At 52.3% G+C, this 56,384-nt stretch carries 60 protein-coding genes and 1 other annotated feature (1 of these 61 running past the window's edge); of the genes, 24 read left to right on the forward strand and 36 right to left on the reverse strand.

The features are described from left to right. Window positions 1-71 precede the first annotated feature (71 nt). From ppsR to hemP, 3 genes are all read left to right on the forward strand, one after another. Complete coding sequence (gene ppsR / locus NNO04_RS09205; RefSeq protein WP_162380479.1) at window positions 72-905, forward strand: posphoenolpyruvate synthetase regulatory kinase/phosphorylase PpsR; 834 nt, start codon at window positions 72-74, stop codon at window positions 903-905. A 155-nt stretch (window positions 906-1,060) separates the two neighbouring features. Continuing rightward, a complete protein-coding gene (gene aroH, locus NNO04_RS09210) occupies window positions 1,061-2,107 on the forward strand; it encodes a 3-deoxy-7-phosphoheptulonate synthase AroH (protein ID WP_271444397.1) in 1,047 nt (348 codons plus the stop codon). 163 nt (window positions 2,108-2,270) lie between these two features. After that, complete coding sequence (hemP, locus tag NNO04_RS09215) at window positions 2,271-2,462, forward strand: hemin uptake protein HemP (protein WP_271444398.1); 192 nt, start codon at window positions 2,271-2,273, stop codon at window positions 2,460-2,462. A 6-nt stretch (window positions 2,463-2,468) separates the two neighbouring features. On the opposite strand, the gene selO is transcribed toward hemP, so the two are convergent. The 14 genes from selO to thrS all read right to left on the reverse strand — a co-directional run bounded on the left by selO (window position 2,469) and on the right by thrS (window position 15,232). Then, window positions 2,469-3,911, reverse strand: coding sequence for a protein adenylyltransferase SelO (gene selO, locus NNO04_RS09220; RefSeq protein WP_271444399.1), 1,443 nt, complete (start codon window positions 3,909-3,911; stop codon window positions 2,469-2,471). Between the two features lie 61 nt (window positions 3,912-3,972). Next, a complete protein-coding gene (locus NNO04_RS09225; protein ID WP_271444400.1) occupies window positions 3,973-4,686 on the reverse strand; it encodes an EAL domain-containing protein in 714 nt (237 codons plus the stop codon). Between the two features lie 314 nt (window positions 4,687-5,000). Beyond that, entirely contained in the window at window positions 5,001-5,465 is a 465-nt protein-coding gene (locus NNO04_RS09230; RefSeq protein WP_203358001.1) for an NlpC/P60 family protein, read from the reverse strand. 75 nt (window positions 5,466-5,540) lie between these two features. Continuing rightward, entirely contained in the window at window positions 5,541-6,290 is a 750-nt protein-coding gene (btuD, locus tag NNO04_RS09235; protein WP_271444401.1) for a vitamin B12 ABC transporter ATP-binding protein BtuD, read from the reverse strand. Beyond that, complete coding sequence (locus NNO04_RS09240) at window positions 6,290-6,841, reverse strand: glutathione peroxidase (RefSeq protein WP_271444402.1); 552 nt, start codon at window positions 6,839-6,841, stop codon at window positions 6,290-6,292. The genes btuD and NNO04_RS09240 overlap by 1 nt, the downstream gene beginning before the upstream one ends. 81 nt (window positions 6,842-6,922) lie before the next feature. Next, on the reverse strand, window positions 6,923-7,903 hold the full coding sequence (btuC, locus tag NNO04_RS09245) for a vitamin B12 ABC transporter permease BtuC (RefSeq protein WP_271444403.1): 981 nt from the start codon (window positions 7,901-7,903) through the stop codon (window positions 6,923-6,925). A 101-nt stretch (window positions 7,904-8,004) separates the two neighbouring features. Continuing rightward, entirely contained in the window at window positions 8,005-8,304 is a 300-nt protein-coding gene (gene ihfA, locus NNO04_RS09250; protein ID WP_003030571.1) for an integration host factor subunit alpha, read from the reverse strand. A 4-nt stretch (window positions 8,305-8,308) separates the two neighbouring features. After that, window positions 8,309-10,696 carry a phenylalanine--tRNA ligase subunit beta gene (gene pheT, locus NNO04_RS09255; protein WP_271444404.1) on the reverse strand — a complete coding sequence of 796 codons (2,388 nt, stop codon included), beginning with the start codon at window positions 10,694-10,696 and terminating at the stop codon, window positions 8,309-8,311. A 15-nt stretch (window positions 10,697-10,711) separates the two neighbouring features. Next, window positions 10,712-11,695, reverse strand: coding sequence for a phenylalanine--tRNA ligase subunit alpha (gene pheS, locus NNO04_RS09260; protein WP_271444405.1), 984 nt, complete (start codon window positions 11,693-11,695; stop codon window positions 10,712-10,714). A gap of 114 nt (window positions 11,696-11,809) precedes the next feature. After that, window positions 11,810-11,934 (reverse strand) — a sequence feature (Phe leader region). After that, a complete protein-coding gene (pheM, locus tag NNO04_RS09265) occupies window positions 11,885-11,929 on the reverse strand; it encodes a pheST operon leader peptide PheM (protein WP_001386830.1) in 45 nt (14 codons plus the stop codon). Its footprint overlaps the feature before it by 45 nt. A gap of 120 nt (window positions 11,935-12,054) precedes the next feature. After that, complete coding sequence (rplT, locus tag NNO04_RS09270) at window positions 12,055-12,411, reverse strand: 50S ribosomal protein L20 (RefSeq protein ID WP_162379986.1); 357 nt, start codon at window positions 12,409-12,411, stop codon at window positions 12,055-12,057. Between the two features lie 52 nt (window positions 12,412-12,463). Continuing rightward, complete coding sequence (gene rpmI / locus NNO04_RS09275) at window positions 12,464-12,661, reverse strand: 50S ribosomal protein L35 (RefSeq protein WP_003030583.1); 198 nt, start codon at window positions 12,659-12,661, stop codon at window positions 12,464-12,466. A gap of 96 nt (window positions 12,662-12,757) precedes the next feature. Continuing rightward, a complete protein-coding gene (gene infC / locus NNO04_RS09280; protein ID WP_071828920.1) occupies window positions 12,758-13,300 on the reverse strand; it encodes a translation initiation factor IF-3 in 543 nt (180 codons plus the stop codon). A gap of 3 nt (window positions 13,301-13,303) precedes the next feature. Then, window positions 13,304-15,232 (reverse strand): threonine--tRNA ligase, encoded by a 1,929-nt coding sequence (thrS, locus tag NNO04_RS09285; RefSeq protein ID WP_271444406.1) that lies wholly within the window; start codon window positions 15,230-15,232, stop codon window positions 13,304-13,306. A 301-nt stretch (window positions 15,233-15,533) separates the two neighbouring features. Between thrS and yniD the strand changes: the two genes are divergently transcribed. Continuing rightward, a complete protein-coding gene (gene yniD / locus NNO04_RS09290) occupies window positions 15,534-15,641 on the forward strand; it encodes a small membrane protein YniD (RefSeq protein WP_162379854.1) in 108 nt (35 codons plus the stop codon). Between the two features lie 175 nt (window positions 15,642-15,816). Here yniD and NNO04_RS09295 read toward each other — a convergent pair whose 3' ends face one another. Next, window positions 15,817-16,575 carry a DUF481 domain-containing protein gene (locus NNO04_RS09295; RefSeq protein ID WP_271444407.1) on the reverse strand — a complete coding sequence of 253 codons (759 nt, stop codon included), beginning with the start codon at window positions 16,573-16,575 and terminating at the stop codon, window positions 15,817-15,819. 288 nt (window positions 16,576-16,863) lie between these two features. Between NNO04_RS09295 and pfkB the strand changes: the two genes are divergently transcribed. From pfkB to NNO04_RS09310, 3 genes are all read left to right on the forward strand, one after another. Next, window positions 16,864-17,796 (forward strand): 6-phosphofructokinase II, encoded by a 933-nt coding sequence (gene pfkB / locus NNO04_RS09300; RefSeq protein ID WP_271444463.1) that lies wholly within the window; start codon window positions 16,864-16,866, stop codon window positions 17,794-17,796. Window positions 17,797-17,899: 103 nt separating this feature from the next. Next, a complete protein-coding gene (gene ghoS, locus NNO04_RS09305) occupies window positions 17,900-18,190 on the forward strand; it encodes a type V toxin-antitoxin system endoribonuclease antitoxin GhoS (RefSeq protein WP_271444408.1) in 291 nt (96 codons plus the stop codon). Window positions 18,191-18,296: 106 nt separating this feature from the next. Then, window positions 18,297-19,157 (forward strand): fructosamine kinase family protein, encoded by an 861-nt coding sequence (locus NNO04_RS09310; protein WP_271444409.1) that lies wholly within the window; start codon window positions 18,297-18,299, stop codon window positions 19,155-19,157. Window positions 19,158-19,245: 88 nt separating this feature from the next. Here NNO04_RS09310 and NNO04_RS09315 read toward each other — a convergent pair whose 3' ends face one another. Continuing rightward, window positions 19,246-19,785, reverse strand: coding sequence for a YniB family protein (locus tag NNO04_RS09315; protein ID WP_271444410.1), 540 nt, complete (start codon window positions 19,783-19,785; stop codon window positions 19,246-19,248). A gap of 149 nt (window positions 19,786-19,934) precedes the next feature. Between NNO04_RS09315 and hxpB the strand changes: the two genes are divergently transcribed. The 4 genes from hxpB to tcyP all read left to right on the forward strand — a co-directional run bounded on the left by hxpB (window position 19,935) and on the right by tcyP (window position 23,707). Continuing rightward, complete coding sequence (gene hxpB, locus NNO04_RS09320) at window positions 19,935-20,603, forward strand: hexitol phosphatase HxpB (RefSeq protein WP_271444411.1); 669 nt, start codon at window positions 19,935-19,937, stop codon at window positions 20,601-20,603. 131 nt (window positions 20,604-20,734) lie between these two features. Continuing rightward, window positions 20,735-21,496, forward strand: coding sequence for a 2-dehydro-3-deoxy-D-gluconate 5-dehydrogenase KduD (kduD, locus tag NNO04_RS09325; protein WP_271444412.1), 762 nt, complete (start codon window positions 20,735-20,737; stop codon window positions 21,494-21,496). 96 nt (window positions 21,497-21,592) lie between these two features. After that, window positions 21,593-22,180 (forward strand): metal-dependent hydrolase, encoded by a 588-nt coding sequence (locus NNO04_RS09330; RefSeq protein ID WP_192612035.1) that lies wholly within the window; start codon window positions 21,593-21,595, stop codon window positions 22,178-22,180. Between the two features lie 135 nt (window positions 22,181-22,315). Continuing rightward, window positions 22,316-23,707 (forward strand): cystine/sulfocysteine:cation symporter, encoded by a 1,392-nt coding sequence (gene tcyP / locus NNO04_RS09335; protein WP_192612034.1) that lies wholly within the window; start codon window positions 22,316-22,318, stop codon window positions 23,705-23,707. Between the two features lie 61 nt (window positions 23,708-23,768). On the opposite strand, the gene cedA is transcribed toward tcyP, so the two are convergent. The 8 genes from cedA to osmE all read right to left on the reverse strand — a co-directional run bounded on the left by cedA (window position 23,769) and on the right by osmE (window position 30,115). Next, window positions 23,769-24,011 (reverse strand): cell division activator CedA, encoded by a 243-nt coding sequence (gene cedA / locus NNO04_RS09340; protein WP_271444413.1) that lies wholly within the window; start codon window positions 24,009-24,011, stop codon window positions 23,769-23,771. 206 nt (window positions 24,012-24,217) lie between these two features. Continuing rightward, window positions 24,218-24,976: a chitin disaccharide deacetylase gene (gene chbG / locus NNO04_RS09345; RefSeq protein WP_271444414.1), complete on the reverse strand. Its 759-nt coding sequence runs from the start codon at window positions 24,974-24,976 to the stop codon at window positions 24,218-24,220. A gap of 12 nt (window positions 24,977-24,988) precedes the next feature. Then, complete coding sequence (locus tag NNO04_RS09350; RefSeq protein WP_271444415.1) at window positions 24,989-26,338, reverse strand: 6-phospho-beta-glucosidase; 1,350 nt, start codon at window positions 26,336-26,338, stop codon at window positions 24,989-24,991. Window positions 26,339-26,464: 126 nt separating this feature from the next. After that, a complete protein-coding gene (chbR, locus tag NNO04_RS09355; protein ID WP_271444416.1) occupies window positions 26,465-27,307 on the reverse strand; it encodes a transcriptional regulator ChbR in 843 nt (280 codons plus the stop codon). An 11-nt stretch (window positions 27,308-27,318) separates the two neighbouring features. Next, window positions 27,319-27,666 carry a PTS N,N'-diacetylchitobiose transporter subunit IIA gene (gene chbA, locus NNO04_RS09360; RefSeq protein ID WP_203358019.1) on the reverse strand — a complete coding sequence of 116 codons (348 nt, stop codon included), beginning with the start codon at window positions 27,664-27,666 and terminating at the stop codon, window positions 27,319-27,321. A 49-nt stretch (window positions 27,667-27,715) separates the two neighbouring features. Then, window positions 27,716-29,074 (reverse strand): PTS N,N'-diacetylchitobiose transporter subunit IIC, encoded by a 1,359-nt coding sequence (gene chbC / locus NNO04_RS09365; protein WP_271444417.1) that lies wholly within the window; start codon window positions 29,072-29,074, stop codon window positions 27,716-27,718. Window positions 29,075-29,153: 79 nt separating this feature from the next. Further along, window positions 29,154-29,474: a PTS N,N'-diacetylchitobiose transporter subunit IIB gene (gene chbB, locus NNO04_RS09370; RefSeq protein WP_238339998.1), complete on the reverse strand. Its 321-nt coding sequence runs from the start codon at window positions 29,472-29,474 to the stop codon at window positions 29,154-29,156. A gap of 302 nt (window positions 29,475-29,776) precedes the next feature. Continuing rightward, a complete protein-coding gene (osmE, locus tag NNO04_RS09375; RefSeq protein WP_271444418.1) occupies window positions 29,777-30,115 on the reverse strand; it encodes an osmotically-inducible lipoprotein OsmE in 339 nt (112 codons plus the stop codon). 226 nt (window positions 30,116-30,341) lie between these two features. On the opposite strand from osmE, the gene nadE reads away from it, so the two are divergent. After that, on the forward strand, window positions 30,342-31,178 hold the full coding sequence (gene nadE / locus NNO04_RS09380) for an ammonia-dependent NAD(+) synthetase (RefSeq protein WP_271444419.1): 837 nt from the start codon (window positions 30,342-30,344) through the stop codon (window positions 31,176-31,178). 66 nt (window positions 31,179-31,244) lie between these two features. Here the strand turns inward: nadE and ves are convergent, their stop codons facing one another. The 7 genes from ves to astC form a co-directional block, all read right to left on the reverse strand. Beyond that, window positions 31,245-31,820, reverse strand: coding sequence for an environmental stress-induced protein Ves (gene ves, locus NNO04_RS09385; protein WP_271444420.1), 576 nt, complete (start codon window positions 31,818-31,820; stop codon window positions 31,245-31,247). 162 nt (window positions 31,821-31,982) lie between these two features. Next, a complete protein-coding gene (gene spy / locus NNO04_RS09390) occupies window positions 31,983-32,468 on the reverse strand; it encodes an ATP-independent periplasmic protein-refolding chaperone Spy (protein WP_271444421.1) in 486 nt (161 codons plus the stop codon). A 339-nt stretch (window positions 32,469-32,807) separates the two neighbouring features. Beyond that, window positions 32,808-33,776, reverse strand: a complete 969-nt coding sequence (astE, locus tag NNO04_RS09395; RefSeq protein WP_271444422.1) for a succinylglutamate desuccinylase — start codon at window positions 33,774-33,776, stop codon at window positions 32,808-32,810. Beyond that, window positions 33,769-35,112, reverse strand: a complete 1,344-nt coding sequence (gene astB, locus NNO04_RS09400; protein ID WP_271444423.1) for an N-succinylarginine dihydrolase — start codon at window positions 35,110-35,112, stop codon at window positions 33,769-33,771. Before astB ends, astE begins: the two co-directional genes overlap by 8 nt. Beyond that, window positions 35,109-36,587, reverse strand: coding sequence for a succinylglutamate-semialdehyde dehydrogenase (astD, locus tag NNO04_RS09405; RefSeq protein WP_271444424.1), 1,479 nt, complete (start codon window positions 36,585-36,587; stop codon window positions 35,109-35,111). Before astD ends, astB begins: the two co-directional genes overlap by 4 nt. Further along, entirely contained in the window at window positions 36,584-37,618 is a 1,035-nt protein-coding gene (astA, locus tag NNO04_RS09410) for an arginine N-succinyltransferase (protein WP_271444425.1), read from the reverse strand. The genes astD and astA overlap by 4 nt, the downstream gene beginning before the upstream one ends. Continuing rightward, entirely contained in the window at window positions 37,615-38,835 is a 1,221-nt protein-coding gene (gene astC, locus NNO04_RS09415) for a succinylornithine/acetylornithine transaminase (RefSeq protein ID WP_271444426.1), read from the reverse strand. The genes astA and astC overlap by 4 nt, the downstream gene beginning before the upstream one ends. A 445-nt stretch (window positions 38,836-39,280) precedes the next feature. Between astC and xthA the strand changes: the two genes are divergently transcribed. The 8 genes from xthA (at window position 39,281) to NNO04_RS09455 (ending at window position 47,062) form a co-directional block, all read left to right on the forward strand. Continuing rightward, window positions 39,281-40,087 (forward strand): exodeoxyribonuclease III, encoded by an 807-nt coding sequence (gene xthA / locus NNO04_RS09420; protein WP_271444427.1) that lies wholly within the window; start codon window positions 39,281-39,283, stop codon window positions 40,085-40,087. A gap of 171 nt (window positions 40,088-40,258) precedes the next feature. Beyond that, complete coding sequence (locus NNO04_RS09425) at window positions 40,259-40,981, forward strand: TVP38/TMEM64 family protein (RefSeq protein ID WP_271444464.1); 723 nt, start codon at window positions 40,259-40,261, stop codon at window positions 40,979-40,981. Between the two features lie 93 nt (window positions 40,982-41,074). After that, on the forward strand, window positions 41,075-41,782 hold the full coding sequence (locus NNO04_RS09430) for a TVP38/TMEM64 family protein (protein WP_271444428.1): 708 nt from the start codon (window positions 41,075-41,077) through the stop codon (window positions 41,780-41,782). Then, complete coding sequence (locus NNO04_RS09435) at window positions 41,782-42,345, forward strand: carboxymuconolactone decarboxylase family protein (protein ID WP_271444429.1); 564 nt, start codon at window positions 41,782-41,784, stop codon at window positions 42,343-42,345. Before NNO04_RS09430 ends, NNO04_RS09435 begins: the two co-directional genes overlap by 1 nt. 15 nt (window positions 42,346-42,360) lie before the next feature. Beyond that, complete coding sequence (locus tag NNO04_RS09440) at window positions 42,361-43,527, forward strand: ABC transporter substrate-binding protein (RefSeq protein WP_271444430.1); 1,167 nt, start codon at window positions 42,361-42,363, stop codon at window positions 43,525-43,527. Further along, complete coding sequence (locus NNO04_RS09445; protein ID WP_271444431.1) at window positions 43,500-45,035, forward strand: thiamine ABC transporter permease; 1,536 nt, start codon at window positions 43,500-43,502, stop codon at window positions 45,033-45,035. Before NNO04_RS09440 ends, NNO04_RS09445 begins: the two co-directional genes overlap by 28 nt. Continuing rightward, window positions 45,035-45,667 carry an ATP-binding cassette domain-containing protein gene (locus NNO04_RS09450; RefSeq protein WP_271444432.1) on the forward strand — a complete coding sequence of 211 codons (633 nt, stop codon included), beginning with the start codon at window positions 45,035-45,037 and terminating at the stop codon, window positions 45,665-45,667. Before NNO04_RS09445 ends, NNO04_RS09450 begins: the two co-directional genes overlap by 1 nt. Window positions 45,668-45,754: 87 nt before the next feature. Then, window positions 45,755-47,062: a rhodanese-like domain-containing protein gene (locus tag NNO04_RS09455; protein WP_271444433.1), complete on the forward strand. Its 1,308-nt coding sequence runs from the start codon at window positions 45,755-45,757 to the stop codon at window positions 47,060-47,062. A gap of 66 nt (window positions 47,063-47,128) precedes the next feature. Here the strand turns inward: NNO04_RS09455 and NNO04_RS09460 are convergent, their stop codons facing one another. Next, window positions 47,129-47,752: a CDP-alcohol phosphatidyltransferase family protein gene (locus tag NNO04_RS09460; protein ID WP_271444434.1), complete on the reverse strand. Its 624-nt coding sequence runs from the start codon at window positions 47,750-47,752 to the stop codon at window positions 47,129-47,131. 87 nt (window positions 47,753-47,839) lie between these two features. Here NNO04_RS09460 and NNO04_RS09465 point away from each other — a divergent pair, with 87 nt between their 5' ends. After that, entirely contained in the window at window positions 47,840-48,253 is a 414-nt protein-coding gene (locus NNO04_RS09465; protein ID WP_271444435.1) for a pyrimidine (deoxy)nucleoside triphosphate diphosphatase, read from the forward strand. Here the strand turns inward: NNO04_RS09465 and NNO04_RS09470 are convergent. Then, window positions 48,213-48,491: a YnjH family protein gene (locus NNO04_RS09470; RefSeq protein ID WP_442870730.1), complete on the reverse strand. Its 279-nt coding sequence runs from the start codon at window positions 48,489-48,491 to the stop codon at window positions 48,213-48,215. The genes NNO04_RS09465 and NNO04_RS09470 overlap by 41 nt on opposite strands. 236 nt (window positions 48,492-48,727) lie before the next feature. Between NNO04_RS09470 and gdhA the strand changes: the two genes are divergently transcribed. Next, window positions 48,728-50,071 carry an NADP-specific glutamate dehydrogenase gene (gene gdhA / locus NNO04_RS09475; protein WP_271444436.1) on the forward strand — a complete coding sequence of 448 codons (1,344 nt, stop codon included), beginning with the start codon at window positions 48,728-48,730 and terminating at the stop codon, window positions 50,069-50,071. A 99-nt stretch (window positions 50,072-50,170) separates the two neighbouring features. Here gdhA and topB read toward each other — a convergent pair whose 3' ends face one another. The 3 genes from topB to NNO04_RS09490 form a co-directional block, all read right to left on the reverse strand. Then, on the reverse strand, window positions 50,171-52,111 hold the full coding sequence (topB, locus tag NNO04_RS09480) for a DNA topoisomerase III (RefSeq protein ID WP_271444437.1): 1,941 nt from the start codon (window positions 52,109-52,111) through the stop codon (window positions 50,171-50,173). A gap of 4 nt (window positions 52,112-52,115) precedes the next feature. Then, window positions 52,116-53,159: a selenide, water dikinase SelD gene (selD, locus tag NNO04_RS09485; protein ID WP_271444438.1), complete on the reverse strand. Its 1,044-nt coding sequence runs from the start codon at window positions 53,157-53,159 to the stop codon at window positions 52,116-52,118. A gap of 116 nt (window positions 53,160-53,275) precedes the next feature. Further along, on the reverse strand, window positions 53,276-53,827 hold the full coding sequence (locus NNO04_RS09490; RefSeq protein ID WP_271444439.1) for an NAD(P)H nitroreductase: 552 nt from the start codon (window positions 53,825-53,827) through the stop codon (window positions 53,276-53,278). A 177-nt stretch (window positions 53,828-54,004) separates the two neighbouring features. Between NNO04_RS09490 and sppA the strand changes: the two genes are divergently transcribed. Next, a complete protein-coding gene (gene sppA / locus NNO04_RS09495) occupies window positions 54,005-55,861 on the forward strand; it encodes a signal peptide peptidase SppA (RefSeq protein ID WP_271444440.1) in 1,857 nt (618 codons plus the stop codon). Window positions 55,862-55,916: 55 nt separating this feature from the next. Next, a protein-coding gene (gene ansA, locus NNO04_RS09500; protein WP_271444441.1) for an asparaginase crosses the window boundary here: on the forward strand, window positions 55,917-56,384 show its 5' end (the start). Its footprint extends 549 nt past the window's final position; the window shows 468 of its 1,017 coding nt (coding positions 1-468); the start codon lies at window positions 55,917-55,919; its stop codon lies off the right edge, out of view.

A 56,384-nucleotide genomic window follows, 5' to 3' on the forward strand; every position in this document is an offset into this window, starting at 1 on the left:
GAGTTATACGCTTCTGTCTTTTTTTAATTTATGCTTTCAGAGAATTATGTGTGCTCTTCAGGATGAACAAAATGGATAATGTTGTTGATCGTCATGTTTTTTATATTTCTGATGGTACGGCCATCACTGCCGAAGTGCTGGGGCATGCTGTCATGTCGCAGTTTCCCGTGACGATCAGTAGCATCACGCTGCCGTTTGTCGAAAATGAGAGCCGCGCCAGGGCGGTTAAAGACCAGATCGACGCCATCTATCAGCAAACGGGTGTGCGCCCGTTGGTGTTCTACTCCATTGTGCTGCCTGAAATCCGCGCGATCATTTTGCAAAGCGAAGGTTTCTGTCAGGACATTGTACAGGCGCTGGTCGCACCGCTGCAGCAAGAAATGAAACTCGACCCCACCCCGATTGCGCATCGCACCCACGGCCTTAATCCCGGCAATCTCAATAAGTATGATGCGCGCATCGCCGCCATTGACTATACCCTCGCGCATGATGACGGCATTTCGTTGCGCAATCTCGATCAGGCGCAGGTGATCCTGTTGGGCGTCTCACGTTGTGGAAAAACGCCAACCAGTCTTTATCTGGCTATGCAGTTTGGCATCCGGGCGGCAAACTACCCCTTTATTGCTGATGATATGGATAATCTGGTGTTACCTGCGTCTCTGAAACCCCTCCAGCACAAGCTTTTTGGTCTGACGATTGAACCGGAACGTCTGGCGGCCATTCGCGAAGAGCGCCGTGAAAACAGCCGTTATGCCTCCCTGCGCCAGTGTCGGATGGAAGTGGCAGAGGTTGAAGCGCTGTATCGTAAAAACCAGATCCCGTGGTTGAACAGTACCAATTATTCGGTAGAAGAAATTGCGACTAAAATTCTCGACATTATGGGATTGAATCGCCGAATGTACTAATATGCTAGTACATTGATTCAATTTTCGTTATCATCTCTGATAGCGTGCGAGGTGTGACACGCCTCGCACTTGAAATCAGCAGGGATTGGTTTATCGTGATGCCCATCACTTCCCGGTAGTCCTGCCGTTGAAGCAACAAATTTCTGAGAGATGTAATGAACAGAACCGACGAACTCCGTACAGCGCGTATAGACAGTCTTGTCACCCCTGCCGAGTTGGCGCTACGACACCCCGTATCGCCCGCTGTTGCAAGCCACGTTACCGACTCGCGGCGCCGGATTGAAAAAATATTGAATGGTGAAGATCCCCGCCTGCTGGTGATCATTGGTCCTTGCTCGATTCACGATCTTGACGCAGCGATGGATTACGCAAGTCGTTTGCAAGCGCTACGTTCAAAACATCAGGCTCGCCTGGAAATCGTCATGCGCACCTATTTTGAGAAGCCGCGTACCGTTGTTGGCTGGAAAGGCTTAATCTCCGATCCTGATCTAAACGGCAGCTACCGTGTCAACCACGGCATTGAACTGGCAAGAAAACTACTACTTAAAATCAATGAGTTAGGCGTACCCACAGCGACTGAATTTCTTGACATGGTGACGGGACAGTTTATCGCCGATCTGATCAGTTGGGGAGCCATTGGCGCACGTACCACAGAAAGCCAAATTCACCGCGAGATGGCTTCCGCGCTCTCCTGCCCGGTCGGCTTTAAAAACGGCACCGATGGCAACACGCGCATTGCCGTCGATGCCATTCGCGCCTCCCGCGCCAGTCATATGTTCATTTCACCGGATAAATCCGGGCAGATGACCATTTATCAGACCAGCGGCAACCCCTATGGTCATATCATTATGCGTGGCGGTAAAAAGCCCAATTACCACGCCGAAGATATTGCCGCCGCCTGCGATACCTTGCACGAGTTTGATCTCCCGGAACATCTGGTGGTGGACTTTAGTCACGGCAACTGCCAAAAGCAGCACCGACGCCAACTGGACGTGTGTGATGACATTTGCCAGCAAATCCGTAACGGCTCCACCGCAATTGCCGGAGTCATGGCCGAAAGTTTCTTGCGCGAAGGCACGCAAAAAATCGTTAGCGGTCAGCCGCTGGTTTACGGCCAGTCAATTACCGACCCTTGCCTGAACTGGGAAGACACCGAACTGTTGCTGGAAAAATTAGCCTCCGCCGTAGAGTGCCGTTTTTGATGTATTGGCCCATTCCCTCCGGGATGGGCGCTTCCTTTCTCATCTCGCTTATCGCCATCTTCGTTTCGCGTTATCACGTAATAACCCATTTAACACTTGCCGTTATTGCGCACATTATTGATAATAATAATCATTGTTAAATTAATTTTTATTAACGAGCGCTATGTCACGTATGGATCGCACCGAGTCACCTCATTCTAAGGAAAAGAGCAGCGTCCCTCCCCTCAACGATACCGAACGGCGGATCAGCAGTCAGACGTTATTAGGTCAACAAGGAAAAGTGATCATTGATCATGATGGCCAGGAGTATCTGCTGCGTAAAACAAACGCAGGTAAGCTTCTCCTGACCAAATGAGTCGGTCTAGCTTGAGCAACTGACTTCCAGCCGTTTTCCCCAGTCGGGAGGACGGCTGACATAGTCATCATCTCTGTCGGTAAACGGTGTGCGCAGTACCTGATGCAGTCGGTGCAATTCGCGGGTGTCCCCCCGCTGGGCATCCTCGATAGCACGCTGGGCCAACCAGTTACGGAGTACCACCGCAGGGTTAGCACGCTGCATGTGTTGCTGACGCAATGCATCATCAACCTGTTCTCGTTGCAAGCGAGCACGATACTGTGTGAACCACTCGTCAAAGGCGGTGCGATCAATAAACTCATCCCGCAGCGGAGATGCCGCACTTTGCTGCTCTGTCTGGCTCAACATTCTGAATGTACGGGTATAGTCGCTTCCCTCACGCGCCATCAGGCTGAACAAGGTATTGAGCAACGCATTGTCGTCTTTCTGTTCGCTAAAGAATCCCAGTTTTTGCCGCATCCGCTGGCCGTAACGCGTTAGCAGGGCCAACTGATAGCCATCCAACGCCTCATTGAGCGTCTCAACCGACATAAACGGAGAAAGCGTCTGTGCCAGACGTTGTAAGTTCCAAAGCCCGACAGCGGGTTGGTTATCAAAACTGTAGCGCCCCAGATGGTCGGAATGATTACAAATCAGCCCCGGCTGATAATCATCAAGAAAACCGAACGGTCCATAATCGATCGTCAACCCCAGGATAGACATGTTGTCAGTATTCATCACACCATGGGCAAATCCCACGGTCTGCCAGTCCGCGATAAGCGTCGCCGTACGCGACACCACATCCCGAAACCAGAGCGTGTATTTATCTGCTTCGTCCTGCAAATGGGACCAGTAGTGACGAATCGCAAAGTCGGCCAACTGGCGAACTTGTTCGGGCTCACGGCGATAATAAAAGTGTTCAAAATGACCAAAACGCATGTGGCTTTGCGCCAGGCGCATCAACATTGCACCCGTTTCCTGTGTTTCCCGGTAGACCGGAGAATCACTGGTCACAATCGACAGCGCCCGGGTCGTTGGGATCCCCAGATAATGCATCGCCTCACTGGCCAGGCTCTCTCTGATTGTGGAGCGCAATACTGCTCGCCCATCGCCCATACGCGAATACGGGGTTAAACCCGCCCCTTTCAGATGCCAGTCAAGCGTCGTGCCATCGGGCAGGAGTTGTTCTCCCAGTAGAATGCCGCGCCCGTCGCCAAGTTGCCCCGCCCAGACACCAAACTGATGTCCGCTGTAGACCTGGGCCAAAGGCGACATACCGGGAAGTAGAGACTCACCACCCCAGACACCCGCTCCACTTTCAACATCAAAAAGCGTGGCGGGAATATCAAGCTGTTGTGCCAATACATCATTGTGCCAAATCACACGGGCATTGCTCAGGGGAGTTGGGGAAAGAGCGGTGTACGTTGCCGGCAGCTCATCGCGCCAGCGGGTGGTAAAAGACAGGGTCATAGGGCCTCCTGTTTGTAGTGTAGTCGGTTACTACCGTCTTAAACACCAGCAAATAGAAGGGTTATCCCTGTACCAGGGACGTTATCTGACCGACCGATACAGCTGGCCACAGGCATCCTTGCAATACACTGAAACCTAAAGGAGTGACGCGGGCCTTCATCTCTTCCGTATCGATACCCGTAATCATAACGGAATCACAACTGGATGATATTTGTGAAACAATAGCCTGCATAAACGGTTCAAATGAAACGCTCATTGCTCTGTGCTGAACAAAATTTTTATCCAGTGCGACCCGTTTGAAAAGACCGTCAAAAATGGCTTTCATCGAAGAATCACCGGCACCAAAATTAGCCAGTATGAGCGGAAACTGCGCCGCTAATTTCGCCAGTTTCGGATTTTCTTTCCCACGATTTAATTCTGGGTAATTTTCATTAATCATTAATTCAAGAAATGAAAATCGCTTAACACGCGCGTTAAACTCCTCGTCATATAATAATGCGTCCACCACTGCTGGCGTTAATTTAATCCAGGCATTCAATTTTTGTTGAATAAAAAAATGTTGGCACGTTTCAATAAGTGAGAGTTTTTCTTCGAATAAGCGGCACTGCTCCTCAGTCGACAACCGGGGTATGACCAGCTCTGTTGGCATACGTACAGCACCATCGTCACTGACAAAGTTTGCAATGATTTCTAAACCGACAAGATCCCCTTTTTCACTCCGCGCCGGCAGAAACAAGAGATCGGAATGATAGGAATTATCCAGTGAAACAATCATTTTGCCAGCCCCGCAGTTTGGGTGTAATCCGGCATCCTGTAACAAAGGATGGAAAACGACATCATTTCAGAGACTAATGGGGGTGCTTTCATTTTTTCCTTTTTATCCGGTAAACCGGGTCCTTTTTTTAGCTTATCCTGATTATAAACCAATATCCAGTTTTACACTTTTTCATGAGATGCGCGCGAATTTACACTAGCCACATTACTTTCATGAATAGTATGGTTATCAGGAAGCCAGCCTTATGTCGTTAATCACAAAATTCCATTTTTAAATATGGATGGTAAGTCAGGTAAACCTCGCCATCCGCATGATTAAATTCGTCGGGCCTGCCAAAAATTTTTACGCCAGTAGACATTATCGAGAGACGAACGCATCACCCCTCTACTGGTCGAGGCATGGATAAATTGATTATTGGTGTCATAAATTCCGACATGCAGGCCGCTCTCCCCCGAACCGGTTTTAAAGAAAACCAGATCGCCGGGCAGGAGATCATCTTTGTCGATTTCCGTACCAATTTTGGACTGTTGCCGGGTGTCTCGTGGCAGTTGCAGAGAAAACTGGTCACGCATCGTCATCAAAACAAACCCTGAACAGTCCACACCGCTACGGCTCATTCCGCCATAACGGTACGGTGTTCCGCGCCAGTTCTGCAACTGATCATTGAGACCCGCGATAACCGTAATGGAATCCGAAAGTCTGGCATTTGGTGCAGGAGCGCGATGGCTACTACACCCAGCTAACACCAGTGCTGCGATAAGAAGGAACCAAAAACGCATTCAGGACGAATCCTCTTTTTTATTTTTATATCTATATAGCGTGGAAAGCGCCTTATTTTCAAGAGACCATTTAACTTAAGTGGTTGATATGAGCATTCTGTGGCCTTCCACATCCAGCCGCCGGAAGTTTAACCCATAAGCACGTGCTAAATTGGGCGGCGTCAGCACCTCTTCACGCGGCCCCCAGGCAATCAACGCCCCACGTTTCAACAACCACGCCTGATGCGCGTGGCGTAGCGTATGGTTAAGATCATGACTGCTCATCACGACAGCAATTCCCTGAAGGCAAAGTCGACTGAGCAATCGGTCCAGTGCGTTTTGTTGCGCAACATCCAGACTGTTCATCGGTTCGTCCAGAAGCAATAATTGCCCGTGAGGATTGGATTCCGGCGAAATTTGCAGCATCACCGCAGCAAGACGAACACGTTGCCACTCGCCCCCGGAAAGCTGATTCGTGCCCCGCTCCAGTTTATCGCCCAATCCGAGCGCATCCGCCACTTCTTTGAGCAGATCGGTTCGCGTTTTATCGGGTTGATGAAGCGTCAGGTAATGCCAGACTGGCATGGCAAAAGGGGGATTTTGCTGTTGCGCAAGGTAAGCGCGATGTTGGGCAAGTTTGGCCGCTGGCCAGGTTTCCAGAGCCGTACCGCCAAATACGACAGTTCCGTCGCCGCTGGTCAAGCCCGCCATCCGCGCCAAAAGAGTACTTTTCCCCGCGCCGTTAGGTCCGACAAGGTGCAAGATTTCCCCGGCGTTGATCACCCCTGAAAGTGGACCAAGCCGGGTGCTCTCAGCCACGTCCTGTAACTGCATCAACGAAGGCATTATTTCTCCAGCGCCAGTTTGATACTTTCCATGACAATAGGATCTTCAGGCGTCATGTCGGGTGAAAAACGCTGCACGACGTGTCCATCCCGGCCCACTAAAAACTTCTCAAAGTTCCACAAAATATCGTCAGGATACAGCGGCGCACGCCCTTTGCTGACCATCCGCTCGTAAAAACCGCTTGCCTGTGGAGCAACAGCCACAGGTGCGGCAGCAATCAATTTTTGGTACAGCGGATGGCGCGCGTCGCCATTGACATCAATTTTACTGAACATCGGGAACGTCACACCCCAGGTCGTGGCGCAGTACGTTTTAATCTCATCTTCGCTGCCCGGCTCCTGGCCAAGGAACTGATTGCACGGAAAACCCAACACAGCAAATCCGTGTTCGCCCCAGGCTTTTTGCAGGTTTTCCAGTTGTTCATACTGCGGCGTTAAACCGCATTTTGATGCCACATTAACGATCAGCAGTACATTTCCGGCATACTTCTCCAGCGAAATGTCCTCGCCGTCAATGCTCGTCACTTGAGTGTTGAGAATGGTCTTTTGCATAGCGTCTCCCGGGTTACAGACGAATGAGTATGGAACAATGTCAGTTTCTAATCATAGACCGAACAGCGATTATCTTTATATTTAACGTCCTGCTTTTAATAGCAGCCAGATGAAGACAGGCGCTCCCAATGTCGCCGTTACCACACCGATGGGGAGTTCTGCAGAAGCGAGCGCCAGCCGGGCGACCACATCCGCCGTCAACAGCGCAATTGCGCCCGCCAGCGCACAGGCAGGTAATAAGACGCGATGGTCAGTTAACCCGCACAAACGCAATATATGGGGAATAACCAAACCGATAAAGCCGATTGCCCCGGCCAATGCCACGCTTACGCCAACCATCCATCCTGTCGCCACCACCAGAAGATTGCGCCAGAACCATAAAGGCAACCCAAGCTGACGGGCTGAGGTTTCGCCTAATGCCAGCATATTCATAGGCTGTGACTGACAGCAAATCCAGAGCAGAACCGGAATCAATGCGATCATTAACCAGCTCTGTTGCCAGTCAACGCCGCCGAAGCCTCCCATCATCCAGTACATCAACTGGCGCAGGTCAAAAGAGGTAGAAAAATAGATCGCCCACGTCATCAGCGCACTACATATAATGCCCAACGCGACACCGGCAAGCAGTAAGCGACTGGTCGAAAGATGACGACGAGCAAAACGCAGAAGAATTAGCGTGATAATGAGCGCACCTGCAATCGCGCACAGCCCCAGCGCCCAACCCGGAAGCTTTCCCTGCCCTAACAGCACGGCCGCAATGAGCCCCACGCCAGCGCCGTTGGAGACGCCAAGCAGTCCCGGCTCTGCAAGTGGGTTTTCAAAGAGTGCCTGCATCACCGCGCCGGAGAGCGCCAGCGCGGCCCCGACCAGCAAAACAGCCAGCGTCCGTGGCAGTCGAATTTGCCAGACAAACAGATCCCCGCGAGTACCAAACCACTCGCCAGGACCTATCCACTGTTCTCCAGCACATAAACTTACAGCGGCTGCCAGCAGCGTTAGCGCCGTCAGACTCAGTATCCAGCGAACATGTCGTCGCTGTTGTTGGCGGGCAAAAGTCAGCATATTTTCCATTCTGCTGAAAAGGGATGATATTGATTTTACGGTGCTTATACGGCAGTGAAAAGAAAAAAGGCCGCAAAAGCGGCCTTTTTAGTTAGTTAATATTACTCTTCTTTGGGCGTTGCGTTTTCAACCCGACTCTTTAACTTCTGTCCGGGTCTGAAGGTCACCACGCGCCGTGCTGTAATGGGAATATCTTCGCCCGTTTTCGGGTTACGTCCCGGACGTTGATTCTTATCACGCAGATCGAAGTTACCAAAACCAGAGAGTTTTACCTGCTCACCGTTTTCCAGAGCACGACGGATCTCTTCGAAAAACAGCTCGACCAGTTCTTTGGCATCCCGCTTGCTAAGCCCAAGCTTATCAAACAGATATTCTGACATTTCAGCTTTTGTAAGCGCCATAGGTTCAATCCCTCAATGATGCCTGGAATCGCTCTTTTAATGCCTCTACACATTTGGCGACGGTAGCGGCAATCTCCTCTTCTTCGAGTGTACGGCTGGTATCCTGAAGGATCAGGCTGATAGCGAGGCTCTTATAACCCTCCGCAACACCCTTACCGCGGTACACGTCAAATAAGTTTACGCCAACTACCTGATTTACGCCAACTTTCTTACACTCAGATAAAATATCCGCTGCAGGAACGTTTTCTGCGACCACAACCGCGATATCGCGACGGTTAGCCGGGAAGCGAGAAATCTCACCCGCCTGAGGCACCACGCGGTCTGCGAGCTTATTCCACTCCAGTTCAAACACCAGAGTGCGACCGTTGAGATCCAGTTTACGTTCCAGCTCAGGATGAACAACCCCAATAAAACCAATACGTTCACCTTTCAGATAAATCGCTGCGGACTGTCCAGGATGCAGTGCCGGATTGGCTTCTGCTTTGAACTGAACGTCAGCAAGTTTACCGGTCAGATCCAGCACTGATTCCAGGTCGCCCTTCAGATCATAGAAATCAACGGTCTCTTTTGCCAGGTTCCAGTGTTCATCGTGACGGTTGCCGCAAATCACCCCTGCCAGCATCAGATCCTGACGAATGCCCAGGTTTGCCTGAGTGTCAGGAACGAAACGCAGACCGCTTTCGAAAATGCGTACGCGATTCTGCTGACGGTTCTGGTTATAGACAACGGTCGCCAGTAAGCCGGTCCACAGAGACAGGCGCATTGCTGACATCTCGACAGAGATTGGGCTTGGCAGCAGCAGCGCTTCAACACCCGGGTGAATCAATTGCTGAACTTTAGGATCGACAAAGCTATAGGTGATCACTTCCTGATAGCCTTTGTCATTCAGCATGGTTTTGACGCGCTTCAGTGACAGGTTGGCTTCACGGTGTGTCCCCATGATCAGACCCGCCTGCACCGGTTCATCAGGGATATTGTTATAGCCGTACACGCGCGCCACTTCTTCGACCAGATCTTCTTCAATCTCCATATCGAAGCGCCAGCTCGGTGCAACCGCTTTCCACTCGTCCTGACCTTCCGTCACTTCACAACCCAGACGGCGCAGAATATCGCTCACCTGCTCATCCGCAACGTGATGACCGATCAGGCGATCCAGTTTGCTGCGACGCAGAGTAATGGTCGCACGCTTCGGCAATGTCGCTTCATGGGTGACGTCAATAACCGGACCCGCTTCACCGCCACAAATGTCGATCAGCAGGCGGGTTGCGCGTTCCATTGCTTTGTACTGCAGAACCGGATCCACACCACGTTCATAGCGGTGAGATGCGTCGGTGTGCAGACCATGACGACGTGCGCGACCCGTAATAGAGAGCAGGCTGAAGAATGCGCATTCCAGCAGCACATTTTGTGTTTCGTCGTTCACACCGGAGTGCTCGCCGCCGAAGATACCGCCCATTGCCAGCGCTTTCTGATGGTCGGCAATGACCAGCGTGTCAGCACTCAGTTTGGCTTCAGTGCCATCCAGTAGCACCAGAGATTCACCCTCTTTCGCCATCCGCACGACAATCCCGCCTTCAATGCGGTCTTTGTCGAACGCGTGCATTGGCTGACCCAGTTCGAGCAGCACGTAGTTGGTCACATCAACCACAGCATCAATAGAACGGATGCCGCAACGACGCAGTTTCTCTTTCATCCACAGCGGCGTTGGCGCTTTAACGTTGATACCTTTGACCACGCGGCCCAGGTAGCGAGGACAGGCTTCTGGCGCGTCTACTGCGATAGGCAGCGTATCATTGATCGTCGCCGCAACAGGCGCGATTTCCGGCTCGACCAGCGGCGCTTTGTTCAGCACTGCGACGTCACGGGCGACACCGATAATACCTAAACAGTCGGCACGGTTTGGCGTTACGCTGATCTCAATGGTGTTATCATTGAGTTTCAGATATTCACGGATGTCGGTACCGATCGGCGCATCCGCAGGCAGTTCGATAATGCCATTATGATCGTCGGAAATGCCCAGTTCGGAGAAGGAGCACAGCATCCCTTCCGACGGCTCGCCACGCAGCTTAGCCGCTTTAATTTTAAAATCGCCTGGCAACACAGCACCGATTGTCGCCACTGCGACACGTAGCCCCTGACGGCAGTTCGGCGCGCCGCAGACGATATCCAGCAGGCGATCGCCACCCACATTGACTTTCGTTACGCGCAGTTTGTCGGCATTAGGATGCTGACCGCACTCCACCACTTCACCCACCACTACGCCGTTAAACTCGCCGGCAACCGGATCAACACCGTCAACTTCCAGACCCGCCATGGTGATTTGGTTCGACAGCGCATCGCTATCGATAGCCGGGTTTACCCATTCGCGTAACCACAGTTCACTGAATTTCATTATTTATTCCTGCCTTTATTTAAACTGTTTGAGGAAACGCAGATCGTTTTCGAAGAATGAACGCAGGTCAGTCACGCCATAACGCAGCATCGTCAGACGTTCCATACCCATACCAAAGGCGAAGCCAGAGTAAATTTCCGGATCGATGCCGACATTGCGCAGTACGTTCGGATGCACCATGCCGCAACCCAGCACTTCCAGCCATTTGCCGTTTTTACCCATCACATCCACTTCTGCAGAAGGCTCCGTGAACGGGAAGTAAGAAGGACGGAAACGGATCTGCAAGTCTTCTTCAAAGAAGTTACGCAGGAAGTCGTGCAGCGTGCCTTTCAGGTTGGTAAAGCTGATGTTGGTATCAACAATCAATCCTTCCATCTGATGGAACATCGGGGTGTGGGTCTGATCGTAATCGTTACGATACACGCGGCCCGGTGCGATGATACGAATCGGCGGCTGTTGGTCTTTCATGGTACGGATCTGAACGCCAGAGGTCTGCGTACGCAGCAGACGGGTCGCATCAAACCAGAAAGTATCGTGATCCGCACGTGCCGGGTGATGACCAGGGATGTTCAGCGCATCGAAGTTGTGATAGTCGTCTTCGATTTCCGGGCCTGTCGCCACGGTAAAACCAAGTTCGCCAAAGAAGCTTTCAATGCGATCAATGGTACGGGTCACCGGATGCAGACCGCCATTTTCGATACGACGACCCGGCAGTGAAACGTCAATCGTTTCTGCGGACAGACGCGCGTTCAGCGCAGCATTTTCTAAATCTGCCTTACGTGCGTTCAGCGCTTGCTGCACCTGCTCTTTCGCTTCGTTGATAACCGCACCAGCGGCCGGACGCTCTTCTGGCGGCAGTTCACGCAGGGTCGTCATCTGAAGGGTTAAATGCCCTTTCTTGCCCAAATATTCGACGCGTACATTGTCTAACGCGGCAACATCTGACGCCTGGTTAATGGCTGCCTTTGCACTGGCAACCAGCTCTGCGAGATGTGACATGGTTTTCCTCATTGTGTCGGTGAAGACACCGTTTGTGGTCATTATTTTTGCTCTAACTATTTCGAGTTGCAGTCTGTACGCCTGCTACTTGAAATAGATCGCGCAATTTTAGGTACAAAAAAAGCCTCCACTGGGGAGGCTTTCTGGCGCTGTTTTCCGTTTCATTTCTCACGCGCTAGCCTCCTGAAGTCAGGTGCTAAAGTAAAAAAAGAAACGGAAAATAGCAGCATTCATGCTTGCGTTACCTTGTTGGGTAAAATCCGAAAGACCTTTATTGAAAAGGGTTACGGGTAAATTGTCAACTGATTGATTGCACTACAAATAAAAGAGAGGGAGCCAGGCTCCCTCTTTTCACTGGCTTATGCCAGAGCTGCTTTCGCTTTTTCGACCAGAGCGGTGAACGCTAATTTGTCGAATACTGCGATGTCAGCCAGGATCTTACGGTCGATTTCAACAGAGGCTTTTTTCAGGCCATTGATGAATTTGCTGTAAGAAATACCGTTCTGACGTGCTGCTGCGTTGATACGCGCAATCCACAGTTGACGGAACTGACGCTTACGTTGACGACGGTCACGGTAAGCGTACTGACCGGCTTTGATAACAGCCTGGAAGGCAACGCGGTATACGCGAGAACGCGCACCGTAGTAGCCTTTGGCTTGTTTCATGATTTTTTTGTGACGTGCGCGTGCAATTACACCACGTTTTACGCGAGCCATATGTGCTCTCCTGTATCTATATTCTTAGTGAAAAAAGTTAAACGTTAACGGCTTATGCGTACGGCAGGCACGCGATTACCAGACCCAGATCGCCTTTAGAAACAAGGCCTTTTGGACGCAGGTGACGTTTACGCTTAGTCGATTTTTTGGTCAGAATATGACGCAGGTTTGCGTGCTTACGCTTAAATCCACCACCACCGGTTTTTTTGAAGCGCTTAGCAGCACCGCGTACGGTCTTAATTTTTGGCATTTTAATAACTTCCACTTCGCATTGTTAATAAACGAAACGTAGGCGAACAAGGGCTGTGGAACCCGCAGGCTCCACAGACATTGTTACTTGAAGGCCTTACTGTTTCTTCTTAGGAGCGAGCACCATGATCATCTGGCGGCCTTCGATCTTCGTAGGGAAGGATTCGACTACTGCCAGTTCACTCAGATCGTCACGGACGCGCGTAAGCACTTCCATACCGATCTGTTGGTGGGCCATCTCACGACCGCGGAAACGCAGCGTGATCTTAGCCTTATCGCCATCTTCCAGAAAGCGTACCAGGCTGCGGAGTTTTACCTGGTAATCGCCATCGTCGGTACCAGGACGGAATTTAATTTCCTTAACCTGGATAACTTTTTGTTTCTTCTTCTGTTCCTTAGAAGACTTACTCTTTTCATAAAGGAACTTGCCGTAGTCCATAATACGACAAACTGGCGGTTCGGCGTTAGGGCTGATTTCAACTAAATCTACTCCAGCTTCTTCAGCTTTTTCGATAGCTTCTCTCAGACTCACAATACCCAAAGCTTCGCCTTCCAGACCTGTTAAGCGAACTTCCAGGGCGCGAATCTCGCCATTGATACGATTCGGACGTGCCGTTTGAACTCGTTTTCCGCCTTTAATACCTTATTCCTCCAGTTGTTGAAGACTGCGGCTGCGAATCTCTTGTTGCAGCTTCTCGATAACTTCATTTACGTCCAGGCTGCCCAAGTCTTTGCCACGACGGGTACGCACGGCAACTTTGCCTGCTTCTACCTCTTTGTCGCCACAGACCAACATGTAAGGGACACGACGTAAAGTGTGCTCGCGGATTTTAAAGCCTATCTTCTCATTTCTCAAGTCTGCTTTTACTCGAATACCCGCATTTTGTAGTTTCTGCGTTAATTCGTTAACGTATTCAGACTGTGAATCGGTAATGTTCATGACGACAACCTGAACCGGCGCAAGCCAGGTCGGGAAGAAGCCAGCGAACTCTTCAGTCAGGATACCGATGAAACGTTCCATAGACCCAAGAATTGCGCGGTGAATCATAACCGGCACCTGACGTTCGTTGTTTTCGCCAACATAAGAGGCGCTTAAACGGGACGGCAGAGAGAAGTCCAGCTGTACAGTACCGCACTGCCATGCACGATCGAGGCAGTCATACAGGGTAAATTCAATTTTCGGACCGTAGAACGCGCCTTCACCAAGTTGGAACTCAAACGGGATGTTGTTTTCTTCCAGCGCAACTGCCAGATCCGCTTCAGCACGGTCCCACATTTCATCGCTACCGATACGTTTTTCGGGGCGAGTAGACAGTTTGACGACGATTTTCTCGAAGCCAAAAGTGCTATACATATCGTAGACCATACGAATACAGGCGTTTACTTCATCACGGATCTGCTCTTCAGTACAGAAGATATGCGCATCATCCTGAGTGAAGCCGCGCACACGCATCAGGCCATGTAGCGCACCTGACGGTTCGTTACGGTGGCAACTACCGAACTCCGCCATACGCAGCGGCAAATCGCGGTAGGACTTCAGACCCTGATTGAAGATCTGAACGTGCCCCGGGCAGTTCATCGGTTTGATGCAGTATTCACGGTTCTCAGAAGAGGTGGTGAACATCGCATCTTTATAGTTGTCCCAGTGACCTGTTTTTTCCCACAGAACACGGTCCATCATGAACGGACCTTTCACTTCCTGATACTGGTACTCTTTCAGTTTTGAACGAACAAAAACTTCCAGTTCACGGAAAATGGTCCAGCCGTCATTGTGCCAGAACACCATACCCGGCGCTTCTTCCTGCATATGGTACAGGTCAAGTTGCTTACCGATTTTACGGTGGTCGCGTTTGGCCGCTTCTTCCAGACGTTGCAGGTAAGCACTCAGGGCTTTTTTATCGGCCCATGCAGTACCATAAATACGCTGCAGCATCTTATTGTTGCTGTCGCCGCGCCAGTACGCGCCTGCGGTTTTCATCAGTTTGAAGTGATGGCAGAAACGCATGTTCGGCACGTGCGGACCGCGGCACATATCGACATATTCTTCATGATGATACAAGCCAGGCTTATCATCATGCGCAATGTTTTCATCAAGAATAGAGACTTTATACGTCTCGCCACGCTTCACGAAGGTTTCACGTGCTTCGTGCCAGCTGACCTTTTTCTTAATGACGTCGTAGTTTTTCTCAGCGAGCTCGTGCATCCGCTTCTCGAGCGCGTCGACATCTTCCTGGGTTAACGTACGGTCAAGATCAATGTCATAGTAAAAACCGTTGTCGACAACCGGACCGATAGCCATTTTGGTATTCGGCCAAAGTTGTTTGATCGCGTGCCCTAACAGGTGCGCACAGGAGTGACGAATGATCTCAAGACCTTCTTCATCCTTCGCGGTGATGATGGAGAGCTTCGCATCATGCTCAATCAGGTCGGAAGCATCAACCAGCTCGCCATTTACACGGCCAGCAATGGTGGCTTTCGCCAGTCCTGGACCGATGTCCAGCGCAACATCCATGGGGCTTACAGCGTGGTCGTAATGGCGTTGGCTGCCATCAGGAAGAGTAATAACAGGCATGTTATATCCTTATTTGCAGTGGTGACCCGCACGAAAGATCACATACAAAGTTTCAATGTTAAATTTATCAAAAAGTGATGGACTGATTCCCGCTTCACTCTGCGAAATATGTCACGTACCACCGCATGGCGATACCGTAACCTACGTCCGCTTTTTGATAACACCGTTTGACAGTGTACACGGCATTGTCTGTCGTTCAAAGCCGCAATCACACTGTTCTCTATGATGTAAATCAACCCGCTGACTTGCCGCGACTTTGTTACACTAAGAAATTGAGTGTGAATTTAACAGGAAAAGGATAATGCCGACGAACCGCTTTGCGAAAAAACACTGGAAGATGGTGGTTGTGTTAATTGCCATCTGTGGAGCGATGCTTCTGCTACGCTGGGCGGCGATGATCTGGGGTTAAGCTTCAGAATAAGGGCTGAGAGTTTAGCGTAGTCTATTCCCTGTGCGACAATAAAACGCAAATGCGCGTGAATATTACCTCATTGGTGATATCCGAAATAACTTTCTGAACAGAATAAAAAAACAACCTCGCACTTTATAACAGCCGGATCGCCTGCAAACGACCCGGCGCGCATTTACATCTTATAACCCAATGAAACGGTCGTACGGCGATCCGTATGCTCTGGTGCCGTTTCCGGCGGCTCGGAGTTCCAGGTCACATTGTAGGCAACCTTCAAGCCGAAATGTTCATTGATGGCGACATCCAGAGCTGTCTCCGAATTGAGGGTGGTATCATCCGCCCCAAACACTGACACGCCCTGCGTGAATTTAGTGGTATCCGTCATCTGCCAGGCGTAAGCGCCTGAAGCATAACCGAGTGGCTGAGTTTCCGTCGTATCATCCGTGCGCTCGTCATAACGCACGCCGGGACCGAATTCAAAACGGAAACTGTGTACCGGACCATTGAGAAACTGGCGACCATACCCTGCCGTCGCGATGTCACGTTCGTGGTAGCCGTTGTAGCGATCGGTAAGCCAACTTGCCTGGCCAAAAAGATAATCATAATCGGTGGTGTTAAAACGACTACGGCCACCCACGGCATATTTCTCCGAGGAACGCTCATCATTCGACGAGGTGTTGCTGGCATTCCCCCACAGTGACCATGCGGTGGTTTTCCCGTACCAGGTCATGGTGGTATCAGCCGTCAAGGAAGAACTTTGGGTATTGCCTGACTGAGCAAGGTATCCCGCATTAAGGTTACCTTCAAAGGGTTTCTTCGCGGTGGTGGGATCATCCATGACAGTAAAAACGGAATCATCGGCGGCGGCATGCATTGACGCAACGACGCCACCCGCCAGCATCAATGCAGCGGGTACTGTCTTCAAAAGCTTCATTTATAAAGAGTCCGTACAACAAAAAAAGAGACCATGACGGTCCCGGAAACCTTCTTAGGGATCAAAGACAAACGATCGCTGGAAAGGTAACAAATTATAAAAAGGCCCGAATAACATAGCAATGAATTCTTATTTCATTTTTTGAATAAGGGCGCGCCTAAATCAATAAATTATTTATATCTGCACATAATGCAAATTATGAATAAATAGCCAGTAAATCATATCGTTAATCACTTCACTTTCCAGGCGTTCGGTGCCAGACTGAATTCAGCCTAACAGGAGGTAATGATGGTACGTATCTATACGTTAACACTTGCGCCCTCTCTCGATAGCGCAACTCTCACTCCACAAATCTACCCCGAAGGGAAACTCCGCTGCACGTCACCGGTTTTTGAGCCCGGTGGCGGTGGCATCAACGTCGCCCGCGCAATTTCACATCTTGGTGGTACTGCCACTGCAATTTTCCCCGCTGGCGGTGCCACTGGCGAACACTTGATCGCCCTATTGGCCGATGAGCATGTTCCCGTCGCGACAGTTGAAGCCAAAGACTGGACTCGCCAGAATCTGCATGTCCACGTCGGAGCCAGCGGCGAACAGTATCGCTTCGTGATGCCCGGCGCATCGCTTAGCGAGAATGAATTTCAACTGCTCGAAGAACAGGTTCTCGAAATTGAATCCGGGGCATTGCTCGTCATCAGCGGCAGCTTGCCGCCCGGCGTCAAGCTGGAAAAACTCACGCAACTCATCTCGGCGGCGCAGAAGCAAGGCATCCGCTGCATTGTTGACAGTTCAGGCGACGCCCTCCGCGCGGCCTTAGATATCGGCAATATTGAACTGGTTAAACCCAACCAAAAAGAACTGAGCGCGCTGGTCAACCGTGAACTCACTCAACCTGATGACGTGCGTAACGCGGCCCAGGAAATTGTGAAAAGCGGTAAAGCGCATCGGGTGGTTGTTTCTCTGGGTCCACAAGGTGCACTGGCGGTCGATGCCGACAACTGCGTCCAGGTCGTCCCTCCCCCAGTGAAAAGTCAAAGCACTGTGGGGGCGGGTGACAGTATGGTTGGCGCCATGACGCTTAAACTGGCTGAGGGTGCATCTCTGGAAGATATGGTGCGATTCGGTGTTGCCGCGGGGAGTGCAGCGACGCTCAATCAGGGAACGCGTTTGTGTTCTTCTGAGGATACACAAAAAATTTATGCTTATCTGACGCAGTCATAGCGGTTTTCCCCTCCTTTATTGTGAGGGGATTCGCCGACAAATCTGTCAGCATGATGATTCTCCGTCTATGCTGAAAAGTCATGTGATTACAAAGAGGTGAATTATGGCCAGTGGTGACATCACCCGTTATGTCATAACCATAACGTTTCATGAGCACTCTTTGACGGAAATTAATGAGCTTAATAACCACCTGACACGCGGTGGTTTCTTGCTGACCCTGACGGATGAAGACGGAAACGTACATGAGCTGGGCACCAACACCTTTGGTCTTATTAGCGCACTGAGTAAAGACGAGGTGACGGCACTCACCGCAGGGCTGGCTGAAAGTGCGTTAGGCAATAAACCCGGAGTTTCTGTTGCCACATGGGAGGAGTGGCGAAAAGACAAACAATAAGTGCCATTACAGCGACGACGCGGTTCAGGTGTGCGTCAGTTCGTGTTTTTTTACCGCATTTATGCGCTAACCTTATGATCTGGCAGACAACATGGGGAGAGACATCATGTGGCAGGCTATCAGTCGTCTTTTAAGCGAGCAATTAGGTGAGGGCGAAATCGAACTGCGTAATGAACTGCCTGGCGGAGAGATCCATGCCGCATGGCATTTACGCTATGCGGGACGTGATTTTTTCGTTAAGTGTGATGAAAGAGAGCTCCTTCCGGGCTTTACGGCCGAAGCTGACCAACTGGAATTACTCTCTCGCAGTAAAACCGTTACGGTGCCAAAAGTGTGGGCCGTAGGTTCAGACAGAGACTACAGTTTCCTGGTGATGGATTATCTCCCTCCCCGTCCGCTGGATGCCCATAATGCGTTTATCCTGGGTCAGCAACTCGCGAATTTACACGCATGGAGCGAGCAACCGCAATTCGGCCTTGATTTCGATAACGCACTCTCTACTACGCCACAACCCAACGCCTGGCAACGACGCTGGTCGACCTTTTTCGCAGAACAACGTATCGGTTGGCAGCTAGAGTTGGCTGCAGAAAAAGGAATAGCGTTCGGTAACATCGACGCTATTGTTGAACATATTCAACAGCGACTCTCCTCACACCAACCGCAGCCCTCACTGTTACATGGTGATTTGTGGTCTGCAAACTGTGCGCTGGGTCCAAATGGGCCTTATATCTTTGACCCTGCCTGCTACTGGGGTGACAGAGAGTGCGATCTGGCGATGCTGCCTTTGCATATCGATCAACCTCCCCAGATTTATGATGGCTACCAGTCTGTTTCCCCGTTACCGTTAGATTTTCTGGATCGCCAACCTGTCTATCAGCTGTATACGTTGCTAAACCGGGCGATTCTGTTTGGCGGGCAACATCTGGTCATTGCGCAGAAAGCGATGGACAGACTGCTGGCAGCGTAGTGCTTGTGCCCGATGGCGCGACGCTTATCGGGCACACAACGACAACCCTCTGCCGGATAAGGTTTCCGTCACCATCCGGCATTATTTTTTATCCGACAAATCCCAGCACAGAAAAGAAAACGTAGCCGAGCACGATAATAATCACCGGCAGGATATAAAGCGGGAAAAACTGCAGAAAGATGCTGTGATGCGGCACGACGATACGCGATTCGATCTGTTCGCGCGATATCCCTTCAGCGCCTTTGGCTTTCTCCAGAATCAACTGGTCTTCAACGCCTTCACGAAGAAAACGCGCCTGGCGACTCATTCTGGCACCAGAGTCCTGCAACGCCAGACCAATGAAGATCAAAACAAAAATCACCCAGAACACAACATTGAGGCTGTATTGAAAATCCGGCGTCGGCGAGTTGTACCAGAACAGGTTCAAAAACGGGGTATTAACGCGCATCATATCGATCATCACGTGGGCAAAATCGAGCATCACTGCATTTATCCCCTCTTGCTTCTCGCTGTGGGCGTACATAAATTTCAGTACCGACACCAGCGTAGAAATCAACGCAGGGATGAAAATCACCCATCCCAGAATCCTTTTTAAGATAGCAATGCGTCCAGCTTGTTGATACGTCATGAGTTCCCCTTGATAAAGACGCGTCGTTTTGGCCTTAAGTCTACCTGCTGATAACTGTTTTCGCCCGATCTTTAAAGGCGCTATGATACGTTAGTAACCATAATGCACGCTCAATACCTTACGTTTTAATCTCAACAGGAGAGGTTGTGATGTCAACCCCGCGTCAAATTCTTGCTGCAATTTTTGATATGGATGGATTACTGATCGATTCCGAGCCGCTATGGGATCAGGCTGAACTGGATGTAATCGCAAGTTTAGGCGTAGATATCGGCCGCCGCCATGAACTCCCGGACACCCTGGGTTTACGTATCGATATGGTTGTCGACCTGTGGTACGCGCAGCAGCCCTGGAAGGGACCTGATCGTCAGGAAGTCACCGACCTGATCATCGCGCGGGCTATTTCATTGGTAGAGGAAACGCGCCCGCTGTTGCCTGGCGTACGTGAGGCCGTTGCGTTATGCAAATCTCAGGGATTGCTGGTCGGCCTGGCGTCAGCCTCCCCGCTGCATATGCTGGAAAAAGTCCTGACCATGTTTGGCCTGCGCGAAAGCTTCGACGCCCTCGCCTCGGCGGAAAAACTCCCCTACAGCAAACCACACCCGCAGGTTTACATCGACTGCGCCACCAAACTGGGCATCGACCCGTTAACCTGTGTCGCGCTGGAGGACTCCGTCAACGGCATGGTGGCATCGAAAGCCGCACGAATGCGCTCCATCGTCGTTCCTGCGAAAGAGGGTCAGCACGATGCGCGTTTTGCCCTCGCCGACGTGAAGCTGAGCTCATTATCCGATCTTACAGCCACCCATTTACGTGGCTAACTGTCAGGGGCAATAGTCAATTGCCCCATATTTTTAAAACACTGTTTCATTTTTTATTGTATTCACTCGTCACCTCTTCTATCCTTCATTGCAGAAGTTATCGCCTTTCAAAATGGGTAGCCGGGGTAAGTATGATTTTGAATACATTTAGTCTGTCGGGTAAAACGGCGATCGTCACCGGTTGTGATACCGGGCTTGGTCAGGGTATGGCTGTCGCGCTTGCTGAGGCAGGCTGCAACATCGTGGGTGTGAACCGGAAGATCCCTCACGAGACGGCAGCAAAAGTTACGGCGCTGGGCAGGCAGTTTATGACGATTCAGGCCGACCTCAGCCAGCAAAGTGCTATCGCTGATATCGTGAGCCAAACGGTAACGAAATTCGGGCAGGTGGATATTCTGGTCAATAACGCCGGGACAATTCGCCGCGATGATGCGCTCTCTTTCAGCGAAAAAGACTGGGATGACGTGATGAACCTGAATCTCAAGTCTGTTTTCTTTCTTTCGCAAGCCGTAGCTCGCCAGTTTTTACAACAAGGTCATGGTGGAAAGATCATCAATATTGCCTCCATGCTCTCTTTCCAGGGCGGGATCCGTGTTCCCTCATATACTGCCTCCAAAAGCGGTGTGCTGGGCCTCACCCGTCTGCTGGCCAATGAATGGGCGCCACACCAGATCAACGTCAATGCCATCGCCCCGGGTTATATGGCTACAAACAATACGCAGCAGTTGCGCGATGATGCCGGGCGCAGCAAAGAGATCGTCGATCGCATTCCGGCCGGACGCTGGGGCACACCTGATGACCTGAAAGGCCCGGTGGTTTTTCTCGCCTCAGACGCTTCTGCCTACATCAACGGCTATACCATTGCTGTTGACGGTGGTTGGCTGGCACGCTAATCACCACTTTTGTGACATAGGGTTACAACGTCACCTCTTCCGCCTACTGTACAAAAACCCTATACTGTATGAATTGACAGTTTATTGGGTTCTATCATGACGGCGGAAGGCCACCTCCTTTTTTCAATTGCCTGTGCGGTATTTGCCAAAAATGCCGAGCTTACGCCCGTTCTCGCGCAGGGCGACTGGTGGCATATTGTCCCTTCAGCAATTCTGACCTGCCTGTTGCCTGACATTGATCATCCAAAGTCATTACTCGGGCAGCGGTTAAAATGGATCTCCAAACCGATTGCCAGGGCATTTGGTCATCGCGGATTTACTCACAGTCTGTTGGCGGTATTTGCGCTACTAACGACCTTTTATCTCAAAGTCCCCGAGACCTGGATTATCCCGGCCGACGCCCTGCAGGGCATGGTACTGGGTTACTTAAGCCATATTCTGGCAGATATGCTAACGCCAGCAGGTGTCCCTCTGCTCTGGCCGTGTCGCTGGCGCTTTCGTCTGCCTATACTTGTCCCGCAAAAAGGCAACCAACTGGAGCGCTTTCTCTGTATGGCGCTGTTTGCCTGGGCCGTGTGGATGCCGCAAACAATCCCCGAAAACAGTGCCGTACGCTGGTCATCGCATATGATCAATACGCTGCAATTTCAATTTAACCGTTTTATAAATCACCAAATTGATTAGTAAATCGACGCAACTGTCATTTTTGGCATAAACAATTCCATTTGAATATAAGAGGCAACTCACAGTTCTGCTAATCTTGCGGCAACAGAATCGCTGTAACGAAGCGACATAGATAAAAAGATCAGGAGAACGGGGATGAATTTTCCATTAATTGCGAACATCGTGGTGTTCGTTGTGTTGCTGTTTGTGCTGGCGCAAGCCCGTCATAAACAGTGGAGTCTGGCAAAGAAAGTACTGGTGGGTCTGGTTATGGGCGTGGTCTTTGGCCTTGCCCTGCATACGATTTACGGGTCTGACAGCCAGGTCTTAAAAGATTCAGTTCAGTGGTTCAACATTGTCGGTAACGGCTATGTACAACTGCTACAAATGATTGTTATGCCGCTGGTGTTCGCTTCTATCCTGAGCGCAGTAGCACGCCTTCATAACGCCTCTCAACTGGGAAAAATCAGTTTTCTGACCATCGGGACTTTGCTGTTCACCACGCTGATTGCCGCACTGGTGGGGGTACTGGTGACCAATTTGTTTGGTCTGACGGCTGAAGGTCTGGTTCAGGGTGGCGCAGAAACCGCGCGTCTGACTGCGATTGAAACCAACTATGTGGGCAAAGTGGCCGACCTCAGCGTACCGCAGCTGGTGTTGTCGTTCATCCCGAAAAACCCGTTTGCCGACCTGACCGGAGCGAACCCGACCTCTATCATCAGCGTGGTCATTTTCGCTGCGTTCCTCGGCGTTGCGGCGCTGAAACTGCTGAAAGATGACGCACCGAAAGGCGAACGCGTGTTAACCGCCATCGATACCCTGCAAAGTTGGGTGATGAAACTGGTACGTCTGGTGATGCAGTTAACGCCTTATGGTGTGCTGGCGCTGATGACCAAAGTCGTGGCGGGCTCTAACCTGCAGGACATCATCAAACTGGGAAGCTTTGTTGTGGCGTCCTATCTTGGCCTGGCGATTATGTTTGCCGTACACGGCGTTCTGCTTGGCGTCAACGGCGTCAGCCCGCTGAAATATTTCCGCAAAGTGTGGCCGGTCCTGACCTTTGCCTTTACCAGCCGTTCCAGCGCAGCGTCTATTCCGTTGAACGTTGAAGCGCAAACGCGTCGTCTGGGCGTACCGGAATCTATTGCCAGCTTTGCGGCCTCTTTTGGCGCGACAATTGGTCAGAACGGTTGTGCGGGTCTGTACCCGGCAATGCTGGCCGTGATGGTGGCGCCTACCGTTGGGATTAACCCGTTGGATCCCGTATGGATTGCCACGCTGGTTGGTATTGTCACAGTAAGCTCTGCGGGTGTTGCGGGTGTGGGTGGCGGTGCGACGTTTGCAGCGTTGATCGTTCTGCCTGCGATGGGACTGCCAGTCACGCTGGTTGCCCTGCTGATTTCCGTCGAACCGCTGATCGATATGGGACGTACTGCGCTGAATGTCAGTGGTTCAATGACGGCCGGCACCCTGACCAGTCAATGGCTGAAGCAAACGGATAAAACCATTCTGGACAGCGAGGATGATGCCGAACTGGCTCACCACTAATTCATACCCATGATGTGTAAAAACCGCCTGTATCCCCTACAGGCGGTTTTTTTATATCCCTTTATTCTGCCAGCTCGTTTTCCTGGCGGATCTGATTTGCCCAGCGCTGCGCCGACTCCGGAACGGTAAACGCAGGCGATCGCTGAAACGACTCCCCTATTAAGACAAATGCGACGTATTTTCCACGCAAAATCCACACGTCACGAAATGCGTCCATTTTCATCGCGTGTTCCGGCGGCGCTGGCTCCACGCGAGGAACATAGCTGATAACCGGGCGATTTTGTTGGCGAAGAGGTTTCATCATCAGTTGTTTCACTAAAGGCAAATTCAAAAAATCAGAAAAACACTATCTTAGCCGATTTTGCCCACCGGCGTCCTGTCCTGCGTGCGCAGTGACACACATCGAGGCGATTGCAGGCGAGAGAGTTGAAGGGGAAATAGCGAGCAGCAAACATAAACCGTGGGTGAAAGAAAAAAATGCGGCGCCTTATCGCGCCGCAAACTCAGGCTCTACACATCAAGAAAACTGCCGAGACGATACCCACGTTCCGCAATGGCATTTTTCAATGACGGGGACGTAAGCACATCAAGCTCAGTCAAGCGGGGGTAACAATAGGCGCTCTGACGAAGAGTATTGTCGACAAAGGCCGGATGACACATAACTTCAAGCGATGACTCGCCTCTTCCCGCAGAAGCGTCAAGCACCTGCAAAAAGAGTGATTCTGAAATCGCCTCACCATAAAACTCGCTGCTAAACCCTTGCGGGCTTCGCAGCGCCACCGGCAAATCGGTATCTTTAAATACCGTCTGGCGATCAATTCGCAATGCAACGCCCTGTTGTGCGGCAAAATGCGCCACCAGCGGGAAAAGTTGCGGGAACATATGGACATGGTGATGGCTGTCCAGATGCGTTGGCGCTTTACCAAACAGTTCTATAAAACGCTGATACTGACATTCCAGTTCATGGGAAATTTCGTCCAGTGGCAAAGCGTCTTCTTCCGCCATCTGCCAGATCCATTTCCCCAGACGGCCATCACGGGCAAGCCCTGGCATCTGCGTTAACGGTTTCCCCAGCGTCAGAACAAAATGCATCCCCACCGCAAGTTCAGGGACTTCACGGCGAAGCTGAACAGCATGATCGATAGCGTCACCATTGACCAGCGCAGTCGTGGAGGTGACTACGCCATGACGAAAACTGTCCACAATGCCGTAGTTTTGCCCTTTGCTTAGACCAAAATCATCCGCATTTACAATCAATAAGCGTTCCATAGCCAACCTCTGTTAATGTTCTTTGAGCTTTTCAACGCAGTCGGCAAAATGAGGCAGCCACTTTTCATGCGCCAGAATCAGTTCACGTGCCAGGCTTTCCGCATCACGGTCAGAATGCACCAGCGGGCTCAGGTTAAGCGCCAGCAAGACATCATTAAATTCGCCACTCAGCGCCGCCTTACTTGCCGCGACTTCAAACCCTTTAATGGTATAGATAAGTCCCAGCACTTTCTCGTCAAAATGCGTAATACGCGGATGTGGCGTTGCGCCATTGCGTCCTAACGTACAGGTCATTTCCACCGCCCAGTCAGCCGGAATATTATCGACATGCCCATGATGCGGGATGTTGACATAATGTTCAGTCTGTTTGTCATTATAAATTGCGTTAATCACTTCACAGGCGGCGTCGGAATAATATGCCCCACCGCGCTGTTCAAGCTCTTTCGGCTTCACATTAAGTTCTGGATTTTTATAAAGGTCAAAAAGTTGTTTCTCCACTTTCTGCACCACCTGAGCGCGAGCGCCACCTTTATAATATTCGCCTAATTCAATGGCCAGCATCTCTTTCTGTTTGAAGTAATACAGCAGATAAGAACACGGCAGCAGATTCAGAGAACGAATTAAACCTTCGCTAAACGGCAGGTCGAAAATATTCTTCACCGTTGAGGCTTTCAACTCACCGGAGGCGACACCGTCGAGAAGCTCAGCAAACCGTGATTCACCGTTCACCAGCACATCTTTAATAAAGACCATATGGTTCAAACCAAACAGGTCAATAGACAGGTCGTCATCTTCCGATAATCTCAGCACGTCATTAATAAACATCTTCATGCCAACCGGAATATTACACACGCCAATAAATTTCTTGAAGCTGGTGTGTCGATAAACGGCTTCAGTCACCATTCCTGCCGGGTTGGTAAAGTTAATCACCCATGCATTCGGGCAGAGTTCCTCCACATCTTTGATGATGTCGAAAATAACCGGAATAGTTCGCAGCCCTTTGAACAAACCGCCTGCACCATTGGTCTCCTGACCAAGATACCCCTGACTGAGTGGAATGCGTTCATCCAGTTCGCGGGCTTTCAGTTGTCCCACGCGCAATTGGGTCGTGACAAAGTCAGCCCCTTTTAACGCTTCACGGCGGTCAAGAGTTTTAAACAATTTCATCGGCACGCCAGCTTTGTCGATCATTCGCTGGCAAAGATCAAAAATAATGTCCAGCTTCTCTTTACCACCGTCAACATCGACCAACCATAATTCGGACACCGGTAATTCGTGATAGCGCTTAATAAAGCCTTCAAGTAATTCAGGGGTGTAGCTGCTCCCGCCACCAATGGTGACGATCTTTAATTTCTGGCTCATAATATCTCCCTTCAGTGTAAAAACACTGGCGTGTATTATGCTTCGCCCTAATACGGGACAGTCGCATGGCGTCCCGGCATTATTTTCGGGCAAGCTTTAAAATAATTGAGTCGAACAAATAAATCGTTATTGATTTATTTCAGTCAATCTTTTTCGGTAGCTATTCGGCGTAAATGATGTCAGCTTTTTAAAGGTTTTAATGAACAAGCTTGGGCTACTGTATCCCGCTTCATAAGCGATATCTGTCACCGAATAGTTGGTCATTTCCAGCTGTTTTTTCGCAAAGTTGATACGGATTTCATTAATTATCTGCATCGGCGTTTTGCTGTAATACCGCTGGGTCGCGCGGGTCAGATACTCCTGGGATTTTGCGGACAGGTGTACCATATTTTCCAGCGCGTTTTCGCCAAACCGCGTTTTGTCGTGCATCGCCTCCACGGTGGCTTTAAGCCATTGTGGAATATCGCCAATCACCTGCTCTTCCCGGTGGTGCCGTAACCGATTAATGATATAGAAGGTGACCACTTCTATAAATTCATCCAGTTCGTTATCACGAAAGTTGAGCGACGCAATCACTGTCTCGATATAGGTGAGAAAGGCGCTGTTAGCGCGATACACCTGCGATGCCACAAAGCAGAACGGTAATAAAGGGTGATAATGCTGTTCAAAAAAACGTTTACTGATGCCGACATTCAGAATGCGCGTGGCGCCAAATTCATAAAAACTTTGATGGTGCGATCCCAGAGGGATAAAAACAAAGTCTCCACGCTCCAGCAACACCCGCTTGCCGTTGATCTCCTGGTAATAGCGACCGGTTAATACCAGGGTAAACTCGTAGTAATCATGCTGGTGCAGCCCACTGACACTCTCAGTTTTGTTGTAGATAAACACATGGAAGTTTTTGCCGTTAAAAAGCTGCTGCTCAAAAGCGGTCGCAATTTCCGGTGCGTTAACCTGTAGCTGCATCATATTACCCCTCGCTATTTCAACTTCTCGTGAAGCTCTATCAACTCGGTGACCAGTTCACGCGCCAGCATTGACGTCATCAGGTGGTCCTGAGCATGCACCAGCACCAGACTGACTTTCATTTTACCTTCACCCTGATCGCCTTCAATCAGTTTCGTCTGTACAAGATGCGCTTCATTGAGCGCCATGCGTGACTGCTCCATCATCGCTTTTGCGGCTTCAAAATCACCCTGCTTGGCCTGCTTAAGCGCGGCGTATGCCAGGCTGCGCGCCTGACCCGAATTGATGATAAGCCCCATCACCACTTCTTCAAGTTCTTCCGCTTCTGACTGCGTATCCACAATATTTTCGAGATCGATCATAATCCGTCCTCTGGTTTGTCCCGGCATGGCTGGCCATGCCGGACTCAATTTAGAATTTCAGTGCGTTGGCAATATCTTCTTCGCTTTCTTCTTCATCAATCGCGTTCTGTGCCTTGTTGGCAACTACCACGAACGGCAGATAAATCAGCGTGGCAACGCCTAAGTTGAACAGTGCGACCAGCAGAGCAGCGACACTACCGTTAGTGTTAAAGAATGCCCCTAACCCGGTTGGCATCGTCCACGGCGCGATGTTGGTAATCGGCGGGATAATCCCCATGTAATAGGCCACCAGCGTGATACCGGCCAGAATCGGTTGTACCAGGATGAATGGAATAAACATCACCGGGTTCATGATAATTGGCAAACCAAACAGGATCGGTTCGTTAATCTGGAAGATACCGGAAGGCAGCGCCAGTTTCGCAACCTGACGATAATCCGCACGACGCGATGCCAGGAAGATAGCAATAATCAGACCCAGAGTTGCCCCGCTGCCGCCGAGGAAGATGTAGGAGTCCAGCATGGGTTTTGCCCACACATGGAACGTCTTACCGGCTTCCAGCGCCGCATCTACGGAACCAAACTGTTGGTAGATTGCGATGTTTTCCAGAGCCCAGGGGGTCATGATGCCGCTGTCCAGCGCTGTCAGCGCCAGTGAACCGTGAATACCGAAGAACCACAGCAGCGGAACAAAAAGAACATATGCCCACCCCACCACACTGCCCAGCGACGCCAGCGGTGTAGAAATGGTGTCCATAATAATCTGGTGGAAGTTTGAACCGTAATTCGACAGCGCCCAGGCAATGATCCCCATAATAGAGAGAATAATGAAACCTGGAATTAATGCCGAGAATGAACGTGAAACTGAAGTAGGCACGCTGTCCGGTAATTTAATCACCCAGTTGCGGTGAACAATAAAGGTAAACATTTCGGCCACGACCAGGCCAATAATAATACCGGAGATAATATTGGCGCCGCCTAACCAGTTTGCCCCCACCGCATAGGCTTCACCTACACTGTATGGCGTTACGGTCATAAAGGCTGCGACAGATAACAGTCCTGCGGCCAGTGAATCGACTTTACGCTCTTCTGCCAGCGCCATGCCGATAAAGAATGGCGCCATCAGGGACATAATACCTAGCGTACCGTTATAGACGTTTCCGCCGATGCCTTTCAGACTGTTCAAATTCTCAATCGTCGATGCATCAAGCCGAATGCCTAATGAATAAAAAAACGACCCCTCCCCAAAGCTAAGGAAAACGTTATTGATCAAGACAAACATGGCCCCGGCAAGGGTCAGCGGCATTAAGCGAATAAAGCCGTTTTTGATTGCATTGACGTGTGGCTGCTTTCCTATTTTAACAGCGAAAGGAAGGAGTACCTTTTCAAGTGAAGCAATAGCGTTACTCATAGAAAAATACCCTTAAATACCGCAATAAAATATTGCGGTGAATGTTTATGAAATAACTCTTTGACGGGAAAATTTAAAATTAATGCGCAGCGGCTTTTTTAATTGCTGCAACAGCAGCCTTAAGCACGCCTAAACCATCGACTTTGCCATACAGCAGCGAGTCAATTACTTCTACAGGTTTGCCTGGCAACAAACGTTGAATTTCAGGCAACATATAAGCAATTTGAGGACCTAATAAAACGACATCTGCAACAGGTCCCTTTTCTCCGGCCAGTGTCTCAGGAAATGCTTCAATAACGACCGGAACTTCATATTTCTCAGCCTGGGCACGCATTTTCGATACCAGTAACGATGTCGACATGCCCGCAGAACAAAACAGATAAATGTGTTTCTTTTCCATAAAAACGTTCCTCATGTGCGATTATCTGTCAGCCAGACATTGCGCAAGCCTTAACCTGCATCCATGCCCTGGGTAACTTGCGTAACCGAAATTACTTTTTTAGGTGGCTGAAATGAGTATACGGTATCGAACCTGTGGATGGTATTTCCTTGACCTTTCAAATTGTCTCTCATTGACCTTGCGTTATGACTACCCTCACATTTTAGGCAAATAATTCGCGATAATAAATAAGATTATCATCGCCATAAAAAAACCGGCGCAGTGGCCGGTTCTCTCAGATGCTCAGGCATTAGGCAGGGGGACTACTTACCTGTCTGCGGGTCGGTGTCATACTCTTCACAGGTTTGGTAACCTGAGTTAATGACATGTCCGGTGTCGTCCAGCGCGACAAAATAGCTTTCTATTTTATCATCCCGTTGACCCAGAATGTAAGTCTGGCAACTACCACGAGCATGAGTCATGCTCACTTCGGAATAAGGTTTCCCGGCAACTTGTTCAACCTGCGCCCGGCTCATACCTTTCTTCACATCTTTGACGACAGGCTGTACAAATTGGTCTTTGGTACGATCATACGCCGTACACCCTGCCAGCATCGTCATTACGGCCGCTGCGCTTAGAATTCCTGCCATTTTCTTGTTCATTTTCCGTCCTCTTGTTTATCAGCGTGTTAGATAAGCCTGGAATACATCAAACCATTTTTCAAGCTTACTATTTCTACGATACGTGTTTCGGAAAAATCTCTTTAAACAAAATGTTCTCTTTTTAGGCCGTAAATTGCGCCACTCGCGCCAGTGAGCCTTGTCGTTTACGCAGCAAAGCGTTAGCTTTAACGCATCATGGTTATTTTAATCGTTTCGGAGGGGTTGAATGACTCTGCAGCAAAAGATTATCCAGGCGCTTGGCGCAAAACCGCATATTAATGCCGAAGAAGAAATTCGCCGCAGCGTGGATTTTATCAAATCCTATCTGAGCACCTACCCCTTTTTGAAGTCGCTGGTCCTGGGGATAAGTGGCGGTCAGGACTCAACGTTGACCGGTAAATTATGCCAGATGGCGATAACGGAGTTGCGGGAAGAAACGGGTAATACGAGTCTGCAATTTATTGCCGTGCGTCTGCCTTATGGCGTACAGGCTGATGAACAAGACTGTCAGGATGCTATCACCTTTATTCAACCTGACCGCGTATTGACCGTCAATATCAAAGGCGCGGTGCTGGCCAGCGAACAGGCGTTGCGCGAAGCGGGCATTGAGTTGAGTGATTTTGTGCGTGGCAACGAGAAAGCCCGTGAACGGATGAAAGCACAGTACAGCATCGCCGGAATGACCAGCGGCGTCGTGGTGGGGACCGATCATGCGGCAGAAGCGCTGACCGGGTTCTTTACCAAATACGGTGACGGCGGTACCGATATCAATCCTATTTTCCGACTGAATAAGCGTCAGGGGAAGCAACTGCTTGCCGCCCTGGGCTGTCCGGAGCATTTATATAAGAAAGCGCCTACCGCCGATCTCGAAGACGATCGCCCTTCGCTTCCTGATGAAGCCGCGTTAGGCGTCACCTATGACAATATTGATGATTATCTGGAAGGCAAAACGCTGGCGGCCGAAACGGCAAAAATTATTGAAGGCTGGTATTTAAAGACGGAGCACAAGCGCCGCACACCGATTACCGTCTTTGATGATTTCTGGAAAAAAAGCGAGATCTGACCGTCACGTCAGGCCGGATAGCGCGTCCTCTATTCGGCCTGCCATTGTCTGCTACGCAGTGTGAAATTATTGCACCGACGCTGGCGCATGGCCCGCCAACCAGGTTATTTCGCTAAACAGCAGTTTTCCCTCAGATTTCAACAACCGCAGCGTATGCCGTCCATCATCCCAGCAGGCACCTTGATCGGCCGTCAGTAATTTTTCACCCAACTGCCAGGCCCCACTAATGACAAACACCACGCCACCGCGTGAGCCAAATGTCGTAAAGGAGCGATCGGCGACTCTGACTTTCGCCTGGCAACAATCGCGGCGGGTCATAATATTGAAATCCATCGACATTTTCCCCTCCGTCAGTTTCGCTTTCACCGCATGCTCGCCCGCAAAGGTAAACGGCTGATACTGTTTAAGAGTGTGGGTAAAGGTATTGCCGCCGTCCAGAGTGACCTCTCCCCCTTCCAGCAACGTAATCACGCGCTCCACCCCAGGGAAAAGCGCGAATTCGCCGTTTCCGGCAATGGAAGCAATGCTCGCACGCCAGTGAAAATCACGTGTTGCCGGAGGAAAACAGCAAATTTCTCGCGTTTCACCCGCCCCATTACGCCAGAGGTTTACCGGCATTTTACGGATATCAAAGTATTCCATCGTCACTCCTGAAAGATGCGATGCGCCAAATCATGCACGGTATCGTTATCGGCAGCAGTGAGGATTTACCTTAGTGAGAAATAAAGAAAAACCGCCGACCCTGTCCACCTCGTAAAAACGTGTTGTGGACAGGGCCGGCGGTCTTGAATGTTGACTGCGAGATTACTCGGCAGATGCAGGCATTTTACCTTCCTGCGCCGGACGTTCTGTCAGACGCTTCTCAAAATTAGCATTAAACTGTTTTTTCTGTTCCGGGGTCAGAATGTTGTAGATCTTGTTCTGGGTTTCCATGTGCGCCAGCATGTTCGCCTGGCGTTGCTCTTCCATCTTCGCAATCTGCGCTTGCGCTTTGGCTTTATCAAAGGTGTCGCTGGTAATGATGTCATGCATCGCGCGGCGTTCTTCCAGCGGCGGACGTTTCATCTGGTCACGCTGGCCTTTCATGATTTCGCGAATCTGCTGTTTCTGCGCATCGGTCAGGTTCAGGTCTTTAAACATCATATCGTGATGCGGACCAAATTTACCTTTATGGTGCATCATCGGCATAGAGTCAGCAGTAGCCGCGCTGGAAGTGTCAGCTGCGTGCGCCAGGTTTGCAGCGCCCAGCGCCAGAGTCGAGGCAACAAACAGTGCAGTTAATTTACGCATAATCTTTATCCTTCCTTTCAGTTATTTTTACGGCATTTCTGATAAGGCAGTGCCGTGTTGACGAGATTAACTTTACTGGCTTATTCGTCAATAAGTCAGAGCAACGGTAAAACAATGAAAGTGTAAAAAACAGTTTTTCGCCAATTATGAAGAAAAAAAGAATAAATCGTGGAGAGTTGAAATGAATAATTACAATACACTGATTTTGAAGGGATTATGAAAAACTATACCGCAACAGTGGTGATTAATAAAGCAGTTATCCAGGAATAATCCGTAATCCTGCAAACTGCCGTCTGATGAGTATAATTCCCTCAGGCGAACACCTGAGGGTAAATATCGTTAGCACAGTTTTTCCAGCATCAGTCCGGCGCGTAAACCGCAAGCCACATTGGGATTGGGAAAGAGAACATATTCAGTGTCATGCGTCACGACCACCCTCTCTTCACCATCCTGCGCCAATAACGTCCCTTCCTTAAAGGGCGTAAAGTTCAGCGTCTGGTTATCCATATGCAGGATAAAAGCGTCGCTGCGCCGGGTAATTTGCGACACCACCCGATAGCGTACTGGAGAGAAATCCCCTGCGATGGCGAGATTGCCGGTAAGCAACGACGCTAACGCCTGTGCGGTAGGTGCAAACAACGTAAGATCATTATGACCAAACGGCAGCGCCTTACCGAGCTCCAGCGTGCAGGACAGCGCGCCAAAATGCTCACAGCTAAAATGCGTAAACGTGCCTCCCGGCGCTTGATGGAACACCAGCGCCTCCAGACCCGCCGCGCCCAGCCAACTGAGAAACGTCTCCTCCCAGGGAATGGGACGCGAAGGCAATACCCCAAACCGGACGTGATAAGAGCCGCGAATCGCGGTGTGTAGGTCGAGATGCCAGCGTAGACGTTCACTGCCACCCGCGAAAAAATTCTCCAGACACTGCTCCAGCTCGCGGGTACGTTCCGTTTCTTCACTCTCAGGAAACACTTGCCATCGCCCGCCAAACATTCGGTTCATGTCGCTGTGGCAATACCGTTTCCCCGCCGAGAGCGCCAGCGGATTCCCCAACACCACCAGCAGTCGCCAGCGCAATGTCTGTCGCCCCTGAAAAAGTGCCGAAAGCAGCGCATCCAGCATCTCCACGGGTGCCGTTTCGTTGCCATGAATCCCCGCTGAAATCACCAGAGCACGATCCACCGGCGTTTCTGGCGTGAGTTCCAGTAGCCCATGACCTAACCACCGCCAGTGAAAACCGGGGGCTTCCCCCTCCCTGCTATCCGGTGGTTTTCCCTCCAGTGTCAGCGCCAGAAAGTTATCCATTATTTGCCCCTGATTGCTGGAAAGGATAAACAGAACCCAGATTAAGCAACTGCGTCAGCGCGTCCAGCGCCTCCCGTCCTTCACGCAACAACTGCGGATCGGCGAGATCGGCTGCCGTCAAACGGTCACGGTAGTAGCGATCCACCCACTGATTCAGCGCCGTAAAGAGCGTATCGTTCATCATCACCGACGGATTTACCGCCCGTTGTTCCTCTGGCGTTAATACCACGCGCAGACGTAAACAAGCCGGCCCACCGCCATTTGACATGCTTTCACGTAAATCAAAGACCCGGAGATCGCTTATCGGGTTATCGGCGTCCAGCAGTCCATTCAGGTAACGCCATACCCCCGCATGGTCACGACATTCCTGCGGTAAGATCAGCACCATGCTGCCGTCTTCACGACTTAGCAACTGACTGTTGAACAGATAGGTGGCAACCGCATCTTGTACCGTGACGTCAGACGAAGCGACCTCTATCGGCGTAAAATCAGCCACGCATGAGCGCAGCCGGTTCATTAGCTCGTCCTGCTTCACGAACGCCTGCTGATGGCAAAACAGCACCTGCCGGTTTGACACCGCAATCACATCGTTATGGAAAACGCCACGATCGATTACCTCCGGATTCTGCTGCGCGAAAATAACCTGGCGGGGGTTCACCTGATTCAGCCGCACCACGGCTTCGCTGGCCTCACGTGTTTGCCGTGCCGGATAGCGCGTTGGCCGTAAGGTATTTCCCTCTTCACAACCATAAACAAACAGTTGCACGCCTGCTGCGCCGTAATCGCCCCCCAGTCGGTTATGGTTCGCAGCACCTTCATCGCCCAGCAGCGCAACCTGCGGCAGCGCGTTGTGAACGGCAAAACACTGCTCATCACGAAATATCGCCCGTAGCAAGGATGCGGTGGTCGATGCTTCCAGAGAACGATGGAATTTGTTGTTCAGATTGGCGACCGTGAAATGCACTTTGCCATCCAGCGCATCTGCCGACGGGCATACTGTCGCCGCATTGGCCACCCACATTGGTGAAGCCGAACTGGCGCTGGAGAGCCATTGCGGCGCCTGACGCGCCACTTTTTCAAGCACCTGTTCGTCACTGCCGGTGAACCCTAGCTGGCGAAGAACTGGAATATAAGGGCGCTCATGGGGCGGAATCACCGCCTGCGGGAATCCGGCGTCCGCCAGCGCCTTCATCTTTAATAGCCCCTGCTTCGCCGCCAGCCGTGGATTCGACACCTGAAAACGATGGCGGGTCGACGCCTCATTGCCAAAGGACAGCCCGGCATAATGGTGCGTCAAACCGACCAGTCCATCGAAATTGACTTCATGCGCTTTCATACCGGCTCCTCATGAGAAAAATCGAGTCCGGGGCTGAGCGACGCGGGTAAGGTTAATGCCGGAGATTCGAGGCTCGCCATCGGCCAGGCGCAATAATCCGCCGCGTACCATGCGCTCGCCCGGTGGTTGCCCGATGCGCCAACACCGCCAAACGGTGCCGTACTGGCGGCCCCCGTCAACGGCTTATTCCAGTTGACGATCCCGGCCCGCGCCTCGAGCAACAGTTGCTCAAACTGTTCACGATCCGGCGATACCAGACCGCACGACAATCCAAAGCGGGTGTTATTCGCCAGTCGAATCGCCTCGTCAAAATCGTCATAGCGCCAGACCCCAAGCAGCGGGCCAAACACTTCTTCATCTGGCACGTTCGCCACGCCGGTCATCTCAATAATCCCTGGTGAAATCAGCGATGCGCCCTCTTTCAGCACGCGCGGTGCCAGTAGCGTAGTTCCGCCCAGAGACTCAAGTTTTTGCCATGCTTCATGCACGTGGCGTGCCGCCTCGCTTGAGATCAATCCCCCCATAAAGGGCTGGGGTTCGTCGTCCCAGCCCCCTGGCGTCAGCCGTTGGCTGACCTCCACCAGACGCGCCAGGAACGCATCGCCCAGCGCCCCTTTTTTGACCAACAGGCGACGCGCGCAGGTACAACGCTGGCCAGCGGTGACAAACGCCGACTGAATGGTCAGATGCACGGCAGCATCGATATCCAAAGGTTCCTCAACAATCAGCGGATTGTTGCCACCCATCTCCAGCGCGAGGATTTTTTCCGGCTGCCCGGACAACTGGCGGTGCAACTGATAACCGGTGTTCGCGCTGCCGGTGAAAAGTAGCCCATCAATATCGTCCAGCGCGCTCAGCGCCTGCCCGGTTTCGCGCCCGCCCTGCAGCATATTCAGCACTCCCGGCGGTAATCCGGCCTGTTCCCACAGTTTCATCACGGCTTCGCCGGTCCACGGCGTTAACTCGCTGGGTTTAAAAATCAGCGTATTCCCCGCCAGCAGCGCCGGAACAATATGGCCGTTCGGTAAATGTCCTGGAAAGTTGTACGGGCCAAACACCGCCAGAACGCCGTGCGGACGATGACGCAACGTTGCCGCGCCATCCGGCAGTTCACTGTGCTGTTCGCCGGTGCGGGTGTGGTAAGCCTTCACTGAAATGGCAATTTTGTTGATCATTGCCGTCACTTCCGTCACCGCCTCCCAGCGGGGCTTGCCGGTTTCGCGGGCAATAATGGTCGTGAGCTGTGCTTTATTGCTCTCCAGTAACGCCGCAAATTTCTCCACCACCGCCTGTCGCTCATTGAACGCACGTTTCGCCCAGCCGGGGAACGCCGCCCGCGCCGCGCGATTCGCCTGTAAAACCTGGGTCGCGTCCGCATCATTGCCCTGCCAGAGAATGTCTCCGGTCACCGGGTTGGTTTTAATGCGCTGCTCTCCCTGACCGGTTATCCAGTCGCCGTTAATCCATAGCGTCATACCGTTTTCTCCTCAGCGCACAGGCGCACCAGCCGAACCTTATCTCCCGCGTGGCATTTCAACGCATCTAATTGCGCTGCGGTCAGCACCAGACGCTGGGTGTCCGGGTCGGTGCGTATTAATGTGGCGCGAAAATGGTGGTAGTTTTCATTGGCGACCAGGCAAGCAGGAAACTCCCCCTGCGCAGGCTGTCCTTCAACAACCTCCACCAGTCGGCTTTTACGGATCGCCCGTACGCGATCAATATCGCATTCCAGCGTCGGGCCACCGTCAAAAATATCGATATAGTTCCGGTAGCGGAAACCTTCTTTCTCAAGTACTGCGCGGGCGGGCGCGGTCTGCGGATGTACTTCGCCTATCACCGCCTGCGCCTCTTCAGAGAGAAAGTGGGTATAAATAGGATGCTTGGGCATCAGTTCGGCAATAAACGCTTTCTGCCCTGTCCCACACAGAAAATCGGCGCGGCTAAACTCCATCGAGAAAAAGCGTTTCCCAAGGCTTTGCCAGAACGGGGAATAACCGTGCTCGTCGATCACGCCGCGCATTTCGGCCACCACTTTCTCGTTGAACTTGTCGCGAAAGGCCGCCATGAACATAAATCGCGACTTCGAGAGCAGATACCCGTTCCCCTCTTTGCGCCAGTCCGGGTCGAGAAACAGCGTACACAGTTCGCTACTGCCGGTATGGTCATTGCTGAGAAAAAGCGTCGGCAATGCGTTGTAAACATTCAACTCTTTCGACGCGTGTACCAGCGTCCCAACCCGATAGTTATACCAGGGGTCGTTCAGCCCCACCGCCACTTCAATGGCGCAAATTCCCGCCACCGCGCCGGTTTCACTCTCTTCCAGCACAAACACGTAGCCCTGCTCGCTTTTTGGCAATTCTCCCTGCCAGGTCTTTAATGCGCGATCGATTCGCGCAATCAGCGTCTCCTCATTCGCCGGTAACGAGGTCAACCCGCCGCCGGTTTTCGCGGCAAGCTGCATCAGCGCGGTAATGTCCGCTTGTTCGACGGGACGGATCACCATCATGATGAACCCCCTGCTTTAATACGTTCACAGGCCAGGGCGAAACGAACCAACCCGGTAGACACTTCTTCTTCGCTGACGTTAAGCGCAGGGGCGAAACGCACCACGTTGCCACCCGCAATCAACACCATGACACCCGCGTTTGCCGCTTCCTGTGAGATCTGTTTGGCTTTTCCAGCATATTCGGCCGTCAGCACACAGCCGATCAGCAAGCCCAGACCCCGGATTTCACTGAACAACCCAAAACGGGCGTTAATGGTATTCAGCCGTTCAACAAACCAGTTGTGACGCTGTTTGACGCCATTGAGCATCTCAGGGGTATTGACGATCTCCAGTAATTTTCCAGCCACCGCCGACGCCAGCGGATTACCGCCGTAAGTCGTGCCGTGTGTGCCCACCGTCATCACGCTGGCACACTGTTTTGTGGTCAACAGCGCGCCAATGGGGAAACCACCGCCCAGCGCTTTCGCGGTGGTCAGCAGATCCGGCGTCACGCCGTAATGCATATAGGCATAGAGTTCACCCGTACGCCCCACGCCGGTTTGCACTTCATCAAAAATCAGCAATGCATTGTGCCGATTGCACAGCTCGCGAAGCCCCTGCAAAAATGCTTTCGTCGCAGGCAGCACACCGCCCTCACCCTGCATCGGCTCCACAATCACCGCGCAGGTGGTGTCGTCGATCAGTTCACTGGCCGAATTGAGGTCGTTATACACGGCGTGACGAATATCCGGCGGCAACGGTGCAAAATCCTGCGAGTAGGCTGGCTGTCCGCCTGCGCTGACAGTAAACAGCGTCCGCCCGTGAAACGCATTCTTGAACGCGACGATGCCGCTTTTATGGCTGCTAAAATGGTCATGGGCGTACTTGCGCGCCAGTTTTAACGCCGCTTCATTCGCTTCTGCGCCTGAGTTACAGAAGAAGACACGTTCAGCAAACGTGGCATCAATCAACTGCTTTGCCAGTCTCAGTACGGGTTCATTGGTGTAGCCATTCCCGGTATGCCAGAATTTTGCCGCCTGTTCATTCAATGCCTCACGCAATGCCGGATGCGCATGACCCAGCGCGTTAACGGCGATCCCCCCTGCGAAGTCGATATACTCTTTACCCTGCTGATCCCACAAGCGCGAGCCCTCCCCACGAACCGGAATAAAAGGTGCGGGTGCGTATACGGGCATCATCCATTCTTCAAAGTTTTCACGCGTAACTGACAGAGACATAGCGACCTCTTCGGGTAAATTAAAAGTTACTTATATGTTAATAAATATGAGTGTTTGCGCTGTAAATGTAGATTGCAGAGTTCGTGCCAGCCAGTGCTAAAAATGCATAAACGGGAGATGAGAACGGAAAATCAAACGGTTAGAACCCAGACATATTCACTTTAATTGCATAAAAAGTGAATATATTTGCGTATCCGGCGGCATGGAGAGGAAAAAGCGCAATATTATTCAGTTGCCAAATATAATTCTGGAATTGTGATCGTATACGAAATTTCTCGTAAATAACGGCCTCATTCTGATGCAAGCCGCCCTAAAACAGTGCAGTTTTTGCGCCATTGTTAATACCATTCACACTCATCGCCGTAATCTCACGACAAGTGGCAGTCAGTCAGCCTAATTTCTGCTAACATCCTTGCACTATTCATCTTACAAAGTGGCAGCAACTATGAAATTTGTCTCTTTTAATATCAACGGCCTGCGAGCCCGCCCCCATCAACTGGCAGCCATTGTCGAAAAACACCAACCGGATGTTATTGGCTTACAGGAGACAAAAGTTCACGACGACATGTTCCCTCTCGAAGAGGTGGCAAAGCTGGGCTACAACGTTTTCTATCATGGGCAAAAGGGCCATTATGGCGTCGCGCTGCTGACCAAAGAGACGCCGATTTCCGTGCGCCGTGGCTTCCCACAAGACGACGAAGAAGCGCAACGCCGCATCATCATGGCGGAAATCCCTTCGCCACTGGGAAATATCACTGTCATTAACGGCTATTTCCCGCAAGGCGAAAGCCGCGACCACCCGTTGAAATTCCCGGCAAAAGCACAGTTTTACCAGAACTTGCAAAACTATCTGGAAACGGAGTTAGCACCAGAGAATCCGGTGCTGATCATGGGCGATATGAATATCAGCCCGTCCGATCTGGACATTGGTATTGGTGAAGAGAACCGCAAACGCTGGTTGCGTACCGGTAAGTGTTCCTTCCTGCCGGAAGAGCGTGAATGGATGGCTAGGCTGTTGAACTGGGGTCTGGTTGACACCTTCCGCCATGCCAATCCAGAAACTCTCGACAAATTCTCGTGGTTTGATTACCGCTCGAAAGGATTTGACGATAACCGTGGCCTGCGTATAGACCTTTTGCTGGCGAGCAATCCGCTGGCTGAACGTTGCGTGGAAACGGGCATTGACTATGAAATCCGTAGCATGGAAAAACCCTCCGACCATGCGCCAATCTGGGCCACCTTTCGCGGCTAAAGCGTGCTGACGTCCTCGCGGCACCCCAGGCGAGGACGGGATAATATTGAGTAAAATCAACAAAACGGCAGTAAGAATTTGTGACTTACTGCCGTTTATTATACTGTCGCCCTCGTTTTTATTTCCCGACAAACTCTCTATTATCAAGTCTTGATATAGGAAATCCCTGTGATGAAAGCCGAGTGTAAATTAGCGATCGCCTGTCTGTTAATTGGCGCGGTGGTTTACGCGATTTACTCCTCCGGATTCTTTGATGTCGTCGTTAATTTCTCTCATCTGCAAGAAATCGTTCGTCAATGCGGTGTGCTCGGTTACACCCTGTATATCCTGTTATTTATTATTGCCACACTCTGTCTGATGCCTGGCAGTGTACTGGTCATTGTTGGCGGTGTAGTATTTGGCCCCGTTTGGGGAACCCTACTTTCCCTGCTGGCGGCAACCCTGGCCTCATCATTGTCTTTTCTGCTTGCCCGCTGGTTGGGCAGAGATCTGCTGCTAAAATACGTCGGCCATACGCCAGTATTTCAGGCCATTGAGAAAGGGATTAGCCGCAACGGTACTGATTTCTTAATCCTGACGCGTTTGATTCCGTTATTTCCCTATAACATTCAAAATTATGCTTACGGTTTGACGTCTATTGCATTCTGGCCTTTTACGGTTATTTCCGCCATCACCACCTTACCCGGACTGTTAATCTATACCTTAATGGCCAGTGAACTCAGCCACGAAGGGATCTCCACGCTATTTATGGTGAAACTCTGTCTGGCAGGTCTGGCGTTATTTAGTTTAATTCAGCTGGCCAAAATATATGCCCGACATAAACAGGTTGATCTGCATGCTTGCGATACTCCGGATAGCTCACCAAACTGGTCATCAAATCATACAGAAGGATAGAGCGATGCAAGAACCTGGAACAGCCTGGAAAAAAGAATTAACGGCAAGAGGGCTTATGGCAGTCGCTGAACTCAACGGTGGTGTTCAAACAGGATGATGCACAATAAACCGCGTATTCTTTGGTTTTACCGCGCCGGAGTCATCCTTCTGGCGATCGCCGCGCTGTGTGCATGGGCGCTGATTCCTGGCGTTCATGCGTTTATTAACCACAGTATTGCGGCCTTTACCGCCCTGGACCAACAGGGCATTGAACGGTTTATTCAATCGTACGGCGCGCAGGCGGCGGTGGTTTCGTTCATTTTGATGATCTTGCAGGCCATTGCCGCCCCGTTGCCAGCGTTTCTCATCACCTTTGCCAATGCCTCGCTGTTCGGTGCCTTCTGGGGCGGTCTGCTCTCCTGGACAAGCGCGATGGCAGGCGCCGCCCTCTGTTTTTTCATCGCCAGAGTGATGGGCCGCAGTGTTGTCGAGAAATTAACCGGCAAAGCCGTACTGGAAAGCATGGACGGTTTTTTTGCGCGTTACGGCAAACATACTATTCTGATTTGTCGTCTGCTGCCTTTTGTCCCTTTCGATCCGATAAGTTACGCCGCCGGTCTGACATCGATCCGTTTTCGTCATTTTTTTATCGCAACAGGTTTGGGTCAGCTACCGGCAACCATTGTCTATTCGTGGGCAGGAAGCCTGTTAACCGGCGGGACATTCTGGTTGGTGAGCGGACTGTTTATTCTGTTCGCACTGACGGTGGTTATCTTTGCCGCCCGTAAATTCTATAGCGAACGTCAAAAGAGGAGTTCCTGATGGGGTTGCCGCCGCTGAACAAAATCCCGTTGATTTTACGTCCTCAGGCGTGGCTGCACCGCCGCCATTACGGCGAAGTGCTCAGTCCAATTCGCTGGTGGGGGCGTATTCCCTTCATCTTTTATCTGGTTTCCATGTTTGTGGGGTATCTGGAGCGTAAACGCTCGCCGCTTGATCCCGTGTTACGCGCCTTAGTCAGCGCCCGCATCGCGCAAATGTGCCTGTGCGAATTTTGTGTTGATATCACCAACATGAAAATCGCAGAACGCACAGGCAGTACAGACAAACTGTTGGCCGTCAGTGACTGGCGGCAAAGTCCACTGTTTAGTGAGTCGGAGCGTCTGGCGCTGGAGTATGCTGAAGCCGCCAGCATGACCCCTCCGACTGTTGATGACGCACTGCGCAGCACGTTGGCCGCCCACTTTGACGCACAGGCGCTAACGGAACTGACGGCGCTTATCGGCTTACAAAATTTATCGGCGCGTTTTAACTCGTCAATGGACATTCCCGCCCAGGGCCTGTGTCGCCTCCCGGGTGGAACGTCATCAGACGCGCAATCCTAATCATCAGGAGAAAATATGCGCCATTGTGTATGGCTATTGGGGATCTTGTCGCTCTTTTCCCAGACCACGTATGCCCTCGACTGGCAACAGATCAAAGATGAGGCGAAAGGACAGACCGTCTGGTTCAATGCCTGGGGCGGCGATAATGCCGTCAATCAGTATCTCGACTGGGTGAGCGGCGAAATGCAAACCCACTACGCGATAAACCTCAAAATTGTCCGTCTCGCCGATGCCGCCGATGCCGTCAAACGTATCCAGACGGAGTCTGCCGCCGGACGCAAAACCGGCGGCTCGGTGGATTTGTTGTGGGTGAATGGCGAAAACTTCCGTACCCTGAAAGAGGCGGGACTGCTGCAAACCGGATGGGCGCAAGCGCTGCCGAACTGGCGATTCGTCGATACACAACAACCGGTGAACGAGGACTTCGCCATTCCCACTGACGGCGCAGAATCGCCCTGGGGCGGCGCACAACTGACCTTCATTGCAAACAAAACGATCACGCCCGAACCACCCCAGACCCCACAGGCGTTGCTGGAATTTGCCAAAACGCATCCTGGAACCGTGACTTATCCGCGTCCACCGGATTTTACCGGTACCGCCTTTCTGGAACAGTTACTGCTCACGCTGACAACCCAGCCTGATGCCCTGAAAATCGCCCCCGATAACGCCACGTTTGCCGATGTTACAGCACCACTCTGGCACTATCTCGATGCGCTGCATCCCTGGTTGTGGCGTAAAGGTACCGATTTTCCGCCTTCTCCTGCACGTCTGGATGCGTTACTTAATGCCGGAGTACTGCGCATCTCTATGACCTTTAATCCTGCCCATGCGCAGCAAAAAATCGCCAGCGGCGAACTCCCCGCCGCCAGTTACAGTTTTGGTTTTTCTCAGGGCATGGTAGGCAACGTACATTTCGTCACGATCCCGGCGAATACCCGCGCCAGCGCAGGTGCGAAGGTGGTCGCTAATTTTCTGCTCTCCCCTGAAGCGCAGTTACGCAAAGCCGATCCCGCAATCTGGGGCGACCCTTCGGTGCTGGATCCGAAAAAGCTCCCGGATGCGCAACGTAACGTCCTGCAGTCGCGAGTCCCGGAAGGATTACCCGCCGTACTGCCCGAACCCCATGCCGCATGGGTAAACGCGCTGGAACAAGAATGGCTACGTCGTTACGGTACGCGTTAATTTCGTTGCTCTGGTGTGCTATGGCGGCGATCTACTCGCCGCTGGTGCCAGGCGCATTCGCGCTCATCATTCCCGCGTTGTCCGTCAGGCACTGGCTGGCGCTGTTTGCCGATCCACAGCTGGCACAGGCGCTGCTGGCGACGCTGACCTCGGTGACCATTGCCACGGTTGGCGCGCTGGCGATGGCTCTGACGGTGATTGTCGCCCTCTGGCCGGGTGCGAAATGGCTGCGTTTGTGCTCGCGTCTACCGTGGCTGCTGGCTATTCCGCATGTGGCCTTTGCCACCAGCGCGTTGCTGTTGTTTGCGGAAGGCGGGTGGCTGTACCGGACATTGCCTTTTTTCTCGCCGTTATTGGATCGCTATGGTATCGGGCTTGGCGTGACTCTGGCGGTGAAGGAGAGCGCCTTTATTCTGTGGATCCTCGCGGCACTGCTCAGCGAAAAACAGCTTTCTCAGCAGGTTATCGTACTGGATACGCTCGGTTACAGCCGTCTGCAGTGTCTGAACTTACTGCTGTTGCCTTCTGTGGCGCCCGCATTGGGTGCGGTGATGCTGGCGGTTGTCGCCTGGTCCCTCTCGGTTGTTGACGTGGCGATCATTCTCGGGCCAGGTAATCCACCTACGCTGGCGGTGTTAAGCTGGCAATGGTTAAGTCAGGGAGACAGCGAACAACAGATCAAAGGCGCGCTGGCCAGTTTGCTGCTGGTGGGACTGCTCGTTGTCTTTGCGCTGACAGGGTATCTACTGTGGCGTTGCTGGCAACGCACTCTCCCCGCAATCAGCGGCGTACGTCGTCGCCGTTCATCGACGCGACCGGGCCGCACGCTTTCGGTTCTGCTGCCGTTAACTGGCGTACTGTGCGCCCTGCTGCTGGCGCTTATCGCTCACCCTGCGTCAGTCAACCTTGAGGCGTTAATCAACAGTCTGTACCTAGGCCTGGCTGCCAGTACCCTCGGACTCATCATGATTTTGTTATGGCTGGAATGGGGCCCAACACGTGGTCATTGCTGGCTCTGGTTGCCGATTGTTCTACCGGCGCTACCGTTGGTGAACGGGCAATACGCCTTCGCGCTGCGACTTGAACTGGACGGCCAGTACGCTACCGTTATCTGGGGACATCTGCTGTGGGTGATTCCGTGGATGCTGTTTGCGTTACGTCCGGCCTGGCAACGCATCGACCCACGCCTGATACTGGTGGCGCAAACGCTGGGCTGGACAAAAGGTAAGATATTCTGCTGTGTAAAATGTCCGTTGATTGTACGTCCGGCGCTGCTGGCTTTTTCAGTCGGATTCTCCGTCAGTATCGCCCAATATATGCCAGGACTTTGGCTGGGCGCAGGTCGCTATCCAACGCTCACCACCGAAGCGGTCGCGCTCAGTAGCGGCGGCAACAACGCGATTCTGGCGGCGCAGGCGTTGTGGCAGTTGTTGCTGCCCCTGCTGGTTTTCGCGCTGACCGCGCTCATTTCAAGGTGGATTGGCTCTTCACGACAAGGACTCCGCTAATGCTCGCTGTTCGTCATCTCTCTTTGCATGTAGGACCGGTGCCTCTGCTTAAACAGATCAATTTCACTGTTGATAAAGGTGACATTGTCACTTTAATGGGGCCATCAGGCTGTGGTAAATCGACCCTGCTCTCCTGGATGGTGGGTGCCATGTCAGCGCATTTTCAGGCGTCTGGCGAACTGTGGCTGGATACACGTCGTATTGATGGTTTACCCACCGCAGAGCGACAAATCGGTATCTTGTTTCAGGATGCCTTGTTGTTTGATCATTTCAGCGTCGGGCAAAACCTGCTGCTGGCCATCCCCGTCAGTGTGAAAGGTTCGGCGCGGCGAGATGCCGTTCAGCACGCCCTTGAACGTGCCGGGCTGGAGGGGTTTTATCACCGCGACCCGGCAACGTTGTCCGGCGGACAGCGGGCGCGCGTGGCCCTGCTACGTGCGCTGCTGGCGCAGCCTCAGGCGCTCTTGCTGGATGAGCCGTTCAGCCGCCTGGATACGGAACTTCGCGATGCCTTTCGCCAGTGGGTATTTGCGCAAGTACGCCAGCAGGGTATTCCCGTGGTGCAGGTCAGCCATGATGTGCAGGATATTCCCCCGGACGGTGTGGTGTTACAAATGGCTGACTGGGCGTGAATTTACGCACAAACTGCGTTAACGCAAAGTTTTTGCCTCACGGCAGGCAGAGAATAGCGCCCTCTTATTTCAATGTCGGGCTATTCGATGAAACGTGTTTCTCAAATGACCGCGCTGGCACTGGCTTTAGGGCTCGCTTGCGCTTCTTCGCAGGCTGCTGAAATGTCGCAGGCGCTCACCCTTCACCAGTTGCAACAAAAACAGGGCGCTGCCATTGATACGCGTCAAAGCGCTTTCTACAACGGCTGGCCACAGTCGCTCAACGGCCCCTCAGGGCATGAACCCTCCGCACTGAATCTCTCCGCGAGCTGGCTCGATAAAATGAACGATGAGCAGCTCACCGCCTGGCTCAAGACGCATCAATTAACAGCCGATACCCCGGTAGCGCTTTACGGTAATGAGACCGAGATCCAGGCCGTTAAATCGCGTTTGCAAAAAGCCGGTTTACAGCAAATTTCCACCCTCAGCGACGCATTACAACAGCCCTCCCGCCTGCAACGACTGCCGCATTTTGAACAACTGGTCTACCCGCAATGGCTGCACGATCTTCAGCAAAACAAGTCCGTTACAGCCAAACCGGCCGGAGACTGGAAAGTCCTCGAAGCGGGTTGGGGAGCGCCGAAGTTCTACCTGATGAGCCATATTCCTGGCGCCGGTTATATCGATACCAATGAAGTAGAAAGCGAACCGCTGTGGAACAAAGTGTCCGATGCAGAGCTTAAAGCGATGCTGGCGAAGCATGGCATCCGCCACGATACGACGGTGGTTCTGTATGGTCGCGACGTCTACGCCGCAGCGCGTGTCGCGCAGATCATGCTCTATGCCGGTGTGAAAGATGTTCGCCTGCTTGATGGCGGCTGGCAAAGCTGGTCCGATTCCGGGCTGCCAGTTGAACGCGGCACGCCGCCAAAAGTGAAAGCGGAACCTGATTTTGGCGTCGCCATTCCGGCGCACCCGCAGCTGATGTTGAATATGGAACAGGCGCGCGCCCTCCTGCATCGCCAGGATGCTTCACTGGTCAGCATTCGTTCCTGGCCTGAATTTATTGGTACCACCAGCGGGTACAATTACATCAAACCGAAAGGCGAAATTGCCGGTGCCCGTTGGGGCCATGCCGGCAGCGACTCTACGCACATGGAAGACTTCCACAACCCGGATGGCACCATGCGTAGCGCAGACGATATCGCCGCCATGTGGAAGCAGTGGAACATCCTGCCGGATCAGCAGGTTTCCTTCTACTGTGGCACCGGCTGGCGCGCCTCAGAAACGTTTATCTATGCCCGCGCAATGGGCTGGAAAAACGTCTCCGTCTATGACGGCGGCTGGTACGAGTGGAGCAGCGATCCGAAAAACCCGGTTGCCAGCGGAGAACGAGGTCCGGACAGCAGCCACTAATTCGTAAATGCCTGATGGCGCTGCGTCGTGTTGCCGGATAAGCGTAGCGCCATCCGGCAACACGTCTTATCCGGCACGCTGAAGCGATTTCAGCGTCAGGTAGCCACTGCAAATCCGCGTAAAGGTCGTCATCCAGCACAACACGCCGAATATCCACGCAAACCACGAAAAATACGCCGGGAATAAGCAACTCAACACAAACAGCAGGATCGTCTCCGTCCCTTCCGTCAATCCTCCCAGATAGTAAAACGATTTGTGCGCATAGCCGGGATTATCAATCTGATGTTTCGCCGCCAGCGCGGCAAAGGCCAAAAAGCTGCTGCCGGTGCCGATAAACGCAAACAGCAGCCAGCCGCCGGCAAGGGCATTTTGCTCCGGCGCGGCGAGAATAAAACCAAACGGAACCAGCGCGTAAAAGAGAAAATCGAGAGAGATATCGAGAAATCCCCCCGCATCCGTCAGCCCCCGGCGTCTGGCCAATGCGCCGTCCAGACCATCCAGAAATCGGTTCAACACAATAGCGACCAGCGCGGCCTGATACCAACCTAAAGCCAGAAACGGCAAGGCGAGGACACCGATAGCAAAACCGAGCAGCGTCAGTCCGTCCGGTGTAATCGCTGGTTTATCCAGCAAACTGGCGCACCGATGCAGGAGGGGTTTCATTCCAGGGTGAAGATAGCGATCAAGCACACGTGCTCCCGTAAGCGTAAAGGTCTTCAGGTTAGATAAAACTGCGGATATTATGGCATTTTCTCTCGTCAGACAGTGTTGAATATAATGAAATCTCTCGACGTCGTTGCCGCCATCATTGAACGTGACGGCAAAATTTTACTGGCTCAGCGCCCGGAACACGCCGACCAGCCAGGAATGTGGGAATTTGCCGGTGGCAAAGTCGAGTCCGGTGAAAGCCAGCCGCAGGCATTGGCGCGCGAACTCCGGGAGGAACTGGGGATCGACGCGGTGGTTGGGCAATATATCGCCAGCCATCAGCGTGAAGTGTCGGGGCGATTAATTCATCTGCATGCCTGGCATGTGCCAGAGTTTAGCGGTACGTTGCGCGCGCATGAACACCAGCGCCTTCTCTGGTGTTCGCCTGAGGATGCGCTTAATTATCCGCTCGCCCCGGCAGACATTCCGCTTTTAGAGGCATTCAGGGTTTTACGCGACGCCAGACCAGCGGATTCGTACTGAGGGTTTTATCGTCACGTTGACACTGCAACAACACGCCGTCGGCTTTGATGACGGCCCCTTCTGAATAATTTTGGTCCTGGTAGATGCAGCACTGATTGCACGGCTGCGGACGCTGTCCGCTGGAGCTGAAGACCTCCGGCGGTATGCTAACGTCGACATCCGGGCGATAACGTTCATTCGCCTGCACAGCGTAGGGCATAAGCGCTACTGCAACAGCGGCCATCAATAAACGGCGCATAGTCATTCCTTTTAAATTGAACTCGTCTTTCCTATTAACGGTAGTAAACGCCCTAAACTTTAGCCTTTCGATCATCGCTTTTAGTAATGACGCCCGCTTCGTTATTAATTTGAGCAGCAGCATGATTTTTTTCTTGCTTAGCGTCACATTGCTGATGTTATAGTCAAAATCTGCAAACACCTATTCTCATAACACACAACAACAACCACATTCATTTATAAGAGGTTTTTAAATCTATGGATCAGACATGTTCTCTGGAGTCGTTTCTCAACCATGTTCAAAAGCGCGACCCGAATCAAACCGAGTTCGCGCAGGCCGTTCGTGAAGTCATGACCACCCTGTGGCCCTTCCTTGAGCAGAATCCCCGTTATCGTCAAATGTCGTTGCTGGAACGTCTGGTTGAACCGGAGCGCGTGATTCAGTTTCGCGTCGTTTGGCTGGACGATCGCAATCAGGTTCAGGTAAACCGGGCCTGGCGCGTACAGTTCAACGCTGCGATCGGTCCCTATAAGGGCGGGATGCGTTTCCACCCTTCGGTTAACCTGTCGATTCTGAAATTCCTCGGCTTTGAGCAAACCTTTAAAAACGCCCTGACCACACTGCCGATGGGCGGTGGTAAAGGCGGTAGCGATTTTGACCCGAAAGGCAAAAGTGAAGGCGAAGTGATGCGTTTTTGCCAGGCGCTGATGACCGAACTGTATCGTCATTTGGGGCCAGATACCGATGTGCCCGCCGGTGATATCGGCGTGGGCGGGCGTGAAGTGGGCTTTATGGCCGGGATGATGCGCAAGCTCTCCAACAATAGCGCCTGTGTCTTTACGGGCAAAGGTCTCTCCTTCGGCGGCAGCTTGATCCGCCCGGAAGCGACCGGTTATGGCCTGGTCTACTTCACCGAAGCGATGCTCAAACGCCACGGTCTTGGTTTTGAAGGGATGCGCGTCGCGATTTCCGGCTCCGGCAACGTGGCGCAATTTGCCATTGAAAAAGCGATGGAGTTTGGCGCGCGTGTAGTCACCGCCTCCGACTCCAGCGGCACCGTCGTTGACGAAAGCGGCTTTACCAAAGAAAAACTGGCGCGCCTGTGCGAAATCAAAGCCAGCCACGATGGTCGCGTCGCCGACTACGCGCGTGAGTTTGGCCTGACCTATCTGGAAGGCAAACAGCCGTGGGCAGTTCCGGTCGATATCGCCCTGCCATGCGCAACGCAAAATGAGCTGGATGTCGATGCCGCTCGCCAGCTTATCGCCAATGGCGTGAAAGCCGTAGCGGAAGGCGCAAACATGCCGACCACCATCGAAGCCACCGATCTGTTCCTCGAAGCGGGCGTCCTGTTCGCACCGGGTAAAGCGGCAAACGCAGGCGGCGTAGCCACCTCCGGGCTGGAGATGGCGCAAAACGCCGCGCGTTTAGGCTGGAAGGCAGAGAAAGTGGATGCGCGTTTGCACCACATTATGCTGGATATTCACCACGCGTGCGTGGAGTACGGCGGTGAAAATAAACAGACCAACTATGTTCGTGGCGCAAACATTGCGGGCTTCGTCAAAGTGGCCGACGCAATGCTGGGTCAGGGTGTGATTTAACGTTCTGTAGGTCTGATAAGCGTAGCGCCATCAGACATTGCCGGATGGTGGCATAACTGCCTTATCCGGCCTACGACGACTTATCAGGCCTGGACATTGTTACAGGCCCGCCTCTGCTGATGGCGGGCTTTTTTTCGCCGTGCGTTTACGCGGCGCAGACTTTTTCTTCTCGCCGCCGCCCGGCGCAACAATCCCCTTAAAGCGCCTGACCGGAGTACGCTTAGCCTGATCGATCAGCTGATACAGCGTTCCGACCAACGGCTGCATAAAATCCTGATAACGACACTGTTTCTCACTGATTTGCGTCAGGATAGACTCCCAGTGCGCCGTCATATCGGGTCGGGTCGCCATTTCCGGCAACGAGTGAAACAACGCTTTTCCGGCATCGGTAGAGTGGATGTAGCGCCCTTTCTTGGTCAGAAAACCGCGTTTAAACAGTAATTCAATGATACCGGCACGGGTCGCCTCGGTGCCAAGACCGTCAGTTGCACGCAGGATCTTTTTCAGATCTTTGTCCTGCACAAAGCGAGCGATACCGGTCATTGCCGAGAGCAAGGTCGCATCCGTAAAGTGGCGCGGCGGTTGGGTCTGACGCTCGACCACTTCGCCTTTCTCGCACAAGAGCTCATCGTCTTTCGCGACCACCGGCAGCGGCGTACCGTCGTTCTCTTCATCACGCTCTTTATTGCCCAGCAGCGTGCGCCATCCCGCTTCTGCCAGGAACCGGGCTTTGGCAATAAATTTGCCCTTCGCAATCTCCAGCTCAATCACGCACTTGCGGAACACCGCATCCGGACAGAACTGCATCAGATACTGGCGCGCAATCAGGTTGTAGACCTTCGCTTCGTTGTCATTCAGAGCGATCGATGAACTGCGCGCGGTCGGAATAATCGCGTGGTGCGCATCGACTTTTTTGTCATCCCAGCAGCGATTACGGGTATCCGGATTAACCGCAGGCTGCGGCAGCAGATCCGGCGCATGGACGCTGATGGCGTTCAGCACCGCATGGCGGCCGGCAAAATGTTCTTCCGGCAGATAGCGACAGTCAGAACGCGGATAGGTAATAAGTTTGTGGGTTTCATACAGCTTCTGGCAAATATCGAGCACGTTCTGCGCGCTCAGCCCGAAGCGTTTGGCGGCCTCAATCTGCAAGGCGGAGAGTGAAAACGGCAGCGGCGCGGATTCTGATTCCCGTTTATCGTTATAACTGGTGACCACCGCAGGTTGGCCGTTGATACGGTTGACCACGTGTTCCGCCAGCGGGCGATGCAATAAGCGCCCTTCTTCGTCCTGATACGGTTCACAGGCTTCGCTGGGTTGCCAGAGGGCGGTGAACCGTTCATCGGCCGGCGTCACAATATGCGCTTTCACTTCAAAGAAATCTTTGGCGACGAAATTTTCGATCTCTTCATCGCGGCGCACCACCAGCCCAAGAACCGGCGTCTGTACGCGCCCTACAGAGAGAACGCCCTGATAACCGGCGTTGCGTCCCAGAATGGTATACGCACGCGTCATGTTGATGCCGTACAGCCAGTCAGCACGCGCACGCGCCAGCGCCGAAACACACAGCGGCACAAATTCGCTATTGGAACGCAGACGTTCAATCGCCCGTTCGACCGCCTGCGGGTTGAGATCGTTTATCAAACAACGTTGCACCTGATGGCGTTTTTCCGGAGCCAGTTGCAGGTAATCCAGCACTTCATCCACCAGCAACTGCCCTTCACGATCGGGGTCTCCTGCGTGAATGACTTCGCTGGCTTCATGCAGGAACCGTTTGATAACGTTGAGCTGTTTGGTCACAGAAGGTCGCGGTTGCAACTGCCATTTTTCCGGCACTATCGGAAGATCGGCTAAGCTCCAGCGCGCATAACGGCTGTCATAGGCGTCGGGTTGCGCTTGTTCAAGCAGGTGACCGATACACCAGGTCACCACTTGCCCATTTCCACATTCGATAAAACCATCGCCTTTGCGATGCGGCTTTGGCAATACGTCCGCAATCGCACGGGCCAGACTCGGTTTTTCGGCAATATACAACCGCATCGAATTAACGGATCTCAACCATGGCGCGCCCACCACGGGCTTCAACCAGCTCGCCAATGGCGGTCAGATCGATACCAAACTCCGCAGCGGTCGCTTTGACTTCCGCTTCGGATTCCGGCGTCACCGCCAGCAACAATCCACCGGATGTTTGCGGATCGCACAGCAGAGAACGCACAGCGTGCGGCATCTCGCCCATCAAATGCCCGTAACTGGCATAGTTGCGCTCGGTGCCGCCTGGCACCGCACCCTGCTGAATGTACTCTTCAACGCCCGGCAGTTTCGGCACGTCCTGATAATGAATTTGCGCCTGCACCCCTGCGCCCTGACACATTTCGCTTAAATGCCCCAGCAACCCAAAACCGGTGACATCGGTCATTGCCTTCACACCGTCGATATTGGCGAACGCCGCGCCCGCAATATTCATTCGGCACATTACCTCGGTCGCCAGCCCCTGATGCTCCGGCTTCAGCAATGATTTTTTCTCTGCGGTGGTCAGTACGCCAATCCCCAGCGGTTTGGTGAGGAACAGCTTGCACCCGGCCTGTGCGGTACTGTTCTTTTTCACGCGCTCAGTGGGCACGACGCCGGTGACCGCCAGACCAAAAATCGGTTCCGGCGCATCAATGGAGTGGCCGCCCGCCAGCGCAATACCGGCTTGTTTACAGGCAAAACGCCCACCTTCGGTGACTTCCCGGGCGATCTCCGGGGACAGCGTATTGATCGGCCACCCCAAAATGGCAATCGCCATAATCGGTTTGCCGCCCATCGCAAAAATATCGCTAATGGCGTTAGTCGCCGCAATGCGACCGAAATCGAACGGGTTATCGACGATTGGCATAAAGAAGTCAGTGGTACTGATAATACTGGTGCCATTTCCCAGATCGTACACCGCCGCATCATCGCGGGTTTCGTTACCCACAAGCAGGTTCGGGTCGACAAACTTCACCTGCTCACTGTGCAGGATGGTTTCCAGCACTTTAGGGGAAATTTTACAACCGCAACCGGCTCCGTGGCTGTATTGCGTTAAACGAATGGTTTGCTCGCTCATGGACATCTCCTGTCATTGCAATCCAGCTATGGTAACGCTCATTCAATGATGTGATAAGAGTGACTGTCTGAATTCCGGCGTCTTTGCTCATAATCCAGACAGTTTCGTCGAATATCTTAAAAATAACGGACGAAGGGGGTCGGATCCGGCAGATTAATGCTCGTCGAGGCTTTCAGTTGCGGCGTCCCCAGATAGAGGAATCCCACGATTTTATCCTGCCCCTGGCACTGAAAAGCATCGCGCACGACCGGGCTTTCCGTTAATGCGCCAGTGCGCCAGATCCCATTGAAGCCTTGCGCGATCGCAGCCATCTGCATTGCCATCACCGCACAGCCCGCTGACATCTGTTGCTCCCAGACCGGCACTTTGTGGTTCTCTTCGCACTTCGCCACCACGGCAATGATCAACGGCGCGCGAAACGGCGCTGAACGGGCTTTCTCAACGGCTTTTTCATCCCCGTCTTGCGCGATGGCGGCTTTTTCCAGCGTGGCGCTAAAACGTTCGCGCCCTTCGCCTTCAATCACGAAGAAACGCCAGGGTTGCAGAGATTTGTGATCCGGCGCACGCATGCCTGCCCGCAAAATGTTTTGCAGTTGTTCTCCGGCGGGAGCGGGTTCGCCCAGACGAGAGGCGCTACGGCGGTTAACAAGTAATTCGAGTGCATCCATTTAGTTAACTCCAACAATGATGTTATTTCACAAAATTAACACGAGAGCGGATTTTGTTACAGCACAGGCAGTGATTCCTGCTGACAAGAGCCGGTTGGGTCATTACGATAGCCTCATCTTAGCGCTTTCTCCTGAAATGGTGAGAATGGCGTTGTTTTTTTTGGTTAGGGAGTATACATGCGAACCCTGTGGCGATTTATTGCCGGATTTTTTAAATGGACGTGGCGGCTGCTGAATTTCGTTCGTGAACTGGTGCTTAACCTGTTCTTTATTCTGCTGGTGCTGGTGGGTGTGGGCATCTGGATGCAAGTCAGCAGCAGTCATACCAGCGAGCAAACGGCGCGTGGCGCGCTGCTGTTGGATATTTCCGGCGTGATCGTCGATAAACCGTCCAGCACCAACCGCCTGGGCATTCTGGGTCGCCAGTTTTTTGGCGCGAGTTCTGACCGACTGCAGGAAAACTCGCTGTTTGATATCGTGAATACGATTCGTCAGGCGAAGGATGACCGTAATATTACCGGCATTGTGATGGACCTGAAAAATTTCGCCGGGGCGGATCAACCCTCTATGCAGTACATCGGTAAGGCGTTGCGCGAGTTCCGCGACAGCGGTAAGCCCGTTTTCGCCGTCGGTGATAACTACACTCAGGGGCAGTATTACCTGGCAAGCTTCGCGAATAAAATTTGGCTCTCACCGCAAGGCGCCGTCGATCTGCACGGGTTTGCTACCAATGGCCTGTATTACAAGTCCCTGCTGGATAAGCTGAAAGTCTCCACGCACGTTTTCCGCGTCGGAACCTATAAATCCGCCGTTGAACCGTTTATTCGTGATGATATGTCTCCGGCAGCGCGCGAAGCGGACAGTCGCTGGATTGGCGAACTGTGGCAAAACTACCTGAATACCGTTGCCGCAAATCGTCAGATCCCTGCCCAGCAGGTATTCCCTGGCGCACAGGCCATGCTCGACGGGTTGAGCAAGGTGGATGGCGACACAGCGAAATACGCGCTCGATAACAAACTGGTGGATAAGCTGGCCTCCAGCGCCGAAGTGGAAAAAGCGCTGACCAAACAGTTTGGCTGGAGCAAAAAAGAAAACAATTACCGCGCCATCAGCTATTACGATTATTCGCTGAATCCCCCTTCTGATACCGGCGACAGTATTGGCGTGGTCTTCGCGAATGGCGCAATCATGGATGGCGAGGAGACTCCGGGGAATGTCGGCGGCGACACCACGGCCTCGCAGATCCGCGACGCGCGTCTGGATCCTAAAGTGAAAGCGATTGTCTTGCGCGTTAATAGCCCTGGCGGTAGCGTCAGCGCCTCCGAAGTGATCCGTGCAGAACTGGCAGCGGCAAAAGCGGCAGGCAAGCCAGTGGTGGTATCAATGGGTGGGATGGCTGCCTCCGGCGGTTATTGGATCTCAACACCTGCCAGCTATATTGTGGCCAACCCCAGCACCCTGACCGGTTCTATCGGTATCTTCGGGGTGATCAACACGGTTGAAAACAGTCTGGATTCGATTGGCGTTCATACTGACGGCGTCTCCACCTCCCCACTGGCGGATATGTCGATGACCAAAGCCCTGCCGCCGGAAGTGCAGCAGATGATACAGCTGAGTATTGAGAACGGTTATAAGCGCTTTATCACGCTGGTGGCCGATGCGCGTAAGAGCACGCCGGAGCAAATTGATAAGATTGCGCAAGGCCATGTCTGGACCGGACAGGATGCGAAAGCCAATGGTCTGGTCGACAGTCTGGGCGACTTTGACGATGCGGTCACCAAAGCCGCTGAACTGGCCAAACTCAAACAATGGCATCTTGATTACTATCAGGACGAGCCAACCTTCTTTGATGTGGTCATGGACAGTATGTCCGGCTCAGTTCGCGCGATGCTGCCAGAAGCGATTCAGGCGATGCTGCCAGCCCCGCTGATCTCTGCGGCAAACGTGGTAAAAGCAGAGAGCGACAAACTGGCGGCGTTTAATGATCCACAAAACCGTTATGCGTTTTGTTTAACCTGCGCGAACGTTCGCTAATCATCAACCCCTCTTCACACGAAGAGGGGTTTTTAATGTTCCAGAAGAAACTATCATGCAGAAGAAATCGATTTACGTTGCTTATACTGGCGGTACCATTGGTATGCAGCGTTCAGAACAAGGCTACATTCCTGTTTCCGGTCATCTTCAACGTCAGCTGGCGCTGATGCCCGAGTTCCATCGCCCTGAAATGCCAGACTTCACCATCCATGAATACGCCCCCCTGATGGATTCATCCGACATGACGCCGGAAGACTGGCAGCATATTGCCGAAGACATCAAAGCGCATTACGACGAATACGATGGTTTTGTCATTTTGCACGGCACCGACACTATGGCGTTTACCGCCTCTGCGCTCTCCTTCATGCTGGAGAATCTGGGTAAACCGGTCATAGTGACAGGGTCACAAATCCCGCTGGCAGAGCTGCGTTCAGACGGTCAAATCAATTTGCTGAATGCGCTGTATATCGCGGCGAATTACCCGATCAACGAAGTGACGCTCTTTTTCAATAACCGTCTGTTT

The sequence above is a fragment of the Citrobacter sp. Awk 4 genome, assembly GCF_028069725.1.
Taxonomy (GTDB): Bacteria; Pseudomonadota; Gammaproteobacteria; order Enterobacterales; family Enterobacteriaceae; genus Citrobacter_D.

Bases quoted from the DNA above. Each gene is read 5' to 3' on its own strand.
- gdhA (WP_271444436.1), top strand. From the start codon at position 48,728: ATGGATCAGACATGTTCTCTGGAGTCGTTTCTCAACCATGTTCAAAAG.
- hxpB (WP_271444411.1), top strand. From the start codon at position 19,935: ATGTCAACCCCGCGTCAAATTCTTGCTGCAATTTTTGATATGGATGGA.
- NNO04_RS09350 (WP_271444415.1), bottom strand. From the start codon at position 26,338: ATGAGCCAGAAATTAAAGATCGTCACCATTGGTGGCGGGAGCAGCTAC.
- selO (WP_271444399.1), bottom strand. From the start codon at position 3,911: ATGACCCTGTCTTTTACCACCCGCTGGCGCGATGAGCTGCCGGCAACG.
- NNO04_RS09330 (WP_192612035.1), top strand. From the start codon at position 21,593: ATGACGGCGGAAGGCCACCTCCTTTTTTCAATTGCCTGTGCGGTATTT.
- astE (WP_271444422.1), bottom strand. From the start codon at position 33,776: ATGGATAACTTTCTGGCGCTGACACTGGAGGGAAAACCACCGGATAGC.
- yniD (WP_162379854.1), top strand. From the start codon at position 15,534: ATGCCGACGAACCGCTTTGCGAAAAAACACTGGAAGATGGTGGTTGTG.
- rpmI (WP_003030583.1), bottom strand. From the start codon at position 12,661: ATGCCAAAAATTAAGACCGTACGCGGTGCTGCTAAGCGCTTCAAAAAA.
- xthA (WP_271444427.1), top strand. From the start codon at position 39,281: ATGAAATTTGTCTCTTTTAATATCAACGGCCTGCGAGCCCGCCCCCAT.
- NNO04_RS09225 (WP_271444400.1), bottom strand. From the start codon at position 4,686: ATGATTGTTTCACTGGATAATTCCTATCATTCCGATCTCTTGTTTCTG.
- selD (WP_271444438.1), bottom strand. From the start codon at position 53,159: ATGAGCGAGCAAACCATTCGTTTAACGCAATACAGCCACGGAGCCGGT.
- osmE (WP_271444418.1), bottom strand. From the start codon at position 30,115: ATGAACAAGAAAATGGCAGGAATTCTAAGCGCAGCGGCCGTAATGACG.
- topB (WP_271444437.1), bottom strand. From the start codon at position 52,111: ATGCGGTTGTATATTGCCGAAAAACCGAGTCTGGCCCGTGCGATTGCG.
- chbA (WP_203358019.1), bottom strand. From the start codon at position 27,666: ATGATCGATCTCGAAAATATTGTGGATACGCAGTCAGAAGCGGAAGAA.
- astC (WP_271444426.1), bottom strand. From the start codon at position 38,835: ATGTCTCTGTCAGTTACGCGTGAAAACTTTGAAGAATGGATGATGCCC.
- chbR (WP_271444416.1), bottom strand. From the start codon at position 27,307: ATGATGCAGCTACAGGTTAACGCACCGGAAATTGCGACCGCTTTTGAG.
- astB (WP_271444423.1), bottom strand. From the start codon at position 35,112: ATGAAAGCGCATGAAGTCAATTTCGATGGACTGGTCGGTTTGACGCAC.
- NNO04_RS09450 (WP_271444432.1), top strand. From the start codon at position 45,035: ATGCTCGCTGTTCGTCATCTCTCTTTGCATGTAGGACCGGTGCCTCTG.
- chbB (WP_238339998.1), bottom strand. From the start codon at position 29,474: ATGGAAAAGAAACACATTTATCTGTTTTGTTCTGCGGGCATGTCGACA.
- astD (WP_271444424.1), bottom strand. From the start codon at position 36,587: ATGACGCTATGGATTAACGGCGACTGGATAACCGGTCAGGGAGAGCAG.
- NNO04_RS09435 (WP_271444429.1), top strand. From the start codon at position 41,782: ATGGGGTTGCCGCCGCTGAACAAAATCCCGTTGATTTTACGTCCTCAG.
- rplT (WP_162379986.1), bottom strand. From the start codon at position 12,411: ATGGCTCGCGTAAAACGTGGTGTAATTGCACGCGCACGTCACAAAAAA.
- chbC (WP_271444417.1), bottom strand. From the start codon at position 29,074: ATGAGTAACGCTATTGCTTCACTTGAAAAGGTACTCCTTCCTTTCGCT.
- NNO04_RS09430 (WP_271444428.1), top strand. From the start codon at position 41,075: ATGATGCACAATAAACCGCGTATTCTTTGGTTTTACCGCGCCGGAGTC.
- NNO04_RS09230 (WP_203358001.1), bottom strand. From the start codon at position 5,465: ATGCGTTTTTGGTTCCTTCTTATCGCAGCACTGGTGTTAGCTGGGTGT.
- NNO04_RS09445 (WP_271444431.1), top strand. From the start codon at position 43,500: ATGGCTACGTCGTTACGGTACGCGTTAATTTCGTTGCTCTGGTGTGCT.
- hemP (WP_271444398.1), top strand. From the start codon at position 2,271: ATGTCACGTATGGATCGCACCGAGTCACCTCATTCTAAGGAAAAGAGC.
- NNO04_RS09440 (WP_271444430.1), top strand. From the start codon at position 42,361: ATGCGCCATTGTGTATGGCTATTGGGGATCTTGTCGCTCTTTTCCCAG.
- NNO04_RS09240 (WP_271444402.1), bottom strand. From the start codon at position 6,841: ATGCAAAAGACCATTCTCAACACTCAAGTGACGAGCATTGACGGCGAG.
- NNO04_RS09455 (WP_271444433.1), top strand. From the start codon at position 45,755: ATGAAACGTGTTTCTCAAATGACCGCGCTGGCACTGGCTTTAGGGCTC.
- ghoS (WP_271444408.1), top strand. From the start codon at position 17,900: ATGGCCAGTGGTGACATCACCCGTTATGTCATAACCATAACGTTTCAT.
- chbG (WP_271444414.1), bottom strand. From the start codon at position 24,976: ATGGAACGCTTATTGATTGTAAATGCGGATGATTTTGGTCTAAGCAAA.
- aroH (WP_271444397.1), top strand. From the start codon at position 1,061: ATGAACAGAACCGACGAACTCCGTACAGCGCGTATAGACAGTCTTGTC.
- ppsR (WP_162380479.1), top strand. From the start codon at position 72: ATGGATAATGTTGTTGATCGTCATGTTTTTTATATTTCTGATGGTACG.
- pfkB (WP_271444463.1), top strand. From the start codon at position 16,864: ATGGTACGTATCTATACGTTAACACTTGCGCCCTCTCTCGATAGCGCA.
- thrS (WP_271444406.1), bottom strand. From the start codon at position 15,232: ATGCCTGTTATTACTCTTCCTGATGGCAGCCAACGCCATTACGACCAC.
- NNO04_RS09425 (WP_271444464.1), top strand. From the start codon at position 40,259: ATGAAAGCCGAGTGTAAATTAGCGATCGCCTGTCTGTTAATTGGCGCG.
- pheS (WP_271444405.1), bottom strand. From the start codon at position 11,695: ATGTCACATCTCGCAGAGCTGGTTGCCAGTGCAAAGGCAGCCATTAAC.
- spy (WP_271444421.1), bottom strand. From the start codon at position 32,468: ATGCGTAAATTAACTGCACTGTTTGTTGCCTCGACTCTGGCGCTGGGC.
- ihfA (WP_003030571.1), bottom strand. From the start codon at position 8,304: ATGGCGCTTACAAAAGCTGAAATGTCAGAATATCTGTTTGATAAGCTT.
- NNO04_RS09295 (WP_271444407.1), bottom strand. From the start codon at position 16,575: ATGAAGCTTTTGAAGACAGTACCCGCTGCATTGATGCTGGCGGGTGGC.
- sppA (WP_271444440.1), top strand. From the start codon at position 54,005: ATGCGAACCCTGTGGCGATTTATTGCCGGATTTTTTAAATGGACGTGG.
- NNO04_RS09315 (WP_271444410.1), bottom strand. From the start codon at position 19,785: ATGACGTATCAACAAGCTGGACGCATTGCTATCTTAAAAAGGATTCTG.
- NNO04_RS09465 (WP_271444435.1), top strand. From the start codon at position 47,840: ATGAAATCTCTCGACGTCGTTGCCGCCATCATTGAACGTGACGGCAAA.
- btuD (WP_271444401.1), bottom strand. From the start codon at position 6,290: ATGCCTTCGTTGATGCAGTTACAGGACGTGGCTGAGAGCACCCGGCTT.
- NNO04_RS09470 (WP_442870730.1), bottom strand. From the start codon at position 48,491: ATGCGCCGTTTATTGATGGCCGCTGTTGCAGTAGCGCTTATGCCCTAC.
- cedA (WP_271444413.1), bottom strand. From the start codon at position 24,011: ATGATGAAACCTCTTCGCCAACAAAATCGCCCGGTTATCAGCTATGTT.
- NNO04_RS09310 (WP_271444409.1), top strand. From the start codon at position 18,297: ATGTGGCAGGCTATCAGTCGTCTTTTAAGCGAGCAATTAGGTGAGGGC.
- ves (WP_271444420.1), bottom strand. From the start codon at position 31,820: ATGGAATACTTTGATATCCGTAAAATGCCGGTAAACCTCTGGCGTAAT.
- astA (WP_271444425.1), bottom strand. From the start codon at position 37,618: ATGATGGTGATCCGTCCCGTCGAACAAGCGGACATTACCGCGCTGATG.
- kduD (WP_271444412.1), top strand. From the start codon at position 20,735: ATGATTTTGAATACATTTAGTCTGTCGGGTAAAACGGCGATCGTCACC.
- btuC (WP_271444403.1), bottom strand. From the start codon at position 7,903: ATGCTGACTTTTGCCCGCCAACAACAGCGACGACATGTTCGCTGGATA.
- tcyP (WP_192612034.1), top strand. From the start codon at position 22,316: ATGAATTTTCCATTAATTGCGAACATCGTGGTGTTCGTTGTGTTGCTG.
- NNO04_RS09490 (WP_271444439.1), bottom strand. From the start codon at position 53,827: ATGGATGCACTCGAATTACTTGTTAACCGCCGTAGCGCCTCTCGTCTG.
- nadE (WP_271444419.1), top strand. From the start codon at position 30,342: ATGACTCTGCAGCAAAAGATTATCCAGGCGCTTGGCGCAAAACCGCAT.
- pheT (WP_271444404.1), bottom strand. From the start codon at position 10,696: ATGAAATTCAGTGAACTGTGGTTACGCGAATGGGTAAACCCGGCTATC.